The following is a 55,362-nucleotide window of genomic DNA, read 5'->3' as shown; positions in this document are numbered from 1 at the left end:
CGCGGGCGCGCGAGACCGCCTGCAGGCGCACCCCCGGCGCCTCGCGCTGCAGCCGCCGCAGCACGCCGGGCAGAAAGGCCACCTCGCCGATGTCCGGCGTGAGCAGGGTGAAGCTGCGCTGCGCCTGGGCGGGTTCGAAATGGGGCGATTGCAGGATCTCCTGCTGGATGGTCTGCACGACCCGTCGCACCACCGGGGCCAGCTGCTGGGCGCGCGGCGTGGGCTCCATCTGCGCGGCGGTGCGCACGAAGAGCGCGTCGTCGAACACGCCGCGCAGCCGTGCCAGCGCACCACTGGTGGCCGACTGGCTCAGGCCCATGGCCTCGGCGGCCCGGTTGACGCTGCGCGTCTGAATGAGGGTGTCGAACAGCACCAGCAGGTTGAGGTCGACCGAGCGTATATCCATGAAACCGATTTTAGGAATCGGCCAGATCGTCTGTACAGGATCAGGCCCGCTTCCTACGATCCGCCGCAACCGCAACGACGCTGGCCACCCGCAACCCGCGGCAGCCGCGCGAAGGAGACAAGACGATGAGTTCCCCCTGGATCGAGGGCCTGCGCAGCGTGGCCCTGTTCGTGCCCGACCTCGCCCGCGCCGAGGCCTTCTACACCCAGACCTGGCATCTGGCCGTGGCCCACCGCGGCGACGGCGTGCTCTACCTGCGCGGCACCGGCGATGACGACTATCTGCTGGCCCTGCATCAGGGCGGCGATGCGCCCCAGGTGCGGCAGGTGACGCTGCGCGCCCGTAGCCGCGAGGCGCTCGACACCCTGTGCGAGACGGCCGTGGCGGCCGGCGGCACGTTGCTCGCTGGGCCGCATGCGCTGACCAAGGACCCGGCCGGCGGCATCGGCATGAAGTTCAAGGACCCGCACGGCCGCGTCTTCCAGGTGGTGCACGGCGACGCGCGACGCGAGGCCGACCCGCCCCAGGCCGACATGCCGATCCGCCTCACCCATGCCGTGCTCAACAGCCATGCGGTGGACGACACCAAGGCCTTTTTCGAACGGGCGATGGGCTTCCGGCTCGCGGACCGCACCGGGATCATGGCCTTCATGAACTGCAACCGGGACCACCACACCCTGGCCATCGGCATCACCGACAACGACGCGCTCAACCACATCGCCTTCCTGATGCCGGACTTCGAGTCGGTGATGCGCGGGGGTGGCCGCATGAAGGACGCGGGCCACCCCATCCAGTGGGGCCCCGGCCGGCATGGCCCTGGCAACAACCTCTTCAACTATTTCATCGACCCCTTCGGCGTGGTCATCGAATACACGGCCGAGGTGGAGCAGGTGGACGACAGCTATGTCTCGCGCGGGCCCGAGCACTGGAAGTGGCCGCCCGGCCGCATCGACCAGTGGGGCATTGCGCCCATGCCCGGCCCCGAACTCAAGGCGGCGCAGCGGCAGGTGCAGTTCGCGCCGGCCTGAGCGAGGCCGACCTCTCCTCCTTCCTTCCTCTTCCTTCCTTCTCCCGCACGGCGTTCCATGAAGTTCACCACCTACCTGCGCGATGGCGCACCCCGCCTGGCCCTCGTCGACGGCGACATGCTGATCGACCTCCACGACGCCGACGGCCGCATTCCGCACGACCTGCGCGCGGCGCTGACCGCCGGCATCGACCTGCCCGCCATGGCCGCGGCCTGTGCCGAGGCCGGCGCTGCCCGCGTGCCGATGGCCGGCGTGCGGCTGGCCCCGCTGGTGCCCGAGCCGGGCAAGACGGTCTGCCTGGGCCTCAACTACTTCGACCATGCCAAGGAAGGTGGGCGCGAGAAGCCCGACTACCCCTGGTTCTTCTTCCGCGGTGCCAGCTCGCTGATCGCCCATGGCGATGCCGGCGTGGTGCCGCGCGTGTCGCCTCGCTTCGACTACGAAGCCGAACTGGCCGTGGTCATCGGGCGGCGAGTGCCGCGGCACGTGAAGGAGGCCGATGCGCTGCAGTACGTCTTCGGCTACAGCTGCTTCAACGACATGAGCGTGCGCGACTACCAGAAGCGCACGCCGCAGTGGACCATCGGCAAGAACTTCGACGCCACCGGCGGCTTCGGCCCGGTGCTGGTGACGGCCGACGAACTGCCGCCCGGCGCAACGGGCCTGCGCATCCAGGGCCGGCTCAACGGCGAGGTCATGCAGGACGCCAACACCACCGACATGATCTTCGGCGTGGCCGAGACCATCGCCCTGCTGGCCGAGGTGCTCACGCTGGAGCCGGGCGACGTGATCGTGATGGGCACGCCCGCCGGCGTGGGCCAGGCGCGCACGCCGCCGGTGTGGATGAAGGCCGGCGACACCTACGAGGTGGAGATCGAGCGCGTCGGTCTGCTTTCCAACCCCATCGTCGGGGAAGCGCAGGCATGACGGCCGCGCCTGTCTACGACGTCGCCATCGTGGGCTACGGGCCGGTGGGCCAGGTGGCCGCCGGGCTGCTGGGCCAGCGCGGCTTCAAGGTCCATGTGTGCGACCGGCTGACGGAGGTCTACCAGATCCCCCGCGCCATCGCGCTGGACCACGAGATCATGCGCGTCTTCCAGCAGCTGGGCGTGGTGGAGGCCATCGCACCCTTCACCGAGCCCTTCTCCAATTCGGAGTACTTCGGCGTGGACGGGCAGCTGATCCGGCGCATGACCATGCTGCCGCCGCCCTATCCGCAGGGCTACACGCCCTCGCTGGTGTTCACCCAGCCGCCGGTGGAGCGGGCGCTGCGCGAGCGCGTGGCGCGCCTGCCCAACGTGACGGTGGAGCTGGGCGTGGAGATGACCGCCATCGCGCAGGACGCCGAAGGCGTGCAGCTCACCCTGCAGCGCGAGGGCCGCAGCCACACCGTGCAGGCCCGCTATGCCATCGCCTGCGACGGCGGCAGCAGCGGCGTGCGCACGCAGCTGGGCCTGCCGCTGGAGGACCTGGATTTCGACGAGCCGTGGCTGGTGGTGGACGTTCTGCTCAACGCCGCCGGCATGGCCCGCCTGCCAGCAGTGAGCGTGCAGTACTGCGAGCCGGATCGGCCTTGCACCCTGGTGCTGGGCCCGGGCAACCACCGCCGCTGGGAGATCTCGCTCAAGGCCGGCGAGGACCCGCGGGAGATGGCCACGCCCGAGGCCACCTGGCGGCTGCTGTCGCGCTGGATCGGCCCGGAGCACGGCGAGCTCTGGCGACAGGCCAGCTATCGCTTCCATGCGCTGGTGGCGGCCGACTGGCGGCGCGGCCGCGTCTTCCTGGCGGGCGATGCGGCCCACATGCAGCCACCCTTCCTGGGCCAGGGCATGTGCCAGGGCATCCGCGATGCGGCCAACCTGGCCTGGAAGCTGGGCGCCGTGCTGGGCGGCGAGGTTCAGGGCGAGGCGGCCGAGGCGCTGCTGGACAGCTATGGCCACGAGCGCCGTGCCCATGTGCGCGAACTCACCAGCCGCATCAAGCAGGTGGGCGCCGTGATCTGCGAGCGCGACACCGACCGCGCCCGCGAGCGCGACCGCCGCCTGCTGGCCGAGGCCGGCGGCGAGGTGCGCGATACGCCCAGGCAGGACATCCTGCCCGGGCTCGAGACCGGCCTGCTGGCCGAGCGATCCGCCGGCGGCCGGGGCGGCCTGTTTCCCCAACCCTGGCTGCGCACGGCGCAGGGGCCGCGGCGCATGGACGCGCTGCTGGACCCTGGCTGGCGGCTGGTGATGGCCGCCGGGGTGCCTCTGCCCGAGGGCGGCTTCGACGGCCTGCGCCTCCTCAACCTGGGCGAGCAGCCCGAGACCGAGGGCGTGGTGCGCGACTGGTTCGCCCGGCACGCGGCGGTGGCCGCGCTGGTGCGGCCCGACCACTATGTGTTCGGCACCGCGGCGCGGGCCGAGGACATCAGCGCCCTGCTGGACGAGGCCGCCACGCGCCTCGGCCTGGCCACGGCCTGCGCCGCCTGAACGGCGCCCGCCGCAATCACGGCGGCGAGGCAGGCCACGCTTTCGACGACGACAACAACCACAGACGGAGACAACGCACCATGAACCGACGCCAATTCCAGCAGGCCCTGGCCGCCCTGGCCCTGCCCCTTGCCGCCCCTGCGGCGCGCGCCCAGTCCTGGCCCGAGAAGCCCGTGCGCTTCGTGCTCTCGCAGCCCGCGGGCTCGGGGCCGGACATCCTGGCCCGCCAGATCGGCGACCAGCTTTCGCGCCTGTGGCAGCAGGCCGTGATCATCGACAACCGCCCCGGCGGCCAGAACGTGATCGGCGCCCAGGTGGCGGCCCGTGCCGCACCCGACGGCTACACGCTCTACTACGCCACCACCGCGGCCATGGTGACCAACGTGTTCACCTTCAAGTCGCTGCCCTACGACCCGGCGCGCGACTTCGTGCCGGTGCGGCTGGTCGGGCGCAGCCCCTTCGTGCTGGCTGCCGCGGCCAGCTTCCCGGCCAAGGACCTGCCCGACCTCATCGCCCGCGCCAAGGCCCAGCCCGGGATGCTGGCCGCGGGCACCGAGGGGCCCAAGACCTTCTCGGGCATGGTGCTCGACAGCATGGCCGCCACCGCCGGCATCAAGCTCAACCAGGTGCCCTACACCAAGGCGCCCGAGGCGCTGCAGGACCTGCTGGGCGGCCGGCTGCAGCTGGTGTGCCTGCCCGAGGCGGCCCTCACCGCCTACATCCAGGGGGGGCAGGTGCGTGCGCTGGCCGTGAGCACCGGCAAGCGGCTGCCGCAGTGGCCGCAGGTGGCCACCGTGGCCGAGACCCTGCCGGGCTTCGAGTTCACCGGCTGGAACGGCGTCTTCGCGCCGGCCGGCACGCCCGCTGCGGTCGTGGCCCGCATCAATGCCGACCTGGACAAGGTCATGGCCCAGCCCGAGACCGCGCAGCGCCTGGCCGCGCTGGGCACGATGGCCGAAGGCCCCATGAGCCCGGCCGAGTTCGGCAGCTTCATGAAGGCCGAGCGCGAGCGCTGGGCGGTGGCCGTCAAGACCATCGGCCTGCAGCCCGAATGAGCCGGGCCGGGGGAAGCGACATGCAACGCCGCGACTTCATCCGCCAGGCCGGCGCGGGCGCGCTCGCCGGTGCGCTGGGCCCGTCCCTTGCACACGCACAGGCCGAGCGCACCGCCTTCATCATCTCGGGCTTTCCGGCCGGCGGCATGGGCGATCAGGTGGCGCGCCCGCTGGCCGAGAAGCTGCGCGGGCGCTATGCGCCCGGCGTGGTGGTCGATGCCCGGGTGGGCGCCGGCGGCCGCATCGCGGTGGACTACGTGCGCCGGGCGGTGCCCGACGGCATGACGATCCTGCAGATCCCCAGCTCGCCGATGACGCTGTACCCCAACACCTACCGCAAGCTGAGCTATGACCCGCTCGCGGACTTCGTGCCGGTGTGCAGCACGGTCAACTATGCCTTCGTGCTCACCGCCGGGCCCGGCGTGCCGGCCGAGGTACGTACGCTGGCCGACTACCTCAAGTGGGTGCAGGCCAATCCGCAGGCCGCCACCTATGGCGTGCCGGCGGCGGGCTCGGCCCTGCACTTCGTGGGCATGCTGCTGGAGCGCCACAGCGGCCGCAAGCTCACGGCCGTGCCCTACAAGGGCGGCGCGCCGCTGCTCAACGATGTGCTGGGCGGCCAGGTGCCGGTGAGCATCAGCGTGCTGGGCGAGGTCATGCCTTACATCCGCAGTGGCCGGCTGCGCGGACTGGCCGTCTCCAGTGCGCAGCGCTCGCCCTTCCTGCCCGATGTGCCCACCTTCGTCGAACAGGGACTCGCCGACGTGGTGGTGCAAGAATGGCTGGGCTGGTTCCTGCCGGCCCGCGCGCCGCGCGAGCGGGTGCAGCAGCTGAACGCGCTGGTGGGCGAAGGCCTGCGCGATCCGGCGCTGGTCGACAGCCTGGCCAGGAACGGGCTGCAGCCCTTCCACCAGTCGCCGGAGGAATTCGCCCAACTGGTGCGCGGCGATCTGGCGCGCTGGGCGCCCATCGTGAAGTCCTCGGGCTTTACCGCGGAGGACTGACAGCATGGTGATCGAACTGACGGGTGCGCAGGCGCTGGTGCGGCTGCTGGCGGTCGAGGGCGTGGAGCAGGCCTACGGCATCGTGGGCGGCAAGCTGGCGCCGCTGCTGCATGCCATCGCGGGCCAGCCGGGGCTGCGCTTCATCGGCACCCGGCACGAGGCCGCGGCGCCCATGATGGCGGCGGCCACCTTCGCCGGAACCGGCCGGCTGGCCGTGGCCATCGGCGAGATGGGGCCGGGCGGGCTCAACCTGATCTCGGGCCTGGGTGTGGCCTTTGCCAACCAATTGCCGCTGCTGGCCATCACCACCAACCAGCACCGCGCCGCCGCCTACCCGCACAGCGGCATGTTCATGGACCTGGATGCGGTGGCCGTGAGCCGCGCCATCACGAAGTGGAATGCCGTCGTCCACGACGCCCGGCGCCTGCCCGAGCTGGTGCGCCGCGCGCTGCGCGAAGCCCTGGGTGGCCGGCCCGGTCCGGTGCACCTGGACATTCCGCAGGACGTGCTGGCCCAGCGCTGCGCCTTCGCCGATGACGAGTTCGACCTGCCGCCGCACCGCTACCGCGCCATCGGTCGGCCGCGGCCGGATGCCCAGTCTGTGGCGCAGGCGGCCGCGTTGCTGCGCGCGGCGCGCCGTCCGCTGATCGTGGCGGGTGGCGGGGTGGTGGCCAGCGACGCGGCGGCGCAGGTGCAGGACCTGGCCGCGCGCCTGGGCTGCCCGGTGGTGCCCACGCAGATGGCGCTGGGCGTGGTGCCCACCACCAGTGCACATTTCATCGGTCATGGCGGCCTCATCGCCGGTGCCCCGGTGCAGGCGGCCTTTGCCGAGGCGGACGTGATCGTGGCCGTGGGCTGCCGCTGGTCGTCCTGGATGTGGGACGCGCAGGGCCCGCTGGCCCGGCGCAGCCATCGCACCATCGCCATCAACCTCGACCCCTCGGCGCTGGGCCATCCGGCGGTGCACGAGGTGGCGATGCAGGCGGACGCCCGCGCCGCGCTGGACGACCTGTGCGCTGCCCTGCAGACCGGCGAGCTGGCGGTGGAGGCCGACTGGTTGCCGCGCATGAGGGAAGGCCGCCAGCGCTACGAGGCCGCCCTGCATGCCGCGGCCGATGCGCCCCGCGAGGAGGGCGCCGCCATGCATCCGGCGGCGCTGGCGCGCGAGATCGGCGCAGCACTGCCGGCCGACGCACTGGCGGTGTTCGATGGCGGCCACACCACGTTCTGGTCCAACGACCTGACGCCCGTGAACGCACCGCGCACGCGCTTCCACGAGCCGGGCATGAGCCACCTCGGCTTCGGCCTGCCCTATGCACTGGCGCTGCAGGCGGTGCATCCGGGCCGGCCGGTGGCGCTGATCACGGGCGACGGCTCCTTCGGTTTCACGCTGAGCGAACTGGATACGGCGCGGCGCCACCGGCTGCCCGTGCTGGTGGTGATCCACAACAACGAGGCCTGGGGCATCATCCGCGCCGGCCAGCGCAAGGCGCTGGACTTCGAGCTGGGCACCGACCTGTCGGGTACCGACTATGCGGCGGTGGCACGCGGCTTCGGCTGCCACGGCGAGCGCGTGCTGGCGCCGCAGGACGTGCGTCCGGCCATGGAACGGGCCTGGGCCAGCGGCCTGCCGGCGGTGCTGGACTGCCGCACCGACTTCCTGCCCCATCCGGCCGGGCCGATGTTCGGCAGCATGAACCAGTACGGTTTCGAGGCGCTCACGCGCCTGCCTGCGGCCCCATCGGCCTGATCGCTTTTTGACGCACTTCCTGGAACACGCCATGACCGCCTCCCTCACCCTCGACCAGGCCCAGCGCCTGCTGGCCGCCGCCCTGGCGCGTTCGCGCGAACGCGGCTTCAAACCCATGGCCGTGGCCGTGCTCGACGGCGCCGGCCACCTCAAGGCCTTTGCCAGCGAGGACGGCGCCAGCATGTTCCGCTTCGACGTCGCCCGGGCCAAGGCCTGGGGTGCGGTGGGCATGGGCGTGGCCAGCCGTGCGCTGGCCGAACGGGCCCGCGACAACCCGAACTTCTTCGTCTCGCTGTCGGCCACGGCGCAGGGCCGCTTCCTGCCGCAGACCGGCGCCGTGGTCATCAAGGATGCCGCCGGCACGGTGATCGGCGCCGTGGGCGCCAGCGGTGGCACGGGCGACGAGGACGAGCTGATCTGCATCGCGGGCGTGGAGGCCGTCGGGCTGCAGTGGGGCTGAGCCTGGCCGCCGTGCGATACGTCGCGCATGGGCACCGGGGCGCGGCGCCCGCCGTGGGCGCCGTTGCCGGTGCGGGCCGTTTCCGCGATCGAGAGGCTGTCGATGGCCGCCCCCGGCGCCAACCCGGAACACGATGAAACACCCTGCAGCCTGCCCGTGCGGCATCGATGTCCACGCGCATGTGGTGCCGGAGAACTTTCCGAGCTATATCGGCGACAGGCTTCCCGCCGAGTGGCCGTCGATGGCTCCCGCCCATGCCTGCCATCGCCACGTGATCATCGCGGGCAAGGTGTATCGCACCGTCTCCGACGGCTGCTGGAACACCGCCCGGCGTCTCGACGATCTCGCCGCCATGGGCCTGGCCATGCAGGTGATCTCGCCGATGCCGGAGCTGCTCTCCTACTGGATGGCGGCTGCGGACGCGCAGCAGCTGCTTCGCTACACCAACGACTGCATGGCATCGATGGTGAACGAGGGAGGCGGCCGTATCGCGGCGCTGGGTGCGGTTCCGCTCCAGGATCTGGACCTGGCCATTGCGGAGCTGGAGTACGTGGTCAAGACGCTCGGATTCGCCGGCGTGGAGATCGGCAGCAACATCAATGGCGTGCCGGTCGGTGCACCACAGCTCGATCCATTCTTCGAGGCCTGCGAAGGGCTCGGCGCCGCGGTGTTCGTCCACGCACTGCGACCGGCGGGCATGGAGCGGCTCGTCGGCCCCGCCTCTCTGCAACAGGTGCTGGCCTATCCGGGGGACGTCGGATTGGCGGCGGCATCGGTCATCACCGGCAATCTGATGTCGCGCCGCCCGAGATTGCGCATCGCCTTCAGCCACGGAGGCGGCACGCTCGCATCGTTGTTGCCGCGCCTGCAACAGGGCTGGGACGTCTTTCCTGAACTGAGGCAGAGCCTCGGCGCCTCGCCGGTGGAACAGGCTCGCCAACTGTTCTACGACACGCTTGTCTTCGATGCGCGGACGCTTCGCCATCTGGTCGATCAGTTCGGTGCCGGCCAGTTGATGGTGGGCACCGACTACCCCTTCAACTTCCGCGATCGCATGCCGGTGGAGCGCATCGAGGCCGCAGGCTTCGATGCCCCGACGGCCCAGGCGCTCCTGCATCGGAATGCGGCGCGCTTTCTCCACCTTCCGGCCGGGGCGCCGGCCGCGTGATCCGCCAGGGAGACCACCAGCGAGCGACCACGATGGGCCTCTCGTTCGCATTGCAACAAGGCTTTCGATGCGCACCACGAGCCATGATCGAAGCGGCCCAGCCTGACATGGGACGACCGGCCCCCACGCTCCGCAGCCGGTGGGGCTGGCAACCGATGGCGGCCCGCCGGGCAGCTCAGCCGGCCGGGCCAGGCGTCTCCAGCTCCACCACCGTCTCGCGCAGCCAGGCGCCGATCTGCGCCAGCCGGCGGGGGTCGGCCGCCTGGTCGCGCAGCACGCCGCAGTTCATCACGTAGCGCAGGCCCTCGACAGGTCGGCTGAAGGGCACGGCCACCGCCACGATCTCGGGACGGAAGTCGGCCGAGCTGCACCACCCCTGCCGCCGGCAGTCGGCCATGGCCGCACTGGCGGCCGGCCATAGCGGCGCGAAGGCCTCGGGTTGCGTCAGGCGCAGGCGGTGCAGCAGGGCCTCGCGCGTCGGGTGGTCCACGCTGGCCAGCCAGGCCCGGCCCATGGCGGTGTGCAGCATGGGCATGGGGGCGCCGGTGTCGGGCGGCAGCAGGCGCGCGTCGGTCTGCCAGGCGGTCTCGACATAGACCATGCTGGTCTCGTGTGTCAGGCCCAGCGAGACGGCGCCGCCGGTGCGCGCGGCCAGCGCCAGCATGGCGGGCCGGGCGCGACGTCGCAGCGGCAGTCCCGAGAGCATGGGATAGGCCGCGGCCAGCACGGCCGGCGCCAGGCGGTAGCCGGCCGTGGCCTCGTCGCGCCGCAGATAGCCGCGTTCCATCAGCGTGTGCACCAGTCGCTGCACGGTGTTGGGCGCCAGCCCCAGCCGCCGCGCCAGCGCGCGGATGCCCAGGGCGGGCTCGCCCGGCGTGAAGCTGCGCAGCAGGTCGATGCCATGCGCCAGCGTGCGGGCGAAGCCGCCATCGCGTGGATCGTCCTGCACGGCCGCCGTTCCGTGGCCCACCAGCCAGGCGGGCGCGGGTGGCACGGCCGGTGGCTGGCCCGCGCCGTCGCGCAGCAGGGCGCGCTGCCAGTCGGCCTCGATGGTGCGTGCCAGCTGCACGAGACATGGGCCGATCTCCCGCTGCAACGCGCGCGGTGCCAGCCGCCGCGCGGGCAGGCCGGCGTTGAGCAGCAGGTGCTCGCCCTGCAGCGTGATGCGCAGCGGCACGGCCACCGCGTGCACGTCGGGCAGCCAGTCGCCTTCGGAGTGGCAGAAGCCCTGCGCGGCCCACTGCCGCTGGGCTTCGCGCAGCACGCGGTCGAAGCGGCTGGCTTGCGCGCCGTCCACGACGGCGAGCGCCACGCGGGCTGCTTCGCGTTCCGATGGCGTCGCTGTGGCCAGCCAGGCGCGGCCAATGGCCGTGTCCAGCAGGGGCAGCGGCGCCCCCAGGTCGGGCTGAAAGGTGAGCGGGTCGTTGTTGCGCCAGGTCTCCACATAGACCATGCGGTGCCGGTCGCGCATGCCCAGCGACACCGAGGCGCCCAGCGCATCGGCCAGCTGCTTCATCGGCAGCCGGGCGATGCGTCGCAGGCCCAGCTGCGCGAGCAGCGGATAGCCCAGCGTCAGCGCGCCGCTGCCCAGCCGGTGGCCACGCCCTTCGCCGGCGGGGACGACGAGGCCGCGGCTGGCCAGCGTGGTGGTGAGGCGTGTGATGGTGGCGCGGGCGAGGCCGGTGCGCTGCGCGAGCGCCGCATTGGTCAGCACGGCGGGCGCGCCGGCAAAGGCTTCCAGCACGTCCAGGCCATGGGCCAGCGTGGCGGCGAAGCGCGGGTCGGCGGTCGGCATCAAGGAGGAGGGCAGGGGAGGGGGTATGTGCGGGGTGCGGTCTGTCCAATATAGCGAAACAGCGTTTGGCGGCAGGATTGCGTCTGCCTAGTCTTCGGGCCACGTCGCGCCAACGAGCGCATGCATCCTCGGAGACAACCATGTTCAAGCAACTGATGGCCGCCACGCTGGCGGCCGGCCTCGCACTGGCCGCGCCGCTGGCCTCGGCGCAGGCCGCCTATCCCACCAAGCCGATCCGCCTGGTCGTGCCCTTCGCGCCCGGCGGCTCTGCCGACGTGGTGGGCCGGCTCATCGCCGAGGAACTGCGCGCCGGACTGGGCCAACCCGTGGTGGTGGACAACCGCCCCGGCGCCGGCGGCAACATCGCCGGTGACATGGTGGCCAAGTCGCCGGCCGACGGCTACACGCTGCTGCTGGCGGCGGCCGGCCCCATCGCCATCAATCCCAGCCTGTACGGCCGCATGCCCTACAACCCGGCCACCGACCTGGCGCCGGTGGTGCTGCTGGCGCGCGACCATCAGCTCATGGCCGTCACGCCGTCGGTGCCGGCGCGCGATGTGCGCGAGTTCATCGCCTATGCCAAGGCCAATCCGGGCAAGGTCTCCTTCGGCTCGCCGGGCAACGGCACGCCCGCGCACCTGGGTGGCGAGTTGTTCAACCAGATGGCGGGCACGCAGATGGTCCATGTGCCCTACAAGGGCAGCGCGCCGGCCATGAACGACCTGATCTCGGGCCAGATCACGGTGATGATCGACAACATGCCGGCGCTGCTGCCCCAGGTGCAGTCCGGCCGCCTGCGGGCCCTGGGCGTGGCCAGCCCGTCGCGCGCGAGCGGTGCCCCCGACATTCCCACCGTGGCCGAGTCCGGCCTGCCCGGCTTCAACGTCACCGCCTGGAAGGGCCTGATGGTGCCGGCCGGCACGCCCAGACCCATCGTCGCGAAGCTGAACGAAGTGGCGGTGGCGGCCGTGGCCAAGCCGGAGATCCGCAAGCGCCTGGTGGACCTGGGCGCCGAGCCCGGCGGCGGCAGCCCCGAGGACTTCGGCGCGCTCATCGCCAAGGACAGCCGCAGCTGGGCGGCGCTGGTGAAGTCCACCGGCGCGCGGGTGGACTGAGGCATGCCCGACGCTTTCGATCCCGCGCAAGGGCCGCTGCACGGCCTGCGCATCCTGGACATGGCCACCGTCGTGGCCGCGCCCTTCGCCGCCACGCTCTGCGCCGATCTGGGTGCCGAGGTGACCAAGCTGGAACTGCCCGACGGCAGTGACGCCCTGCGCTCGCTGGCGCCGGTGGAGCCCGGCCATGCCCTGTACTGGAAGGTGCTCAACCGCGGCAAGCGCGGCATCACGCTCGACGTGCGCACCGACGTCGGTCGCGCGTTGTTTCTGCGTCTGGTGGCCGGCATGGACGTGCTGGTGGAGAACTTCCGCCCCGGCACGTTCGACCGCTGGGGACTGGACCTGGCAACGCTGCACCAGGCCAATCCGCGCCTCATCGTGCTGCGGCTCACCGGCTTCGGCCAGACCGGGCCCTATGCGGGCCGGCCCGGCTTCGCGCGCATCTTCGAAGCGATGGGTGGCCTGGCCCATCTGACCGGCGAGGCGGACGGCCCGCCGCAGCATGTCAACTTTCCGCTGGGCGATTCGATGGCCGGCCTGTTCGGCGCCTTCGCCATCGCCGCAGCGGCCGCCGAGCGGGCGCGTTGCCCCGATGCGCCCGGCCGCGAGATCGACCTGTCGGCCACCGAGGCGCTGCTGCGCGTGCTGGAGCCGCTGGCCGTGGAGCGCGAGCGCACCGGCCAGGCGCGCCAGCGCAGCGGCGCCCGCGCCACCTACACCGCGCCGTCCAACATCTATCGCACGAAGGACGGCGACTGGATCACGCTCGTGGGCTCGTCGGATGCCATCTTCCGGCGCCTGTGCGTGGCCATGCAGGCGCCCGACATGGCGGCCGACCCGCGCTTCACCACCAACCCGCTGCGGGTGCGGCACCTCGATGCGCTGGACGGACGCGTCGCCGCCTGGTGCGCCGCGCACAGCCATGACGAGCTGCGGGCCGCGCTCGATGCGCATTCGGTGCCCTTCTGCAAGGTCTACGACATCGACGACGTGCTGGCCGATCCGCACTTCGCGGCGCGGGACGCCATCGTGCGCCTGCCCGATGCCGAGCTGGGCTCGGTGCCGGCGCCGGCCGTGGTCCCGCGCTTCGGCGGCCATGCCTTCGCGCCGCCGCGCACCGGCCCGGCGGTGGGCGAGCACAACGCCGAGGTCTTCGGCGCGCTGGGGCTCACGGCCGAGGACCTGCGCGGGCTGCGTGCGGCCGGTGCGCTGTGAGGTGCCAGCCACGCCGTGGAGCCTCTCCGTCCCCCCGCCTCACGGCCCAATGCACGATGGCCGACCCAGAGCCGTTCGGGCTGAGCCTGTCGAAGCCTGGGCACACGCGCAGGGCATGACTGAGTGACCTTGGCCCACGGCCCACCCTTCTCCCCTTCATCCTTCATCCCCCACGACCATGATCCGCGACACCGCCGCCTTCGACGAAACCCTGCAATCCCTGCGCCGCTATGTGCGCGAGCGCCTGATCCCGCGCGAGGCCGAGGTCGAGGTCCGCGACGAGGTGCCCGCCGACCTGGTGGAGGACATGGCGCGCCTGGGCTTCTTCGGCTGGTCCATCCCCGAGGCCTGGGGCGGCGCCGGCATGACGACGGAAGAGCTGGTGCTGGCGGCGATGGAACTCTCGCAGGCCTCGGTGGCTTTCCGGGCGCGCGTGGGCACCAACACCGGCATCGGTTCCGAGGCGCTGGTGGCCGATGGCACGCCCGCGCAGAAGGACCGCTACCTGCCGCTGCTCGCCAGCGGCCAGCTCACGGGCGCCTTCGCGCTGACCGAGCCCGAAGCCGGTTCGGACGCCACGGCGCTCAAGACCACGGCCGTGCGCGACGGCGATCACTATGTGTTGAACGGCACCAAATGCTTCATCACCAACGCGCCCATCGCCGGTCTGTTCACGGTGATGGCGCGTACCGATCCGCAGGACGCGAGCGCACGCGGCATCAGCGCCTTCCTCGTCGAGCGGGACATGCCCGGCCTGGGTACTGGCACGCCCTACCGCAAGATGGGCCAGGCCGGATCGCCCGTGTCGGAGGTGCATCTGCAGGACTGCCGGGTGCCGGCCAGCCACCTCATCGGCGGGACCGAGGGCACGGGCTTCAAGACCGCGATGAAGGTGCTGAACAAGCAGCGCATCCACCTGGCGGCGCTGTGCACGGGGCCGGCGATCCGCATGCTGGACGAGGCCATCGCCTGGACGACGCAGCGCCGGCAGTTCGGCCAGCCGGTGGCGGCCTTCCAGCTGATGCAGGCGCTGATTGCCGATTGCCAGACCGAGATCCAGGCGGCGCGCGCGCTGATCCTGCAGACGGCGCGCGAGCGCGATGCGGGGCAGGATGTGACGTTGCAGGCGTCGATCTGCAAGTACTTCGCATCCGAGATGTGCGGCCGCGTGGCCGACCGGTGCGTACAGATGCTGGGCGGCACGGGCTTCATCCAGGGCCATCCGATCGAGCGCTTCTACCGGGACGTGCGGCTGTTCCGGCTGTACGAGGGCACGAGCCAGATCCATCAGCTCAACATTGCCAAGCGGACGATTGCGGCGGCGGGGTATCGGCTGGCCGATTGAGCGGGCCCGTCTGCGCGTTTGCGTTCTCGGGTGTGGTGATTGGTGCCTGGTGTCTGATGCTTGGTGCTTGGTGCTTGGTGCTTGGTGCTTGGTGCTTGGTGCTTGGTGCGCCTCAAGGGTGGCATGGCGGGTGCCGTGAAGCTAACCCGGCAGAGGACGCCGGCATGCGCGCTCCCGGTGCACGCTCGCGCTGACCGGCTTGCCTCGCCGGACGGGTGCTCGCTTTCCACCGACGTGCTCGGGGCACTGCACGGCGCCGCGAATGGCACCTCCGCACGCACACCGGCATCCTCCGCCTCGACGCTGCGCCCGAACGGCCGGGTTCGGCCATACGGGTCCTAACTCCGTTCGCCCTGAGCTCGTCGAAGGGCAGAGCGGAGCGCGGCGCAAATGCCCGGCGCTGCTTGACCTGCCTGCGTGCCGCCCACAGGTGCGAGGCTTCGACAGGCTCAGCTCGAACGGTCTGGGGGTTGACGGGCCCGCCTTGCCCTGAAACGCAGGATCAGGACTTCAGGACTCAAGGACTCAAGGACTCAAGGACTCCACGGCCCTGATGGTCTCAAGGCCCCATGACCTGAACAGCGGAGGGCTCGCGCGCAACGTCGAGGCGGAGGATGCCGGTGTGCGTGCGGAGGTGCCATTCGCGGCGCCGTGCAGTGCGGCAAGCACGTCGGTGGAGAGCGGGCACCCGTGTCGTGCAGCAAGCCGGTCGGCGCGAGCGTGCACCGGGAGCGCGCATGCCGGCGTCCTCCGCCGGGTTAGTACCCCTATCGCCAGTGCCCGGCGCCCTATTGCCAGTGCCCGAGGCCCTATTGCCAGTGCACCAGCGTCCTACCACCACTGCCCCGAGACGCTTCGCCAGCGCACCAGGCCCCTGCCACCCATCGTCCCAGGACACGACCGCCGGTCGACGCAGGAGAAGCGGCGGATCTTTCCCGCCGGTCAGTGAGACCCCGACGAACCCGCGCTACCGGATCACCTGCCGCGCCCGCAGACCTTCCAGATCGCTGCCCTGCAAACCGAGCAGCTCGCCCAGCACCTCGGCCGTGTGCTCGCCCAGATGCGGCGGCGGCTGGTGCACCGGCGCGCGCTGGCCGTCGAACACGTAAGGCGGTGCGTGCACGCCCTGCGTGCCGGCCTCGCTGTCCTCGAAGCTGTGCCACAGGCCCACCTCACGCGTGCGCTTCGAACCGAGCGCCTCGTACAGCCCCAGCACCTCGCCGCAGGGAATGCCCGCGGCATCCATGCGCCCGATCAGCAGCGCCCGCGGATGCTTCGCGATCTCGGCCAGCAGGATGGGCAGCAGCACGGCGCGGTGCTTCGAGCGCTCGGTGTTCTGCGCGAAGCGCGGGTCTTGCGGCAGGTCCGGCCGGTCGATCACGGCCTCGCAGAACTTGCGGAACTGACCGTTGTTGCCCACCGCGATCACCACGGGTCCGTCGGCCGCGTCGAACACACCGTACGGCACGATCGATGGATGCGAGTTGCCGAACTTGGGCGGATCGGCCTGCTGCATCCAGGCCGTGAGACCGTAGTACGACGTGATCATCATGCCGCCGTCGTACAGCGACATCTGGATGTGCCGCCCACGGCCCGTGCGGTGGCGCTCGTGCAGCACGGCCAGGATCGCCTGTCCCGCATACATGCCGGTGAACATGTCCACTGCCGCGATGCCGAACTTGAGCGGGCCCTGGCCCTCCTCGCCGTTCATCGCCATCAGGCCCGTCTCGCCCTGGATCACCAGGTCGTAGCCCGGACGCGCGCGCTCCGGCCCCAGCGCCGAGTAACCCGCGATGGAGCAGTAGACGAGCCCGGGATTCAGCGCCTTCAGGTCCTCATAGCCCAGGCCCATCTTCTCGGCACCACCGTGCTTGAAGTTCTGGATCAGCACGTCGCTCTTCGCCGCCAGCTGCCGCGCCATGTCGCGGCCCTCGGGCGTCTGCAGGTCGAGGGCCACCGAGCGCTTGTTGCGGTTGCAGCTGTTGAAGTAGGTGGTGTTGTGCTGGCCGATGCGCAGCCCCCAGTCGCGCGTGTCGTCCCCGCGCTCGGGATGCTCCACCTTGATCACCTCCGCGCCCAGGTCCGCCAGCGCCTGCGCGCACAGCGGGCCCGCCATCACGCGGGACAGGTCCAGCACACGCAGGCCGGCGAGCGGGGCGGGAGACAGGGACGTCATGGCGGGCGGGGCTTCAAGTGCCTTGCTTGGGGATGTTCAGGCTCTGCAGCAATGGCAGCCAGCGGTCCGATTCGGTCTTGACGAAGCGGTCCAGCTCTTCGGGCGTGCTCCCGCGCGGCTCCATGCCGATGGCGCGGGCGCGGGCCACGAACTCGGGGTCGGCGATCACCTGGTTGACGGCCTTGTTCAATTTGTCGATCGCGGCGCGCGGCGTGCCGGCCGGCACCGAGAACGAATACCAGAGCGTGGCCACCATGTCGTAGCCCATCTCCTTGAAGGTGGGGGCGTCGGGCATCTGCGGCAGGCGCTGGTCGTCCATCACGCCCAGCACGCGCAGCTTGCCGGCCTTGATGTAGGGCAGCGAGCCGGTGATGGAAGTCCCGTGGATGTCGATCTGCCCACCCAGCAGGGCCTGCAGTGCCGGCGCGTCGCCGTTGAAGGGGATGTGCGTGGTGCTGAAGCCCTGGGCGCGCTCGAAGGCGATGGGCGCCAGGTTGGTCAGGATGGAGGCACCCGGCGAGCCGCGGTTGATCTTGCCGGGGTTGGCCTTGGCATAGGCCACCATCTCCTTGATGTTCTTGTAGGGCAGGTCGGTGCGGCCCACGATCACCGAGGGCTGATAGGCGATCTGCGTGACCGAGGCGAAGTCCTTGGCCGGGTCGTAGGGCAGCTTGTCGTACAGCGCGATGTTGTTGGCCAGCGTGCCGAGCGACGAGACCAGCACCGTCTGGCCGTCCGGCTTGGAGCGGGCCACGTAGTCGGCCGCCAGGATGCCGCTCGCACCGGGCTTGTTGTCGATGATGACGTTCATGCCGTGCTTGTTCAGCTCCTGGGCCAGGATGCGGCAGTACTGGTCGGTACCGCCCCCGGCGGCGAAGGGCACCACGATGCGGGTGACGTTCTGCTGGGCGAAGGCCGGGCTCAGCGCGCAGGCGCCGAGCAGCAGGCCGGCCAGGAAGTGGCGGCGATGGCTCATGGTGTGTCTCCGGGTCTTGGGCCCTGTCTCGGGCGTGGCGGCCAGTCTAGGGGGGTGTCCACAGACCTTGATCTCGATCAATGAAAAGATGCTTTCCGTGTCCTGCACATCGGGGCCCGGACCGGCTGCGCACACTGCGGGGCATGCCGCATCTCGACATCCGCCGCCTGGGCACCACGCGCGACCAGCTGGGCGAAAGCCCCTGCTGGGACGCCGAGGCGCAGGCCCTGTGCTGGATCGATGCGCTGGCCGGCACGATGCACCGCCTGCACCCCGCCACCGGCGCGCTGGAATCGCATGCGCTGCCTGCGCCCCTGGGCGCCATCGCGCCGGCCCAAGGCGATGCGGTGGTGGTGGCGCTGCGCCATGGCTTCGGCCGCTACGACTTCGGCACGCGCCGGCTGACGATGCTTGGCGACATCGGCCTCTCGGATCTCGACGTGCGGCTCAACGACGGCAAGTGCGACGCGGCGGGCAACTTCGTGGCCGGCACCATGCACATGAACCGGCCGGCGGATGTGCCGGTGCGCGGCGGGCTTTACCGGCTGTCGCCGGCAGGTCGCGTGGAGCAACTGGCCGACGACATCGGCTTTGCCAACGGCCCCTGCTTCAGCCCCGACGGACGCACGCTCTACCTGGCCGACAGCCTGGCGCGCGTCATCTGGGCTTACGACTACGACCCGCAGGGCGCGCTGGCCAACAAGCGCCGCTTCGTCGAGACGCATGCTTTCGACTCCGGCCCCGATGGCGCAACGGTGGACGCCGAGGGCTTCGTCTGGAGCGTCATGGTGCGCGCGGCGCAACTGGCCCGCTTCTCGCCGTCGGGCGAACTGGAGCGGCTGGTGCCGCTGCCGCTGACGTACCCGACCAGCCTGTGCTTCGGCGGGCCGGGCTTGACGCGGCTGTATGTGACCAGCATCTCGCGCAGCGCCCGGCTGGAAGGCCGGCTGCCGCAGGACGGCGGCCTGTTCGTCGTCGACGGGCTGTCGGTGGCGGGCTTGCCCACGCAGCGCTTCGGCGGATAGCGGCGAGCGCCGCTCTCGGCCGCAGCGGCTCAGCCGGCCGCGAGCTTCAGCAACTGCACCAGCTTGGCCGCCTGCGCCGGGCTCAGGCGCGCCAGCGTGGCGTCGCTGACGCCGGCGGCGGCATCGGCAAGTCGTTCGTAAAGCGCCAGGCCCTCCGGTGTCAGCGAGACCAGGACCCGGCGCCGGTGCGCCGGGTCGTCCTGGAACTGCACCAGTCCCCGTGCTGCCAGGCGGTCCGCCACGCCCTTGATCGTGGCGGCATCCATGGCGGTCATGCGCCCCAACAGGTTCTGCGAGCACTCCTGCACCTGGGCCAGCTTGGAGATCACCGCCCACTGGGTGGGCGTCAGTCCGTCCAGGGCCTGGGTCAGCAGTTCCGCATTGCGCTGATAGAGAACCCGCAGCAGGAAGCCGACCTGTTCATCCAGTCGATAGCTCATCGGGGCATTGTGCTTTCGTGTGCCAGGCCGGTGCGCCGGCCCTGGCTCGGATTCTGCTAAGTGGCTGCGTCCGATTGTTTGCATACAAACAATCAAGGCGGCATGGCGAGGCTGCGGACGGTGCTCGCGCCTGTGCAATCTGATTCCAACTCAATCATCGCGAGGGATTCCATGATGAAGTTACAAGGATGGTGTGTGACTGGTGTGGCTGCGGCCGCCACGCTGCTGGTGACCGCATGCGGAGGAAGTGGCGGGGGCACGAGCTTTGCGCCCACGGCAGCAGCGCCCGCGCCCGCTTCAAGCGGGACCTCCACGAGCAGCGCGCCTGCGCCGGCGCCTGAGGCGAGCTTCGAGGCCCAGTGCAGTGCACTGGCCGGGCTGCCGCTGGCCAACGGAAAGCTGGTCAGCGCGGTCTACACGGCGGGCGTGACCAACACGGCGAGCCCCGCATCGTCCACACCCGACCACTGCCTGGTGCGCGGCGAACTCAATTCGCGCACGGGCGTCGACGGCAAGCCCTACGCGATCCTCTTCGAACTGCGGCTGCCCAAGGACTGGAACCAGCGCTTCTTCTACCAGGGCGGCAGCGGCGTGGACGGCAGCGTGCCGGCCGCGCTCGGCGCCTATCCCGGGGGTGGCGCCACGCGCAACGCGCTGCTGGACGGCTATGCGGTCGTGACCACCGACTCGGGGCACGAGGCGCCCTTCGACATGAGCTCGAACGTCACCTTCCTGTTCGCGGTCGATCCGCAGGCCCGTGACGAATACGGCGACAAGCAGCTGCCGCTGGTGGCCGGCTCGTCGCAGGCGGTGATGAAGCAGCTCTATGGCATGCAGCCCAGCCGCTCCTATTTCGTCGGCTGCTCCAACGGCGGGCGCCAGGCGATGGTTGCGGCCCAGCGCTACCCACAGCTGTTCGACGGCATCGTGGCCGGCGCGCCCGGCTTTCGCCTGACGGCGGCGGCGCTCGAGGGCTCGATCTTCCGTGCCCAGGCGGCGGCGTCGGTGGCGCCCTTGGGCACCGACGGCAAGCCCGACATCTTCAATGCGCTCACGAGTGCGGAGAAGGACACGGTGCGCAACCGCATCCTCGCCAGCTGCGACGCGGCCGACGGCGTCACCGACGGCATGGTCAGCAAGCCCAGCGCCTGCAACCCCGATCCGTCCCAGTGGGTCTGCACCGGCGGCGCCACCAGCAACTGCCTCAGCGCCGACAAGGCCGCCTATGTGAAGAAGTTCTTCGAGGGTGCGAAGACGTCCACCGGCCGCCAGATCTACGGACCTTGGCCCTATGACCCCGGCATGATCGACACGGTCGGCACGCCCGCCCAGCTGTACTACGCCATCTTCGCGGGCGAGGCCTCGCACGTGTACACCACGCCGCCGACGGTCACGCCCGACCTGCTCGGCTACGCCCGCACGGCCGACCTGGATGCCGAGTACGCCAAGATCTTCGACGTGTCCGGCATCTACACGCGCTCCGGCCACGAGTTCACGGACGCGGACTCGGCCGACATGGACGCCTTCCGCGCGCGGGGCGGCAAGATCCTGTCGTTCAACGGCACGGCCGACTGGGCCTTCTCCTTCACCGATCTGTCCAGGTACCAGGACCGCGTGATCGCACGCTACGGCCGCACCGAGGCCGACAAGTTCGCCCGCGCCTTCGCGGTGCCCGGCATGGACCACTGCAGCGGCGGCAAGTACGGCACCGACCAGTTCGATGCCTTCGGCGCCGTGGTCAACTGGGTCGAGAAGGGCCAGGCGCCCGACGTGATGGTGGCCACCGCACGCGCCGCCGCCGGCGTCGCTTGGCCGGGCCGCACCCGTCCGCTGTGTCCGTATCCGAAGGAAGCGGTCTACAACGGCTCGGGCAGCATCGAGTCGGCCGGCAGCTTCAGCTGCCGCTGACGGGCGGCTGCCCCTCGCCGGCACCGCACCGCGCTCGGCGCGGTGCCGGCTCAGATCCGCTCGGAAATCTCGATCAGGTTCAGGTCGGGGTCGCGCACGTAGACCGAGCGGATCTTCCCCGTCGCGCCGGTGCGCTCGACGGGGCCTTCGATCACCGGCCAGCCGTGGGCCGCCAGCCGTGCGAGCACCTCGTCCAGGGGCACCGCAGAGATGAAGCACAGGTCCAGCGCGCCGGGCACCGGAAGGTGGGCCTTGGGCTCGAACTCCGAACCCTGGACATGGATGTTGATCTTCTGGGGGCCGAACTTCAGGGCCTGCCGCTCGACGGGCGGCGTGCCGCCGACGAAGCTTTCCAGCTGCATGCCGAGAACACGGGTGTAGAAGTCGACGCAGGCCGCCGGACGGGAAGTCGTGAGCACGAGATGGTCGAGGTGGTCGATCATGATGCGGTTCCTTTCGGTGTCAGCCGCGCGGGCGCGCGGCATGGGGTCGGCCATGGCCTGCCTGCGGCGAGCGCTGCGACGGCCTCAGACATCGGCCGGCGCGTCGTCCTGCAGCGCCTCGGCCACGAAATCCACGAAGGCCCGCACCTTCAGCGGCAGGGCGCGGTTCTGGCGGAACACCGCGAAGATGCCGTTGGAAAACGCCCGCACCGCGAAGCGGTACTCGGGCAGCAGGCGCACCAGGGTGCCGTCCTGCAGGTTGCTGCGCACCGTGGGCTCGGACAGCAGCGCCACGCCCATGCCGCCCAGCGCGGCCAGGCGCAGCATCTCGCCGTTGTTGGCGCTGAGCACACCCTGGATCGCCAGCTCCTGCTGCGCGCCCTGCTCGTCCACGTACTTCCAGCTCGTGGCCTCGTGTTCGCGCCGGTAGGTGAGGCATCGGGCCTGCGGCAGGTCGTTCGGGTGCCTGATGCGTGAATTGGTCTTGAGGTAGGCGGGGCTGGCCACCAGCACCTCGTCGCTGGACAGCAGCCGCTTGATGACGAAGCCCGAGTCGTTGGATTCGCCGGTGCGGATGTCCACGTCGAAGTCGTGCTCGACCAGGTTGACCGGATGCTCCGACAGCTCGATCTGCACCTGGATGTCCGGATAGCGCTGGGCAAAGCGCGGCAGCAGTGGCGCCAACACGCGCAGGCCGATGTGCGTGCGCGAGTGCACCCGCAGCCGGCCTTCGGGCCGCTGGCGGGCGCTGCGCGCGGCCTGCTCGGCATCGGCCATGGCCTCCAGCACGCCCTCCGCGCGTGACAGGAAGGCCTGGCCGGCCTCGGTCATCTTGAGGTTGCGGCTGGTGCGGTCCACCAGCTGCACGCCCAGCTCTTCCTCCAGCGCGCTGATCCGGCGCGAGATGGTGGCCGGCGACAGGCTCAGGCTGCGCGCCGCGGCCGACAGGCTGCCCTTGCGCTGGGTGGTGACGAAGATGCGCAGCGAGTCGAGGGCCTTCATTTCGAAAGACGCAAAGAAGGTGTGCGCATGCCGGTGCGCTGGCAGGCCGGGGCGTTCCTAGCATTGATCCACGTCACGAACCAACGATCAGGAGCAAAGGCCATGGACTTCGGAATCTTCATTCTGATGCAGCAGCGGAACAAACATAAGACCTCGCACGAGATCCTGCGGGACGCGGTGGAGCAGACACGCCTGGCGGACGAGCTGGGCTTCGGCGCGGCATGGTATGCCGAGCACCACTTCAGCAACTACGGCATGTGCTCGTCGCCGCTGACGATGATCGCGCATTGCGCCGCCGCCACGCGCCGCATCCGCCTGGGCACGGGCATCGTGGTGGCGCCGCTGTACACGCCGGCCCGCCTGATCGCCGATGTGGCGATGGTGGACCAGCTGTCCAACGGGCGGCTCAATCTGGGCATCGGCTCGGGCTACCAGCACTTCGAATTCGAGCGCTTCGGCGTCGCACTGGAGACGGCCAAGGCCCGCACCTTCGAGATGCTGGACATGCTGGAGCTGGGCCTCAAGCAGCCCAAGTTCAGCTACGACGGGCAGTACTACCAGCAGCCCATGAGTGCCATCAGCCAGCGCGCGGTGCAGCAGCCCGGCCCGCCGATGTGGATCACCAGCGTGGACCCGAGCTTCGTCGCCCGCGCCGTGCGCGGCAACCACCATGTGTTCGTCTCCGGCGGCGACGGCGGCCTGGAGAAACTGGCCAGCACCCGCGCCCTCATCGACCGTGTGGCCACGCAGGAGGGCAAGGACCCGGCCGCCGTGCCCGTGGGCCTGCTGCGCGCCGCCTATGCCAGCAACGACAAGGCCGAGGTCGAGAAGTACCTGGACTGCGCCCGCTACCAGCGCCGCATCGCCGTCAGCCTCAAGCGCCGCACGGCGCAGATCGCCGACGACTACCAGGTGGAAGAGGGCATCGTCGAGGGCGAGCCCACGCTGGACGAGATGCGCGCCCTGCTGCCCGTGGGCAGCATCGACACGGTGATCGAGCGCGTGGTCAAGGAGATTCGAACCCTCAAGCCGGTGCACTACTGTTTCCAGACCCAGATGGGCGACTTCGACCACCCCACCATGCTGCGCCAGCTGCGCACCTGGGCCGAGGTCATCATCCCCACCGTGCAGCAGGAGATCGCCAACGACCCGCCGCACCGCGCCGCCGCCGCCCAACCCGAACTGGCCGCGGCCTGAGCCGCACGCCGAGGTTCCGCCATGACCGCGCTTGCCACCGCCGAACGCACCCGGCCCGCCATCGAGCCCGCGCTGCTGCGCCAGCACCTGGGCTGCTTTCCGACGGGCGTGGCCATCGTCACCACGCGCACGGCCGACGGCCAGCCCGCGGGGCTGACCTGCAACAGCTTCAGCTCGGTCTCGCTGGAGCCGCCGCTGGTGCTGTTCAGCCTGCGCAAGGCGAGCCGCCTGCTCGACACCTTCCAGCAGGCCGCGGGCTTCGCCATCCACATCCTGGGCGAGCACCAGGACGCGCTGTCGGGCCGCTTCGCCTCCAGCAGGATCGCGCACAAGTTCGAGGGCGTGGCCTGGCGCGAGGGCGGGCTGGGCATGCCGCTGCTGGACGATTGCCTGGCCAGCTTCGAATGCAGCCTGTTCGCCGCCCATGACGCGGGCGACCATGTCATCTTCATCGGCGAGGTGCACCACCTGGGTGCCGGCACGGGCGAGCAGGCGCTGGTGTTCTACAAGGGCGCCTACATGCGCCTGGCCGAGTCGCTGCGCCACCGCGTGGTGCAGGGCGGCATGGGCGATGCCGATGTGGACGAGGCCTACCGCACGCTCTACGGCCGGCTGCTGCGCCTGGCCTGCGAACGGGCGAGCGAGGCCGAGATCGACGCCATCGAGGCGGCCGCCGGGCTGATCGAGGCGCATCCCGAGGACGCGCCGCTCAAGGCCCGCATCGATTCGGCCAGCGCCTTCTTCGGCGCCATTGCCGCCGCCGGCCACAACGATGCGCTGATGCTCATGGCCCAGACCATGACCACGGTGCTGCGCGAGCGCATGACCCATGTGCTGTCGGTGCGCGCGCGGCCCGACCTGTACCCGCTGCGGCGCGCCGTGGTGCATCACCTGCGCGAGCGCGATGCCGAAGGCGCCGCCGCCGCGCTCGATGCGCTGATCGATCAGCTGCGTCGCGGCTGAGCGACCACACCGACGCGCCGCGGCCCGAGTGCCCGGCGCCATTCCCGATTGAGTGAGAGACGAGGAGACACGATGTCCATCGACTACGCCGCGTTCCGGCGTGAACTGGAGACCTTCGCCCGCCAGGCCTGCCCGCCCGAGATCCGGGCCGTGGTGGCCGGCGGCCAGAAGATCACCAAGCGCGAGTACCAGGCCTGGCAGAAGATCCTGAACGACCGCGGCTGGGGCGCCCCCAGCTGGCCGGTCGAGGTCGGCGGCACCGGCTGGGACATCCGCCAGCGCCTGATCTTCGAAGAGGTGATGGCCGAGAACGACTGCCCGCCGCTGTACCACCACGGCCTGGGCCACATCGGCCCGGTCATCATCCGCTTCGGCACGCCCGAGCAGAAGGCCCGCTTCCTGCCGCGCATCCTCGATGGCTCGGACTGGTGGTGCCAGGGCTATTCGGAGCCGGGCTCGGGCTCCGACCTGGCCTCGCTGCAGACCAGCGCCCGCCGCGACGGCGACGACTGGGTGGTCAACGGCCAGAAGATCTGGACCTCCCACGCGCACGAGGCCAGCATGATCTACATGCTGGTGCGCACCTCGAAGGAGGCGAAGAAGCAGGAGGGCATCTCGCTGCTGCTGGTGCCCATGGACACGCCCGGCATCACCGTGCGGCCCATCCGCACCATCGACGGCTGGCACCACCTCAACGAGGTCTTCTTCGACGAGGTGCGGGTGCGCACGGACAACCTGATCGGCGAAGAAGGCAAGGGCTGGACCTGCGCCAAGTTCCTGCTGGAGCGCGAGCGCCTGCCCCCGGCCAACGTGGCGCGGCTCGCACTGATGCACCGCCAGGTCTCGGCCCTGCTGCAGCAGGCCGCGCAGGCCGCCGGCGGACGGCGCGACTTCGGCGTGCTGCAACACAAGCTGCTGCTGTGCGAAGCCGAGCTGCAGGGCGCCCGCGTCATGATGGCCCAGGCCACCGACGACCTGATCCACCAGCGGCCCCTGGGCGTGCAGCCCTCGGCCATCAAGATGACCTGCGCCGACGTGGCGCAGCGCCTGACCACCATCGCCCTCGATGCGGTCGGCCCCGAGGCGGCGCACCGCTTCCTGGCCGAGGAGGGCGGCGAGGAGCTGCCCGCCGCCACCTGGATCCAGAACTACATGTTCACCCGCGCCCGCACCATCGCGGGCGGCACCTCCGAGGTGCAGCGCAACGTGATCGCCAACGCACTGTTGGGAGCCTGACCGGATGTCCACCCACTTCTCCCCGCTCTTCCCCGGCATGCTCTTCGACGCGGCCGACCGCTTCGCGCAGGACCATGTGCACACGCCCACCCTGCCCGGCGACCCGGTGCGCGAGCTGGGCTGGACCGCCACCCTGGTGCCCGAGTCCGACGGCGGCGTCGGCGGCACGCTGGCCGACCTGGCCAGCGTGGTCGAGGGCCTGGCCGCCCAGGGGCTGCAGCTGCCCGTGATCGAGACCTGCGCCGTGGTGCCGCTGCTGCTGCGTGCCGCGCCGACCGAGGTGGCCGGGCCCTGGCTGCAGGCCGTGGCCGAGTCCGAAGTGCAGATCGCGCCGCTGGCCGCGCTGTCGGCCCTGCCCGAAGATGGCACCCTGCGTGCGGTCCGCAGTGAAAGCGGCTTCGTGCTCGACGGCCGCGTGGACGGCGTGGACGCCACGCTGCCCGCCAGCCACTGGCTGGCCGTCGCCACGCTGGACGGCGCGCCCGCGCTCTTTCTGGTCGATGCCGAGCGCGTCGGTGCGCCCGCCGCCCGCTACCGCACCATGGAAGGCCGGCAGGGCGCGGACTTCCGGTTGGACGGCGTGTCGGTCCCCGCGACGGCGCTGCTGGCGCAGGGCGAACCGCTGCGCGCTGCGCTGGCCGCGGCCGGCGATGCGGCCCTGCTGCTCACGCTGGTCGACACCGTGGCCGCCCAGGCCGCGCTCATCCGACACACCATCACGCACCTGCAGGAGCGCCGGCAGTTCGGCGTGGCGCTGGCCACCTTCCAGGTGCTGCGCCATCGCGTAGCGGACATGTACGTCAAGGCGCAATGCGCTCAGGGCCTGGTGGTGCATGCCTTCCAGGCGCAGGAATCGGCCGCGCCCCAGCTGCGTCGCACGCTGCAGCTGGCCAAGCTCTCCATCGCCGAGACGGCCCGCGCCGCGGCCGAGGCCGCCATCCAGATGCACGGCGGCATGGGCCTGAGCGAGGAGGTGCTGGCCACCCGCCTGGCCCAGCGGCTGATCGCGTCGGAGTTCCGCTATGGCGACCGGCTGACCCAGTTGGCCGTGCTGCTGCATGCAGCCCCCGCTTCCTCCACCCCTTCTTCTGCCAACACCCTCCCTGGGAGCGCGCGATGAGCATCCACCTCGAAGTCTCCGAATACATCGCCGTCGTGCGGCTGGACAAGCCGCCCGTCAACGCCCTCGACCGCGCCTCGCGCCGCGACCTCATCGCCGCCTTCGACGAGATCTCCGAGCGCAGCGACGTGCGCGTGGCCATCCTCACCGGCACCGGCAAGGCCTTCTGCGCCGGTGCCGACCTCAAGGACCGGCCGAACGCCGACAAGGCCGGCGACTTCCTCGACCACAACCGTTGGACGCGCGAGACGGGCAATGCGATCCGCGAATGCGCCAAGCCGGTGATCGCGGCCATCAACGGTCCGGCGCTCGGCGCGGGCTTCGGGCTGATGGCGGCCTGCGACATCTTCCTGGCCAGCGAGGACGCCACCTTCGCCATGCCCGAGATCAACGTCGGCCTGGCCGGCGGCGTCTCGATGCTGCGCACGCTGGTGGGCCGCTCGTTCACGCGGCGCATGTTCTTCACCGGCATGAAGGTCTCGGCCGCCGAGCTGTACCGCCGCGGCGTGCTCGACGAGGTGGTGCCGGCCGAGCGGCTGATGCCGCTGGCCATGGAGATCGCGCAAGACATCGCCTCCAAGGCGCCGCTGGCCGTGGCCTATGCCAAGCAGGCCGCCAACATGATGGACCTGATGCCCCAGCGCGATGGCTACCGCGTGGAGCAGAACTTCACCATGGCGCTGTCGCGCACCGAGGACGCCAAGGAGGCGCGCCAGGCCTTCCTTGAGAAACGCCAACCGGTCTACAAGGGCCGATGAGCATGCGCCCCGACATCGACGTCGGCCACGGCCTGGAGGCGCTGTTCACGCCGCGCTCCATCGCCATCGTCGGCGCGTCCGACGACGTGACCAAGATCGGCGGCCGGCCGCTGCAGTTCCTGCGCAAGTACGGCTTTGCCGGCGCGATCTATCCGGTCAACCGCAAGGCGGCCGAGGTGCAGTCGCTGCGCGCTTACTCCGACGTGGCCGCGCTGCCCGAGGCGCCCGAGCTGGCCGTCATCGCCGTGCCGCCCGAGAGCGTGCCGCAGGCCGTGCGCGACTGCGCCGCCCGTGGCGTGAAGGCGGCCGTGGTGCTCTCCGCGGGCTTCTCCGAGATGGGCGAGGCCGGGGCCCGGCTGCAGGCCGAGATCGGCCGCATCGCCCGCGACACGGGCCTGCGCGTGGTGGGCCCCAACTGCCTGGGCGCCATCGGCGTGCCGGCCAAGAGCATCGCCACCTTCTCGGTGGCGCTGGAGTCCGCCTTTCCGGCGCCGGGGCCCGTGGGCATCGTCTCGCAGAGCGGCAACCTGGGCAGCTACACGCTGCGCCTCGCGTCCGAGCGGGGCCTGGGCATCAGCCGCATGCTGACCACCGGCAACGAATGCGATGTGGACATCGCGGATGCCATCGCTTCGGCCGCGGCCGACCCGGGCACCCGCGTCATCCTCTGCTGCATGGAGACCTGCCGCGACGGCGACAAGCTGCGCCGCGCCATGGCCCTGGCCCGTGCCGCGGGCAAGCCCCTGGTGGTGCTGAAGGTCGGCGTCTCCGAGGCGGGCAGCGCCGCCGCCGCCTCGCACACCGGCGCGCTGGCGGGCTCCGACGCGGTGTTCGACGCCGTGCTGCGCGAGGGCGGCGCCCTGCGCGTGCCCAGCATCGAGCAACTGCTGGACGTGGGCCATGCGCTGGCCGTGCTCGGCAAAGGCCGTCTGCCCGCGGGCCGGCGCATCGCGGTGCTCACGGCCTCGGGCGGCTTCGGCGTGCTGCTGGCCGATGCGGCCAGCGCGCAGGGCCTGACGCTGCCGCGCCTCGCCGAGGCCACCCAGCAGCGCATCCTGCAGGCAGTGGCCTTCGCGGCGCCGGCCAATCCGGTGGACATGACGGCGCAGGTCTCAAGCCGGCCCGAGCTGCTGGCCCAGGTGCTGGACGCCGTGGCCGCCGATCCGGCCTGCGATACCCTGCTGCTGCAGTCGGCCAATGCCTTCCATGTGCCGCGGCTGCGCGACGTCTTCCTGGCTGCGCTCACGCAGATGCGCGGGCGGCATCCGCAGCGGCTCATCGTGCTGTGCGCGCGCGCACCGGCCGAGGTGCGGCGGCAACTCGATGCGCTGGGCGTTCCGGCCATCGAGGGCATCGACGCGGCCTGCGCCACCGTGGCGGCGCTGGCGACGCTGGGCATGCAGGCCGGACAGCCATCCACCGTTGAAGCAACACCGCGCACGCCGCTGGCCACCGAGGCCTTCGCCACCGAGGCCAGTGCCAAGGCGGCCCTGGCTGCGGCCGGCCTGCCGGTGCTGCGCGAGGTGGTCGCCACCACGCGCGACGAGGCGGTGGCCGCAGCACGCGCCATCGGCTTCCCGGTGGTGCTCAAGATCGTCTCGCCCGACATCGCCCACAAGACCGAGGTGGGCGGCGTGGTGGTGGGCGTGAGTAGCGAAGGCCAGCTCATCGATGCGCACGACACGATGCGGGCCCGCGTGGCCGACAAGGCACCCCATGCCCGCATCGACGGCGTGCTGGTGGCGCAGATGGCGCCAGCCGGCTGTGAGCTGATCCTGGGCACCAAGACCGACCCCGTCTTCGGGCCCATGGTCATGGTCGGCCTGGGCGGCATCCATGCCGAGATCTGGAAGGACGTGGCCCTGCGGCCCGCACCCGTCGATGCGGTGGGTGCCGAGGCCATGCTGCGTTCGCTCCAATCCTTCGCGCTGCTGGATGGCGCCCGCGGCCGGCCCAAGGCCGACGTGGCCGCCGCCGCCCAGGCCATCGCCGCGCTGTCGCGCTTTGCCGCCCGGCATGCCGACGACGTGGCCGAGATCGACATCAACCCGCTGGTGGTGCTGGACGCCGGCCAGGGTGCCTTCGCGCTCGATGCGCTGCTGGTGCCCACCTCCAAGACCCAGAAGGACGTTCACGCATGACCGCTACCCTTTCCTCATTGACGGGCCGCACGGCCTTCATCAGCGGCGCCGGCCACGGCATCGGCCGTGCCACGGCGCTGGCCCTGGCGGCGCGCGGTGCCGTCGTCGGCATCAACGACCTCAAGCCCGAGTTCGTCGAGGATGCCGTGGCGGCGGTGCGCGCCGCGGGCGGCCAGGCCATCGGCCTGCCCTGCGACGTCTCCACCCGTGACGGCATGCGCGAGGCCGTGCAGCGTTTCGCCTCCGACGCGGGGCGCCTCGACGTGATGGTCAACAACGCCGCCTGGGTGCGCTACCAGACGCTGGCCGAGATCACGCCCGAGGTCATGGACCGCATGGTGGAGATCGGCTTCAAGTCGGTGATCTGGGGCATCCAGGCCGCGGCCGAGGCCATGGATGCCGAGCGGGGCGGCGCCATCGTCAACGTGGCCTCCATCGCGGCCTTCAAGTCGCCGATGCGCTCGGTGGTCTACAGCGGCATCAAGGCCGGCGTGCTGGGCATCACCCGCGCCGCGGCGGCCGACCTGGGGGCGCGCCGCATCCGCGTCAATGCAGTCGCGCCCGGTGCCGTGCCCACCGAAGGCACGGTGCGCAACCGCAATGCCGAGCTGGATGCGAGGCGCATCGCCCGCACGCCACTGGGCCGCCTCGGCACGGTGCAGGACATCGCGGACGCCATCGCCTTCCTGGCGAGCGACGATGCGCGCTTCCTCAATGCGGAGGTGCTGCGTCTGGACGGCGGTGCCTCGGAGACCTCGCTGTGAGCGCGCCGGCCAAGCCCTTCGCGCCCTCGCGACTGCAGAACGTCTACCTGGTGGCCGAGCGGCCGGCTGCGCTGCACGCCTTCTACAGCGAGGCCCTGGGCCTGTCGCTCAAGTTCGCCGATGGCGAGCGCTGGTACCAGTACGGCGTGGGCGGCGGCAATGTCTCGCTCGCCTGCCGCGAGGAGGCGGCGCCCGACACCTCGGGCACGGTGATGGTGTTCGAGGTGGCCGACTTCGACGGCGCTTCGGAACGCATCGCCGCGGCCGGCGGCGAGGTGCTGGGTCTGCGCGACATGGGCGCCCATGGCGCCGTGCTGTCGCTGCGCGACCCGGAGGGTCATGTGGTGCAGCTGTTCCGGCGGGCGCCTGCGGTAGGCGCCAAGGCGCAACCGTGAGCGCTGGCGCCGTCGACATGGCCGCGTTGCAGGCCCTGCTGGACCGCGAGGCCATCCGCGACTGCCTGTACCGCTACTGCCGCGGCATCGACCGCTGCGACGAGGCGGCCTTGCGCTCGGCCTACTGGCCCGATGCCACGGACTGCCACGGCGCCTGGAAGGGCAGCGCCACCGGCTTCATCGACCAGGCGCTGGCCAGGCTGCGCCAGGGCGGCCGGCGCGTGCACCAGATCAGCAACATCCTGATCGAACTCGCCGGCGACACGGCGGCGGTCGAGAGCAGCTTTCTCGCGCTGCAGTCGACGGCGGCCCAGCCCGGGCGCGAGACCTTTCTCTGTGGCCGCTACGTCGACCGCTTCGAGCGCCGCGAGGGCGAATGGCGCGTGGCCGACCGCACGGTGGTCTACGACTGGATCGAGGAGCGCGCGCGGCCCGAACTGGCGCAGGGCGATGCGCAGCTCTTCGGCGTGCGGCAGCCGACGGCGGCGATGGCGCCGGCCGATCCGGTCTATGCGCTCCTTGCGGCCCTGCACGAGCCGGCCCGGCGATGACGAGGGGCATGCACTCGGCCGCTCCGGACCGCGTGCCCGGCACAGGTGAGGCCGCAAGAGGCTTCGCCCCTGCGGCCATCCGGCCCTGGGGCGGCTCGGCGTCCCGCCACGTGCTCATCACCGGCGCGGCCGCGGGCATCGGCCGCGCCACCGCGCTGCGGCTCGCGCGCGATGGCTGGCACTGCGTGCTTGTCGATGCCGACGCCACCCGCCTCGCGCAACTGGCCGCCGATTGGCCGGCTGAAGCGCCCGCGCCGCAGGTCCGCGCCATCGACCTGTGCGACGCAGCGCAGATCGCTGCGCTGGCAGGAGCCGACCTGCCGCCGCTCGATGCACTGATCAACAACGCCGGCATGTCGGCCGGCGGACGCGATGCGCTCGACGCCGAAAGCCAACGGCTGCTGGCCCTCAACCTCGAAGCGCCCGCGCGGCTGGTGCAGGCCTGCACCTCACGGCTGCGGCCCGGCGCGCGCATCGTCAACGTGGCCTCTGGCGCGGGCCTGCGCGCCATTCCCTGGCGCGGCCTCTACAGCCCCAGCAAGGCTGCTCTGATCGCCCAGACCCGCGCTCTGGCGCAGGCGCACCCGGACTGGACGGTCACCGCGCTGGCCCCGGGCTTCGTGCGGACCGAGCTGGTGCAGCAGCTGATCGACAGCGGCCGCCTCGTGCCGGCCCAGGCCACGGGCAAGATCCCGCTGGGCCACATGGCCGAGCCCGAGGACATGGCCGAGGCGCTGTGCTTCCTGGCGAGCGATGGCGCGCGGCCGCTGTCGGGCCAGCTCCTGGTGCTGGATGGCGGCTCGTCGGTGTCTGGTGGCAGCCAGCCGCTGCCGCCGGCCCAGGCGCCGCTGCCGCCGCTGGACATGGCCTGCACCCCGCAGGACGCCGGCGCGTCCACAGGCACAGGCGACTATCCCGCCGTGCTCGATGCGAGCCTGATGACGGCGCCGCCGGGCCAGTGGCTGGCCACCTTGCAGGCCGCCGCGCGGCGCTTCCGTCTGGCGCATTCGATGCAGGCCAGCCTGACATTGCTGGTGCCTGCCGCGCAGCCCGCGCTGCCCTGGGCGCAGGCCGGCGACCCGGCCGCCGCCCGCATGCTGCTGCACACGCTGGCCGCCGAATGGGGCAGCCACGGCCTGCGCATCAATGCCCTGGCCATCGACGGGCCCGGCGTGGATGCCGCCACGCAGGCATTGCTGGCCTTCGTCGCCGGTCCGCGCTCGCGCTTTCTCACCGGCCAATGGCTGCGGGCCGCCGCGGCGACGACAACGATCCCAAACCCGGAGACATGACCATGAACGAGCCGATCTGCAATCGCCGGCACCTGCTCACCGCCGCCGCGCTGCTGGGCCTGCATCCCGCGCTGGCCCACGCCCAGTCCGGCGCCTGGCCGCAACGCCCCCTCAAGCTGGTGGTGCCCGGCCCGCCCGGTGCCGGCTCCGACATCTTTGCGCGCTTGCTGGCCGTGAGCCTGCAGGAAGCCCTGGGCCAGCCGGTGGTGGTCGACAACCGGGCCGGCGCCAATGGGCTGATCGGCAACGAGGCGGTGGCGCGGGCTGCGGCCGACGGCTACACGCTGCTGCTGTCGCCCTCGTCGGCCATCGCCATCAACCCGGTGATCCAGCCGCGCATGCCCTACGACGCCCGCAAGGACCTGCAACCGGTGGCGCAGGTGGGATCGGCCGGCGTGCTGCTGGTGGCGCATCCGGCCACCGGACTGCGCTCGCTGGCCGATCTGGTGCGCGCCGCGCGGGCGCAGCCGGACCGCATCGCCTACGGCTCCTGGGGCAGTGGCTCCACCGGCCACCTGGTGATGGAAGGCATCAAGGCCGAATACGGGCTGGTCATGCCGCATGTGCCGTACAAGGGCGTCTCGCCGCTGGTGGCCGATCTGCTGGCCAACACCATCGGCGTGGGCTTCGTGGATATCGCCTCGCCGGTGCCCCACATCCGCGCCGGCAAGCTGGTGGCCCTGGGCTGCACCGGCTCCGCGCGTGGTCCTGCACTGCCCGAGGTGCCCACGCTCACCGAGCAGGGCTACCGCTTCGACGTCGATGGCTGGTATGGCGTCTTCGTGCCGGCCGGCACGCCGCCAGCGGTGGTGCAGCGGCTCAACCGCGAGATCAACCGCATCCTGGCGACGCCGGAGGTGGTGCAGAAGTTCGCGGTGCAGAACATGCCGCGCCCCCCGCTGAAGTCGGCCGAGGAATTCAGCGCCACCGTCTGGCGCGACATGGACAGCTGGCAGGCGCTGGCGAGGACGGCGCGGCTGCGGGTGGAGTGAGGGGGGCACGGCGCCGCGCCCGCGTGGCTGCAGCACGCTGCGCGATCCGCTCAGCCGACTTCTTGCCAGGAATGGCGAAGTGCAGCCTGTCTGGATGGATGTATGCCGGGAATCCAGTGTGACTGCAGGGGCGGGGGTTTTTTTAGGGGCGACTTCTTTGCAATTGCTATGGCAGGAGTTTGGGGAATTTCGCCTTAAGCCACTCCCAATAAGACGGCGGCATTTTCATCCTGACTTCCGATTCATCGCTGGCCTCGTCGTAGTAGGTCAAATAATCCTCTCCGTACTTGATGGTCAGCGGTCCCTGGCTGGTCAAAACGGGCATAAACGTTCGTTCTGCCCAAAGGCGGTCATTCATGAACAGAATGCGCAGCCGGACCCGACCGGCATCCATGAGGTTGTAGTTGATATGGTTGCGGGTGCTGCAAAGCTCTATCTTGACTGACTCACCCTTGAACGTGCGCACACCGCCGCCCAATTCTTTGGTGAATTCATCGCATGCTCCGTAGTGCTGTGGAAACACGATGGAACCGCAAAAAATTCCTACCATAATGATGAGTAAAGAAGCTCCCATCCGATGATGGATCGTCTTCAACCACGTCAGCCGACTAACCTGGATGAATATCAAGGAAAATGCGGCGGCCGCTGCAATCCATCCTAAAGGCCGAACGTAAGGTTCAAGCAGCCCGTCAAGCCCATTTTTCGAGTTGATGTGCACATAAAGCAACTTATAGGCAGCAGCGAGTAGGACCGCTGTTGCGAACAAAAGAAGGCATCGAAGGCCAACGATTAAGAGTCTGTATATCCGGCGCATAAAATGGCCCGAGGTTAGCGCCGATAAATCTCGCATATTTCATCGAGATCTATGGTTATAGGCTTCGCAAGTTTTATCTTCCTTGTGTCCGAAAAAATAGCGAAGTCGCCGCCACGGTTCTTCAAGTGGCGCCAAGTCTCAAAGTCCTTGTTTCTAACTGGGTAATATACTTGTTTCGCCAATAAACTATTACCGGTGTCCAGTGGCCTGTCCAGATTCTTGGGCACGGGCGGAAGATAAATTTCTGATCTGCTGCCGTGTTCTTTTTCCAGCAGGCTTGCGGCGTATGATTCCGCAGAAATTATTACGCCATAACGATTCCAATGTCCCAAATACTGGGAGGTTTGCGTCTCGTCGTTGAATGAGTAAACGTCCTTTGCATACACGTAGATATGTGACACCTCCACGGTGGTCTGTGTGCATTTCGTCTGACCTTCACTGCCGTATCGCATATACCGACGGGTGCGAACAGTGGAGTGAGCGACCGCTGCATAAAAGTAGAAGTTCGCCAGCGATGCAGCCAGATCGTTCATGATCTGGGAATTCTTTATCTTTCCTTGGGATATTTCCAATATCCCTCCCAGTACATCCACCATTGTCACCTTAATTCTCTGGAATTGAAAATCACGGTGCAGCTTTTGAATGTCCTGTTCTGAATAACTCCAAGTGGACAAGGGGCTGGGCAGGAATTATTGTGCTTGTCGACGAATCTCTTAAGGACATTTTTAAGCGCCTCCCTAGATTTATTGTTGTATATGTTTTCGGGTGCATTTGTGTCGGCATCCTTGAGTGCATCGAATTTTCTCTTCACCAGCCCGAAACTCAATATCCAATCCAGTTTGAAAGTGTCGGTGTCCAAGAATTGAAGAGACTCGATATCCGCCGAACCATCCTTAATCACATGAGCTTGACCACGGAACCAACGGTCGGCGCAGTAGGCCGCCTTTGTAAAACCCGTTGCCCGCATGCCGGTCGGCAAATCCAGCATATCGAACGGTGGCACAACGGGACAGTTTTCCTTCTTATCGATAATGTTGCCGTTCGAATTCTGCGCTACCGAAGGCCTTTGAATTCCTGCTGCACCGGCATGTGTAGTGCCCTTCGCCGCACCGTTTCCATTGATTCCGGGGTTTGATGACGGCGGAGCTCAAGGGGGTGGCGGGGGCGGCGCAACGCCAAAAATCGGCGGCGGGTTTTTAAGCATTTCAATGGACGTCTGGGTCGGGCTGGGGCGGCAACCGAAGCCGGCCTCTTTGACGGTCCATTTCAAGCCGAATAGCTGAACTTCAGGTTTCAAATATAGGTGCCTATCCCGGTGGAGTTCGTCAGAATACCGCTGAAGGCTTGAGATAATGTTTCCGAGCATTGACTTTTTGAGGGATTTTTAAAGGTTCGGGCGATGCCTCGACCTTATCCATATTCCCTTGGCATACGGAACGTGGAATGCCAAAAATTCCCGGCACTGCTCATCTTCTTTCTACATCAGCCCCACCCTCAGGCTGCAGCAACTACTCGCCGGCAACCGGGGCCCGCGTATTCTGTCGGTCCTTCTGAATTTACTGCCGAGCCGGCATCCCGCCCGGGTACAACCTCCTCAGTCTCGTAAAGCAGGACCCGCCGGCAACGAAAAGGGCGGTTCCCTCATGCATGTCCCCTTGTCCGCTCAACCGCCCGGCGCCAGAAAGCGGATCGAGCGCAGCGGCAGCCGGCGCCGGGCCCTGTCGGTCAGCTTGTCGTAGTGCTCGTCCCAAAGGTCGAACAGCTTCTCAAGACTGATCAAGGTGATGCGTCGCTTTTCCTGCGTGCGGGCTTCGGCCTCGGCATCCTTGGTGAAACCGCCGGTGCAGACGAACAGGCCTACGTCGTCATCGCCCAGCACGGCCATGAAAGACCGCAGGCCTTCGACGCCGACGGTGTTTTGCTGTCGCTTCACCTGAACCTTGATGCGCGGCGGGCGCGTGCCCAGCGCATCGGGCCAGGCCAGGATGTCCACGCCACCATCCTTGCCGGGCGGCGACACCCAGCTGACGTGGTACGACATGGCGCGCAACAGGTCGGCCACCAGTTCCTGGAAGTCGTAAGGATTCATCGCGCGCAGGTACTGCGACACCTCTGCCCAGGCCTGCTCTTCGGCCTCGTCGAAGGTGACACTCGCCGCCTTGGCGTTGTTGTCCACGTCGTTCACCGCATTCGCGGCGGCGGCCACCTCCGCAGCGCTGCCCTCGGAGTCAGGCTGTGCGGCCTTCCATTCCGCGTACAGCTTGCAGGCACGCTTGTAGAAGGCCTCGGGGTCTTGCAGTTCCGCATGGGCCGCCTGGCCTGCCTCGGTGATGGTCCAGATGCCCTTGTCCTTCACCAACCAGCCCGCCTTGACGCAATCGACCGTGGCGAAGCGGACGATCTTCTCGAAGCGGCGCCCGCCGGATTCATAGCTGTCGGCCTCGTAGGGTGACAAGGTGACGCTGCTGGCCAGCACCTGCAATGCTTCACTGCCTCGCATGCCTTCTGGCGCTGACATTAGGATGCTGAAGAGCTCGCGCAGAAATTCGCCGGTGCGGCGGCGGGTGATTTCAGCCATGATTTCGCTCGCTTGTGCGTTGTGGCGGGACTTGATAGAGGTAGGACATGAAAGCTCAGCGCCGCTCCTGCGGGTGGGCGCCCGGCCACAGGCGGGCGAAGTCGAATGAAAGCTGGCGGTGGTGCCGGATGGACAGCAGATAGACCGTCGCACTGGCGTCCATGACGGTGTAGAGCATCAGGTAGTCGCCATGCAGGTACTCGCGCAGAGCACTGGCTGCGCCGGCCGGCAGTGCTGCGAGCTGGGCCAGTGCTTCGGCCGACTGCGGCGGGTTGTCCAGGTAGCGCCGGCCGATGCGGGGGAACCGGGCCAGATTGGGGATGACCGTGGCACGCAGGCCGGCCAGCAGATCATCGAAGGCGAATGCCGCGTCGGCTTCTGCCAGAAAGGCCTCGATGGCGTCCAGCCGCTCCAGGAAGCTCGCGGTCAGTTCGACCCGATGCAGAGCCTCAGCCACGCTTCCTGGCGGCTTTGCCAGTGGGGACGGCCGCGCGGCGCTGTTGAAGCTGGGCAAGGGCCGCATCGGCCCCGTAGGTGCGGCCGGCCTCGATGTCGGCGATGCCGCGTCGGGCATCGTCGATCAGCAGCAGGTGGATGCGCTCCCGCTCCAGGCGGTGGTAGTAGTCCAGCCGGTCGGCGTCGATGAGCGCGACGTAGCTTTCCCCGTTCTTGGTGATGATCTTTTCGGCACCGGCCTTGGCCTGGTCGGCCAACTCCGAGAGGTTGGCGCGTGCCTGGGTAAAAGGCACGACGTCGCTGGCTGAAAAGCCCATGGCCGGCTCCTTGAGAGTGCAGAATTCTGCGCAGTCTAAGACAGACTCGCGCGTGTCGAGCGCGGGGCGGCCCGCGGGCCGCTCAACCACCCTCGCGCAACGCCGCCAGCAGCGCATGCGTGTCCAGCGGCTTGGAGACATGCGCGTCGAAGCCGGCCTCCAGCGCACGGTCGCGGTCCTGCGGACGGGAGAAGGCGGTGAGCGCGACGCAGCGCACACGTGGATGGCCGGCCTTGGCCTCCAGTCGGCGCAGGGCCCGCACCAGTTCGTAGCCGTCGCGCCCGGGCAAGCCGATGTCGCTGACCAGCAGGCTGGGCCAGCGCTCGCGCATGGCGGCCAGGGCGCTGTCGTGGTCGTGCACCACGCGCACCTGCGCGCCAGCCTCGTGCAGCACCACCTGCAGCATTTCGGCGGCGTCGGGGCTGTCCTCCACGGCCAGGACGTCCTGGCCGGCGAGGGGCTGGTCGCGGTGGGTCGCCGGGCCGCTCTCGGCCGAGGGCTCGGTGCTGACGGGCTGCGCGGGCATGTCCTCCGGCGCCACATCCAGCCGCACCACCAGCCGGGCACCACGGCCTTCGCCCTCGCTGAAGGCCTGCACGGCGCCGCCGTGCAGCTCGGCCAGGCGCTTGACGATCGACAGGCCCAGGCCCAGGCCGCCATGGAGGCGGTTGTCGGGCCCGTCGCTCTGGGCGAAGCGGTCGAACAGGTGCGGCAGGAAGTCGGGCGCGATGCCCTTGCCCTGGTCCTGCACCTCCAGCGTCAGCTGCCGGCCTTCGCGCCGCAGCGTCACGTCGATGCGCCCGCCGTTGACCGAGAACTTGATCGCGTTGTTCAGCAGGTTCCACACGATCTGCTGGAAGCGCGTCGGGTCCAGCCAGGCGCTCTGCCGTGCATCGTCGTCGGCCTGCGGCAGCACGCGCAGCGAGCGGGCGGCAATGTCGTCCTTCAGCGCGTCGATGGCCGCATGGGTGAGTTCCACCGGGTCGGTCCACTCGCGGTGCAGCCGCAGCTTGCCGGCATTGACGCGGGAGACGTCGAGGATGTCCGAGATGATCCGGCTCTGCGCCTTGACGCTGCGGGCGATGGCGTCCAGCGCCTTGGCCATGAGGTCGGGCCGGCCGCCATGCTTCTGCAGGATGTGCACCCAGCCGCTGATGGCATTGAGCGGCGTGCGCAGCTCGTGCGAGAGAACGGCCACGAAGTCGTCCTTGGTGCGGCTGTGGCGCTCGGCCATGGCGCGGGCGGCCTGTTCGCGCTCCAGCACCTCCTGGCGCGCACGTTCCAGCGCCAGGCGGTCGGAGATGTCCACCGCCACCGCCACCAGCAGCCCGGTGGCGCCGTGCGGCGACAGGCTCCAGGCCAGCGGCACCTCGTGGCCGTCGGCATGCAGCAGCGGGAACTCGGCGCGCCGCACACTGCCGGGGCTGCCCCCCTGGGCGGCCGCGGCCTGGGCCACGAAGGCCTGCACCTGGGCCGCCGCGCCGGGCACCGCCAGGGCGGCGAGCTGCAGGCCGATCAGCGCCTCGGGCGCGCGGCCCAGCTGCGAGGCCAGGGCGGGATTCACGTCGTCCAGCCGGCCGGCGGCATCGAGCAGGGCCATGCCGTCGGGCACCTGGTTGTAGATGGCGCGGAAGCGGCTCTCGCTCTGGCGCAGCCGGTCCTCGGCGCTGCGCGCGCGGATCAGCGCCTGCAGCGTGGCCACCAGCACCGCGGGCTCGGCCGGGTGCACCAGGTAGGCGTCGGCGCCGGCGTTGAGGCCGGCCACCTTGTCGCGGTCCTGGACGAAGGTGGCCGACAGGTGGATCACCGGCAGGCTGGCGGTGCGCGGGTCCTCGCGCAAAAGCCGGCAGACCTCGAAGCCGTCCACGTCGGGCAGGTGCACGTCCAGCACCAGCGCCGACATGCCCTGGGCGGCCAGCGCCAGTGCCTGGCCGCCGGAGGCCGCCTCCTCGGTGGCGAAGCCGGCCGCGCGCAGCGTGCGAGCGGTCGAGTAGCGCGTGGTCGGATGGTCGTCCACCACCAGGATGCGGTGGGCACCCCGGTCGATGGTGGTGTGGATCACACGGGTGGTTTCCACGCGACCTCCGGCTGATCGGCAGGCGCGCCCGTGCGCGCGGGCGCGGGCGCCGGCGCATCCGGCAGCTGCATCGGCAGGGTGAGCCAGAAGGTGGAGCCGCGGCCCAGTTCGCTCTCCACGCCCACTTCGCCGCCCAGCAGGCCGGCCAGCTGGCGGCACAGCGCCAGGCCCAGGCCGGTGCCGCGCAGGCGCTTCTGCATCGGCGAATCCACCTGCGAGAAGTCGTCGAAGACCGAGGCCTGGTGCTCCGGGGCGATGCCGATGCCGGTGTCGCTCACCGAGAAGCGCACCCGGTCCTCGCCGAGGCGGCAGGCCGCCACGCGCACCTCGCCCTGCGGCGTGAACTTGAGGGCGTTGGAGACGTAGTTGCGCAGGATCTGCGAGAGCTTGCGGTCGTCGGTGTACAGCCGCGGCAGGTCGCTCGGCTCCTCGAAGGCGAGGCTGACCTGCTGGTTCTCCAGCATGGGCCGGAACATGCCGCGCAGCGCCGAGAACAGGTCGACCATCTCGAACCAGGCCGGCGAGATCTCCACGCGGCCGGCCTCGATCTTGGCCAGGTCGAGCAGGTCGTCCACCATCTCGGCGAACTCGCGCGCCGAGGTCTGGATGAACTGCACCTGCCGGCGCTGCTCGTCGGAGAGCGGGCCGTCCACCTCGTCGCTCAGCAACCGCGCGATGCTGCGGATGGCATTGACCGGGGTGCGGAACTCGTGGCTCATGTGCGACAGGAAGCGGCTCTTGAGTTCGGTGGCGCGCTTGAGGGCGATCGCCTGTTCGTCCAGCTCGGCATAGAGGGCGACCACGCCGCGGTTGGTCTCTTCCAGCTCCTCCCGCAGCAGGGCAGCCTCCGCTTCGGCGGCCTGCAGGCGCTGCTGCAGCTGCAGCACCCGCGCGTCGGTTTGCGGAGATTCGGTCATGGGCCCTCCTTGGGGCGCAGCGCGACGACGCAGGCATCGTCGCGGCCGCGGGCATGGTCGGCAAAGATGCGCGCCGCCAGCAGCGTGGGCTCGCGCGCGAGCAGCGGCGCCAGCGCGGCGCCGGGCCAGCGGGTCTGCACGCCGTCGCTGTGCAGCAGGGCCAGCGCATGCGGCGGCCGCGTCGCGGGAGTCATGTCGAAGCGGCGCACCTGCAGCCCCAGCGTGCCGTGGGCCGTCGCCAGGGCCTTGTCGGCGGTGCCCGAGACCAACCGGCCCGCCACATTGCCGGCCCCGGTGTAGCGCAGTGCATCGCCCTCCATCCACAGGCCGAACACGGCCGCGCCCCGGGTGGTGCGCAGGCGCTCGTGCACGGACTGCATCGTCGCCGCGCCGTCGTCGAAGGGGCGGCTGGCAAAACCGTCCAGCGCCGCCTGGGCGGCGACCTGCGCCTCGGGCCCGTGGCCCAGCCCGTCGGCCAGCAGGGCCGCGGCGCGGCGGCCGTCGAAGGCCAGCATCCAGGCATCGCCGCAGGCGGTCTCGCCGCGCACCGGCACGCACACGGCGCCCCAGTCGAAGGCGTCCGCCCGGGCCGGGGCGGCCACGGCCGTGCCCGTGCTCGGCCGCACGCGGGCCAGGCAGACGGTGCCCATGCCGGGCAGCGAATGGAGGTCGAACCCCTCGCTCTGCCGCGCGATGGCGCCCAGCCCGGTGCCGGCCGTGGCGGTGGTGGAGAAGCCGTCGCGCATCGAGCGCGCCAGGTCGGGCATGCCCGGACCGCGGTCGACCGCGATCAGCTCGATGTCCCCCAGCGCATCGCGCGCGGCCACCAGCAGCTGGCCGGCCTGCGCATGCTTGGCGAGGTTGGTGCCCAGCTCGGTGGCCACCAACGCGGCGCGGGCGGCGTCGTGCTCGGGCCAGGCGCGCTCGGCGGCCAGGCGCGCCACATGGCGCCGGGCCTCGCCGACGAAGCTCAGGTCCTCGATGGGGAACGCGCGGTGCGTCCAGCCGCGGATCACTTCCACTTCACGATGCTCACGCAGGTGCCCTGGCCAGGCGTGGAGCGGATGTCGAAGTCGTTCACCAGCCGCTTGCTGCCCGGCAGGCCCAGGCCCATGCCGCCGCCGGAGGTGTAGCCGTCGGACATGGCGAGGTCGATGTTGGCGATGCCGGGGCCTTCGTCCTCGAAGCGCAGTTGCAGGCCGCGGCGCGCGCCTTCCTGCAGCACGGCCCAGTGCATGCGGCCGCCGCCGCCATGGATCAGCGTGTTGCGCGACAGCTCGCTGGCGGCGGTGACCATCTTGGTCTGCTCCACCAGCGAGAAGCGCAGCTCCTGGCACAGGGCGCGCACCGTCTGCCGGCTGGCGACGATGTGCTGCTCGCTGGCCAGCGGCAGGGTGCCGGTGGGTTCAGGCGCCAAGGCGGGCTCCCGGCTGGGCGCGCAGGCGATCGAGCAGCGCCATGCCGCGCTCGACGTCCAGCGCGGTGCGCACGCCGTCGAGCGACAGGCCCAGCTCGACGAGGGTGATGGCCACGGCCGGTTGCATGCCCACCACCACCGCGGTGGCCGAGAGGATGGCGGCCGTGCCCGAGATGGTGCTGAGCATGCGGCCGATGAAGGAATCGACCACCTCCAGCGCCGAGATGTCGATCAGCACGCCGTTGGCGCCGGTGGCCGCGATGCGGTTGGCGAGGTCTTCCTGCAATGCCATGGCGGTCTGGTCCTGCAGGTCGATCTGGATGGTGACCAGCAGGGTCTGGCCCATGCGCAGGATCGGGATGCGGTCCATGGGGTTCAGGCCTCGCGGCTGATGCGCCAGCCGTTGGTCTTGAGGGCCTGCGCCAGTGCGTCGGCCAGCGTGGCCTTGGTGACGATGCCCTGCAGGTCGATGCCCAGGTGCACGATGGTCTGCGCGATCTGCGGGCGGATGCCGCTGATGATGCAGTCGGCGCCCATCAGGCGGATGGCCGTGACGGTCTTGAGCAGGTGGCGGGCCACCAGCGTGTCCACCGTCGGCACGCCGGTGATGTCGATGATGGCCAGCGCCGAGCCGGTGTCCACCACCGTCTGCAGCAGCGTCTCCATGACGACCTGGGTGCGGTTGCTGTCCAGCGTGCCGATCATCGGCACGGCCAGCACCCCGTCCCAGAGCTTGACCACCGGGGTGGAGAGTTCGAGCAGGTCCTCCTGCTGGCGGCGGATGACGTCCTCGCGCGACTGCTGGAAGGTGTCGGCCGTGTGCTGCGCCAGGCGGTCGACCAGGGCGGAGAGCGTCCACAGGGCGCTGCCCATGGCGGCCGGGTCCTGCGCGAAGGCCTGCTGCAGGCGGCCGAAGAGGGGCTTCTTGAGCCCCAGAACGAAGACGCTGGTGGCGCCGGCCGAATCGCCCTTGGCGGCGCGGCTGGCCGACAGTTGCTCCAGCGTGCGCCGCAGCGCCTGCCAGGCCGGGCCCTGGAGCGACTGCGCATCGCCCCCGGCTTCGAGGGCGCTGCGCAGGCCATCGGCGACGGCCGTGGCCTCGGCCTTGGCGCTGGCATGCAGGCCGCCCTGCGTGGTGGCCTGGAGCTCGCGCATCCATTCCTCGACCACGGCGGTGGCATCGTCGTTCAGAGCACGGACAAGGGCCGCGGTTTCCGGGTTCATGGGGAGGCCCTCGTTGAATGCTCCCTTGTAGGGATGGGGATGCGGGAGCGTCCAAAAGTGTAGGAAAAGGTGACAGCCGTCGTTGTCAGCCGATACCTCTTTTGCGCTGTTGGCCCACACGGATTGCGCCTGCCATCCGCCATGGCGCGCGCTGCGCCCGTGCAACGCGATCGGCCGGGGCGGGCCGGTCGCTCGGGAGCGCGGCCGCCCGGCGCCTCAAGCGCCGACTGGCAGCGCCGCGAAGTCCAGCGAATGCGGGTCGCTCAGCGCGCCGAAGCCCAGGCCGCGCTCCATCACCTGCTCGCACACCCGTGCCATGCGCTCGCCGTGGCGGATGAAGATCGACACCAGCTTGGGGTCGAAGGCCGCGCCGCTCTGCGCATGCAGCAGGCGCAGCACCTCGTCGGGCTTCATGCGCGCGCGGTAGCGGCGCTCGCTCACCATCGCATCGAAGAAGTCGACCAGGGCCGTGATGCGCCCCGGCAGCGGAATGGCGTCGCCCCGCAGGCCGCGCGGGTAGCCGCCGCCGTCCCAGCGCTCGTGGTGGGTCAGGGCGATCTCGGCGGCCAGGCGCAGCAGCGGCAGGTCGGAGCCGCCGAGGATCTCGGCGCCCATGACGGTGTGGGCCTCCATCTGCCGGTGCTGGTCCGACGAGAAGCGCCCCGGGTGCTTGAGCAGCGCATCGGCCACGCCGATCTTGCCGACGTCGTGCATGGGCGCGGCCTGCCGCAGCAGCAGTGCGGCTTCGGGGCTGCAGCCGGCCGCCAGGGCCAGGGCCCAGGCCAGGAAGCCCACCCGCACCATGTGCGAGGCCGTCTCGCCATCGCGGAAGCGCGCGGCGCGCGCCAGGTGGTCCAGCACTTCGCGGGGCTCGGCGGGGCCACCCTGGGCGAGCACGCCCGGGCAGCAGTCGATGCCCGCGGCGGCGGTGGTGTCCCACCCGGCGGCTTCGTCGGCGCCGGGGGCCGGGCCGGCGTCTGTACAGGCGGCCGGCTGCCCGGCCGCCGGTTCGGCGACGCATGCGGGCGTGTGCAGGGCCGTTCCAGCTTGCGGGTCCGCGCCGGTGTCCACCTCGGCGCCGGCCGGCTCGACCGCGTCCAGCCGGTAGCCCTGGCCGTACACCGGCGTGAGGCGCAGCGGGCCCTGGCCGTCCAGCCGCAGCTTGCGGCGCAGGCGGCTGATGTGGGTGTCCACCGTGCGGGTGGTCACGTCCGCCGTCCTGCCCCAGACGCGGTTGAGCAGGTGTTCGCGCGACAGCAGCACGCCCGGGTTCTGGAAGAGGTAGACGGCCAGGTCGAATTCCTTCTGCGTCAGGTCGACCGCCGTGCCGTCGACGGCGATGCGGTGCTGCACCAGGTCAACGCGGTAGCCGTTCAGCTCCAGCACCTGGGGGCCGCGCGTGCGTGCGCGGCGGCTCAGGGCGCTGATGCGGGCCAGCAGTTCCGCCGGGCGCGCGGGCTTGACGAGGTAGTCGTCGGCGCCGCTGTTCAGGCCTTCGACCACGTGCGCCTCCTCGTCGCGCGAGGTCAGCACGATGGCCGGCGGCTGCACGCCCGGGCGGTTGCGCAGCCAGGTCAGCACGTCGCCGCCGGTGCCGTCGGGCAGCGTCCAGTCCAGCACCAGCAGGTCGTAGCGGCGCGAGCCCAGCTCGCGGATCAGCTCGCCGGTGCTGCCGAAGCTGGTCACCTGATGGCCGCCGTGGCTGAGCCACAGGGTGGCCAGGTCCCGCTGATCGGGGTCGTCTTCCAGGAGGGCGATGTTCATGCGGGCTGGGAGTGGGGTTGGGGGCGGTCCTGGGATTGGACGGCCGAGGGGGCGGCCAGATCGTGACGGGACTGCAAACTCCCGCCAGGAGCGGCCTCGTCCAGCCAGCGGGTGAGCCGCACGGTGCTCACGCCGTCGTGGTGCAGGTAGTCGACCTGGTCGCAGGCCTTGCGGATGATGGTCAGGCCGAAGCCGCCTTCGGGGTACTCGTCGAAGTTGGTCGGCAGCTCGTCCTCGGGCGGCACGTAGGGCTCGCCGATGTGGATCAGCGACACCTCCAGCGCGTCGGGCGGCCGCCGCAGCAGCGCCTCCACCGGCGCCTGCGGCAGCCGCCCGCGCGTGTGGCGCACGATGTTGGTGAAGGCCTCCACCACCGCCACGGTGAACAGGCCACTGGCCGGCGAGGTCTGGCCGGCCTCGGCCAGGCCGCGGTCCACCAGGGCCCGCAGGGCGCCGATGGCCCCCGGCTCGGCGGGCAGTTCGAGGCGCTGCACAGGCTGCTGCGGGTCGAACACCCGCACCGTGGCCAGCGTCACGTCGTCGGTCAGCATGGTGCCGGCCAGCAACTGCTGGCGCATGCGGTGCAGCATGGCGGCCGGCGTGGCATGGTGCTGGGCCAGCCGGCGGAAGGCGGCATGCACCTGCTGCACGCCCACGCGCTCGCCGTCAGCCAGGCGGGCGTCGCACAGACCGTCGGAATGCAGCAGCAGGGCGTCGCCCGGGCCCACGGGCCGGCTTTCCTGCGTGAAGCGGGTGTCGGCCAGCACGCCCAGTGGCGGATGCTGGTTGCGCAGCAGCGCCACGGCGCCGCCCGGGCCGATGTGCATCACCTCCTCATGGCCGCAGCCGCACCAGGTGAGCAGGCCGCGCGCCAGGTCGATGCGCACGTAGGCCAGGGTGACGAAGGTCTCCAGCGCCTGCAGGTGCGGTGTCATGGCCGCGTGCACGGCGTTGAGGATGTCGGCCGGCTCGGGCGTGGCGTCGCGGGCGGCGGGCTGCATCATCAGTTCCACGAGCGAGCGGCTGAACTGCATCTTCACGGCCGCGCCCAGCAGCGCGGCATTGACGCCCTTGCCCATCACGTCGCCGGCGATCAGGTCCACGCAGCGCGGGCCCGGGCGCATCACCTCGAAGAAGTCGCCGTCGATGTCCTGCGAGGCATGGTTGAAGCTGCTCAGCCACAGGCCCGGCAGGTCCACGGCGGGCGCGGCCACCAGCAGCGAGGCCTGGATGCGGGCGCTGATCATCACCTCCAGCTGGCGCGCGGCGCGCAGGTCCTCGCGGTGCTGGCGCTGTTCCTCGATGTCCTCGACGATGCCGATCAGGTAGAGCACGCGGCCGCGGTCGTCGTGCGCCAGCGAAGCCGTGAGCCGCACCCACAGCGGCCGACCCGTGGCGCGCACCAGCCGCGCCTCCAGCCGCAGGCTGGAACCGGCGCCGTCGAACAGCCGTTCGGTGCCTTCCATCACGGCGGGTGCGTCCAGCGGATGCAGCAGGTGCTGCAGCGGCAGGCCCAGCAGCGCGGCGGCGTCGCGGCCGAGCAGGCGGCACAGCGTCTGGTTGACGCGCACCAGCTGCTGCTGCCGCTCGTCCAGCAGGAAGATGCCCACGGCCGCCTGCTCGAAGGTGGCGCGGGCGCGCACCTCGCTGTCGCGCAGGGCGCGCTCCACGCGGCGCTGCTCCGAGATGTCGCGCATGGTGGCGGTGAACAGCGTCTGCGCGCCGGCGCGCACCGCCACCACCGTGGCCTCCACCGGGAAGTGCTCGCCGTTGGCCCGCAGCGCCATCACGTCGATGCGGCCGCCCCCATGCATGCCCACGCCGGCGCCGCGCAGGGCGTGCATCGCCCGCTGGCGCATGGCGCGCCGGGCCTCGCCGGGTGCCAGCAGGCGGTGGATGGGGCGGTGCAGCGCCTGCTCGCGCGGCAGGCCGAACATGCGTTCGGCCGCGGGGTTGAAGTCGACCACCTTGCCGCGGGCGTCGGCGGTGACGACGGCGTCGAGTGCGCTGTCGAGCACGGCCTGGTGCCGGGCCTGGGCGGTGCTCAGGGCCGCCTCGTTGGCGCGCTGGTCGGCGATGTCGGTGACGAAGCCCAGCACATGCATGGCCTCCTGGCCGCCGCGCGTCACGGGCAGGGCCACGCCGCGCAGCAGCATCCACTTCCAGCGGCCGTCGGCGCAGCGCACGCGGGCCTCGCAGTGCAGGCTGGCGAGCTCCCGGCGCAGATGGCGGGCGAGCCGGTCCGCCAGTGTGTGCCGGTCCTCGGGATGCAGCAGGGCCAGCCAGGCGGCGCTGTCGTAGCGGCATTCGGCCGGCGGCTCGCCGCGCATGGCGGCCCAGCGCTCGCTCAGGTCGACCCGGCCGTCGGGCAGCCGCCATTCCCACAGCGCGTCGCCCGACGCCGCCAGCGCGCGGCGCCAGCGCTGGGCGCGCTGCTCGCCCTGCGCATGCAGGCGCGCCAGGGTGGCGCGCGCCGTGCGCTGGCTGGCGATGCTGCGGCGCAGCGCGCGCAGCGCCAGCAGCACGATGGCGAGTGTGAACAGGGTCAGGGCCACGCCGGGGCGGATCTGGCGCAGCAGGTACTGCAGCAGCGGCTGTCGGGGCTGGACGACCAGAACCTTCAGGGGCCGCTGCGGCAGCCATTGCTCGGCGGCCAGGTCGCCGGCGGCCACGGCACCGGCCTGCGTGCCGGCCTGCCAGGGCGCGCGCGCGCTGGCCGTCAGCACCTCGCCGCTGCGGCCGACCAGCACGGCCCAACCCCCACGCTCCTGGGCGAGCGCCTCGGTCAGCCGGTCCAGGCCGTCGGCCTGCAGGAGGGCCACGGCCCAGCCTCGCTGGCCCGGCAGGGAGCGCAGCACCGGCACGACCCCGCCCGGCGCACGTTGCGCGAGGGCGGGGGGCAGTGCGGCCGCGGACAACCGCCGGCCGACGCACGGGTCGCAGGCGGAGGCCGTGGCCGGTAGCCCCAGACTGGCGGGCGGCGGCAGCAGTGTCGCCCCGCCCTGCGTCAGGCCTGCGCCGCGCTCGTCGAGCGCGAGCACCGCCAGCAGTTCGTGGTCCCATGGTGGCCGCAGGCCTTCCCCGGCGGTGGCAGGCAGCGCGGCCGCCCCGGGCGCGGCCGGCAACGGGCCGGCCGGCATGGCCGCTGCCAGGGCCCGCGTGGCCGCTTCCGCCCGGTCCAGGCTGGCGTCCACCAGGCTGGCGAGCGCCGCGGCATGCAGCCGGGCATGTTCCCGCGCTTCGTCGCGCAGATTTTTCCAGCCCAGCCCAAGCCGGGTGGCCAGCGTCAGCAGCACCGCGACGGCCACCAGCAGGCCCACCCAGCGCAACTGCTGCTCGCGCCGGCGCAGCGCCCGCTCCAGCGCGGCATCGGGCGCGGCGCCGGCGTCCTGGCCCGCCTCAGTCGAAGGAGGCGACGGCATCCTGCCGGTCCGGGAAGATCTGGAACACGCGGTTCATGCGCATCAGTGCCAGCAGCGCCTGCACCGTGGGCGTGAGGTTGCACAGCCGCAGGTCGCCACGCCGGGCATTGAGCTGCCGCAGGCAGGAGATCAGCGCGCCCAGGCCCGAGCTGTCGATGAACTTCACGCCCTGCAGGTCGAACACCACCCGCGTCGCCGTGGGGCCGACCAGGGCCTGCATGGTCTCCTTGAACTCGCGCACGTTGCTGGCGTCGAGGTTGGCCTCGCGCAGGGCGATCACGACGATGTCGTGTCCGGCGGGGTGGCTGCTGATTTCCATGGTGGCGTGTCTCCGTCGCGGGCGGGGGCGATCAGGCCGTCGAGGGCGGCCTCCAGTGCATCGAGGGCCTGGCGGATGCCGGCCGGGTCGGTCTGCCCTTCGGCATGGCGCGCCAGCTCGCCCAGCGCGGCGAAGCCGTAGCTGCCGGCGGCACCGGCCAGGCGGTGCAGCGCCTGCTGGCGGCCCTGGGCATCGGCGGCCTCCAGGATGGCCGCCCGGCGCTGGGGCAGGCCATCGAGGAAGCGGCGGCGCAGCGCCGCGTAGGCGGGCCCGCCGCGGTCAGCCCCGGGGCCCACGGCCGTGCTCCCAGTACATGCGGATGTCCTGCGGCAGGCGCACGGGGTCGAAGGGCTTGACGATCACACCGGTGGCACCGTGGCGCAGCAGCTCCTCCAGCTGTTCGGGCATCGCCTTGGCAGTGAGGAAGACCACCGGCACGCCTTCCATGCCGGGCAGCTGCCGCAGCTGCTGCAGGGTCTGGGGGCCGGACAGCTGCGGCATCATGACGTCCAGCAGCACCAGGTCGGGCCGGAAGCGGGGGGCGGCCTGCAGCGCCTCGGCACCGCTGCCCACCGCGCAGACCTCGTAGCCGCCGATCTCGCGCAGGCTGAAGTCGAGGATGTAGCGGATGTCGTCGTCGTCCTCCACGCACATCACGCGTCGCAGCGCGTCGTCGCCGTCGAGGGGGGCGTCGATCCGAACACCGTCGGCTTCGCCTGCGGTGCAGGCACTCTTCGGAACAGCCGGGTGAACGCTCATGGCACCGCCCTCGCGCGGGCCGGCTGCGGGGCCGGTTCGGCCGGGAACCAGACGTCGAAGGTGGAGCCGACCTCGCCGGCGCCGGGCGCGTAGCCGATGCGTCCACCCATGCGCTGTACCAGCAGCCGCGCCAGGTGCAGGCCCAGGCCGGTGCCGCCGGGCCCGCGCTGGTCGCCGCCCTCGGCCTGGGCGAACTTCTCGAACAGGCGGGAGCGGAACGCCGCCGGCACGCCGCGGCCCTGGTCGGTGACGGCGATGCGCTGGCCGTCGCCGGTGTCGCTGAGCTCGATGAGCACCGTCTGGCCGGGCGCCGAATGCTTGATGGCGTTGGAGATCAGGTTGGCCAGCACCTGCAGCAGGCGGTCGGCATCCACGCTGGCGCCGCGGCCCGTGACCGGCGTGGTGGCCGGGCAGCGCAGCCGCAGCTGCACGCCGGCACGCGCCGCATAGGCCTGCGCGGCGCTCACGGCCTCGCCGGCCAGCGGGGCCAGCGCCTGCGACTGGCAATGCAGGGTCATGCGGTCGCCTTCGAGCTTGGCCAGGTCCAGCACGTCGTCGATCAGCTTGCCCAGGCGCTCGCCGTTGCGCTGCGCGGCGGCCACCAGGGGCTGTGCGGTCGGCGGCAGCCGGCCGGCCACACCCGAGGCCAGCAGGCCGACGGCGCCGAGGATGGAGGTCAGCGGCGTGCGCAGCTCGTGGCTGACGCTGGCCAGGAATTCGTCGCGCATGCGCTCGTTGCGCAGCGCCTCGGTCAGGTCGCGCAGCACCCAGGTCGTGCGCACGGCGCCGCCCTCGCACCAGCGGCTGGCGCTGGCCTGGGCCCAGAAGCCGTTGCCGTCGGCCGTGCGCAGCCACAGGCGCTCGCCGGTGGCGAGCTGGCCGGGCGCCGCGCCGATGACGGCCTCCAGTGGCTGGCCGGCCAGGCTGCGCGCGCCGGCCTCGCCGAAGTGGCGCAGCGCGGCGCGGTTGGCGTCCACCACCATCGCCTGCGCGTCCACGGTGACGACGGCGTCGGCGATGTTGTCCTGGATGCCGCGCTGGCGCTGCAGCTGGCGCCGCCAGTCGGCCAGCAGGGCCGAGCGCTGGGCCTGGCGTGCCAGCCGGGCCTCCAGCAGGGCGTCGCTCAGCCCGAGATGCAGGCAGTCGTCCATGCCGGCCGCGAAGGCCTCGATGGCGCGCGCCTCGTCCGGCGCCTCCAGCAGCGACACGATGGGCAGCCACGGGTCCCCGGCACGCAGGCGGGCACAGGCCCGTTCGGGCTCCCACTCGCCCGGGCCCGGCAGCCACAGCAGCACGTCCGTGGGAATGCCCGAGCCCAGCCAGGCGACGGCCTCGCCCACCCCGGCCACGGGGCGCACGCGGTGGCCTGTGCGCCCGAGCCGGGCGCACAGGGCGGCGCGCGCGGCCCCGTCGGCGCCGACGACGAGGACGTGAAAGGTCGGATAAGGGTTGGAAGGCATGGAGAAAGGTGTCCGGCTTGTCTCGTGGTTGTGCCGCTGTGCGTGACCGGCAGGTGACACAGGGTCAGGCAAAAGGTAACAAGCCGTTCTGTCCTGAATCTGAACATCCGACCGCGGCGCAGGGGCTCCGCGGGCGCATGCCGGTCGCTGCCATGGGCGTTCTCCCCATGCTGCGAGCTCATTTGGGACATGGAATTGACGCAAATCAAGAAACGGCGGCCTGCCTTTCCCGGGCGACAAAAGACACAGAGAAGAAACGATTTGTCACGTATTGTTAGCTCCAATCTGTTTCCACGACCTGTCCGGATCTGCCCGGGCAGCGCCGGACAGCCAAGGAACAGCGATGCGGATCAACCTGCCGATCACCACCCAGGAGCGCCAGTTGCCGGCCAACGGCTTCATGGTCTCGCGCACCGACCTCAAGGGCCGCATCACCTACGTGAACGGCACCTTCGTGGACATCAGCGGCTTCGCCGAATCGGAGCTGCTGGGCCGGGCGCACAACATCATTCGCCACCCCGACATGCCGCCGGAGGTCTTCGCCGACATGTGGGCCACGCTGGCGCAGGGCCTGCCGTGGACCGGCATCGTCAAGAACCGCTGCAAGAACGGCGACTTCTACTGGGTGCGGGCCAACGCCAGCCCCATCTGCGCCGATGGCCGCATCGAGGGCTACATGTCGGTGCGCAACAGGCCCTCGCCCGAGGATGTGCGCGCCGCCGAGCAGCTCTACGAGCGCCTGCGCAAGGGCGGCAGCCGGCTGCGCGTGCGCCAGGGCGAGCCGGTCGGCCCGGTCTGGGCCGATCCCATGGCCGCACTGCGCCGCCTGCCGCTGCGCCGGCGCATGGCCTGGGCCACGGGCACGCTGGCGGCGGCCAGCGCCGCAGTGGGTGCGTGGCTGGCCTGGAGCGGCGCGGCCGGATCGGCGACCGGCCTGCTCGCCGGCCTGTCCGCCGCCTCGGCCCTGGCCTGGACGGTGCTGGGCCTGATGCTGGAGCGCACCGTGCTCGGCCCGCTGGATGCCGCAGTGCGCACCGCCCGCGCCATCGCCAGCGCCGACCCGCGCCGCTTCGTGTTGCGCCGCGGCGACGAGACGCGGGCGCTGGTCAGCGCCCTCAACCAGATGAGCGCCAACTTCGTCGCCGTCATCGCCGACGTGGGCAGCGGCGTGGCAGGCGTGAGCACGGCCTCGACCGAGATCGCGCAGGGCAACCTGAACCTGTCCTCGCGCACCGAGGAGCAGGCCAGCGCGCTGGAGGAGGCGGCCGCGTCGATGGAGGAGCTCACCAGCACCGTGGGCCAGAACGCCGAGAACGCGCGCCAGGCCAACGAGCTGGCGGTCTCTGCCTCGCAGGTGGCGGCCCGGGGCGGCGGCGTGGTGGCGCAGGTGGTGCAGACCATGGCCTCGATCCACGGCTCGTCCAAGCGGGTGGTGGAGATCATCGACGTGATCGACGGCATCGCCTTCCAGACCAACATCCTGGCGCTCAACGCCGCGGTGGAGGCCGCCCGCGCCGGCGAACAGGGCCGCGGCTTCGCGGTGGTGGCGGCCGAGGTGCGCCAGCTGGCGCAGCGCTCGGCCCAGGCCGCGCGCGAGATCAAGGCGCTGATCGACGACGCCGTGGCCAAGGTGGACGCCGGCACGCGCCTGGTGGGCGAGGCCGGCAGCACCATGGGCGAGGTGGTCGACAGCGTCAAGCGCGTCACCGACTTCATCGGCGAAATCGCCGCGGCCAGCGCCGAGCAGACCGCCGGCATCCAGCAGATCAACCAGACGGTGATCCAGCTCGACCAGGTGACGCAGCAGAACGCCGCGCTGGTGGAGGAGGTGGCCGCCGCCTCCGCCGCGTTGGAGGAGAAGGCCCAGCACCTGGGCCAGGCGGTGAGCGTGTTCCGCGGCGCCGGTGCGGGCGGCCGGACGGCCCCCGCCGCCCACGCCGGCGCCTTCGACGACGCCGGCGAGGAGGGCGCCGGCGCCTTCGCCGACGACCTGCCCCCGGCCTCCCGCCTGGCCCATGCCTGAGGCCTCATCCAAGGAGTCGCCATGAAGATCCTGATCGCCGACGACAGCCGCGCCATGCGGCAGGTCATCGCCCACATGCTGCGCGAGGCCGGCTTCCGCGGCCACCACATCGTCGAGGCCGCCGACGGCCAGCAGGCGCTGGCGGCCGCCCATGCCGAGTCGCCCGAACTGATCATCTCGGACTGGAACATGCCCGCGATGACCGGCATCGAGCTGCTCCATGCCCTGCGCGCCGAGGCGTCGACGACGCCCTTCGGCTTCGTCACCACCGAGGTCAGCGCCGAGATGCAGCAGCAGGCCTTCGATGCCGGGGCGGCCTTCCTCATCGGCAAGCCCTTCAGCGCCGAGGACTTCCGCGTGGCGCTGGTGGACCTGCTCGAATGACGGCGGCCGCCATGATGCTGTCCCTGCCCACGGCGGCCCAGGTGGAGCGCTCGCTCGGCCTGCTGCTGCGGCGCGCCGTGGAGGCGTCGATGCAGCCGGCCGCCACCCGCTGCCGTTTCGCGGCCGCCGGCAGCTACCACGGCGGCGACCGCGCGCCGCTGGCCTGGCTCGCGGCCGACCTGCCGCTGGCCGCGCACCTGGCGGCCGCGCTGTCGCTGGTGCCGGCCGACGCCGCCGACGACCGGGTGCGCGCCGGCGTCCTGGACGACACGCTGCGCGAGAACTTCGCCGAGGTGCTCAACGTGGGGGCACGGCTGATCGTGCGCGACGACGCCGGCCGCCTGACCCTGCTGCAGACCGCCTTCGGCGAGCCCGCCGTCGCCGCCCTGCTGCCGCCCGCCACCGCGCGCCTGCGCCGGGCCGTGTTCAAGGTCGAGGTGGACGGCTACGCCGAGGGGCTGCTGGGCCTGTGGGGCGCCGCATGAACGCGCCACTGCCCGTCGACAGCCGCAGCCTGGCGGCGCAACTCGAGGCGGGCGCCCGGGAGCTGGCGCTGGCCGGCGCCATGCTGGCGCAGGCCATGGGCGACCTGCGCGCCGGCTTCGTGCAGGTGGCCGGCGCGCAGACCGATTCGGACGTCGCGGTCCGCACGGCCCTGCGGCAGGTGATGGTGGCCCTGCAGGCCGAAGACACGCTGGGCCAGCTGCTGCAGGCCGCCCAGCGGCGGCAGTCGCAGCTGGCCGGTGCCCTGCGCCATGCCGCCGCCGACACCGCCTCGACCGGCGCGGCGCGGCGATTGCCGGCCTGGCCGCCCGCGGCCGCCTGGGGCGATGCGCACGGCACCGCCTGCCCCACGCCTGGCGCCCCCGGCGCGGGCACCCATGAATTCTTCTGACCCGAAAGCGTCCTCATGCGCCTGAACAGCTTCAAGACCGGCAGCCGGCTCGCGGCGGCCTTCCTTCTCGTGCTGATCGTCGCCGGCCTGGTGGCGGCCCTGGGCGTCTCGCGGCTGCGGACGCTGCGCGAGGCGCTGGACTACCAGGCCAACGTCGTCCACGAGCGCGAGGTGCTGGCCCAGCAGTGGGCGGCCGACATCCGGCTGAACATGGTGCGGTCCCTGGGCCTGCTGCACAGCCGCGACGGCGCCTATGTGCAGGCCCTCTCGCGCGAGACCCAGGCCACGTCGCAGCGCATCGGCGAGATGGCCCGGCGCGTGGCCGACTCGGCCACCGACGAC

The 55,362-nt window shown here is 70.9% G+C and carries 54 protein-coding genes (2 of these 54 cut by a window edge); 29 read left to right on the top strand and 25 right to left on the bottom strand.

The window, feature by feature from the left end:
* Positions 1-406, bottom strand: partial view of a LysR family transcriptional regulator gene (locus ABIC63_RS09020; RefSeq protein ID WP_354319501.1) — the 5' portion only. Its footprint begins 521 nt before the window's first position; 406 of the gene's 927 nt are visible here — the first part of the coding sequence; its start codon is at positions 404-406; its stop codon lies beyond the left edge, outside the window.
* A gap of 125 nt (positions 407-531) precedes the next feature.
* On the opposite strand from ABIC63_RS09020, the gene ABIC63_RS09015 reads away from it, so the two are divergent.
* From ABIC63_RS09015 to ABIC63_RS08980, 8 genes are all read left to right on the top strand, one after another.
* Complete coding sequence (locus ABIC63_RS09015; protein WP_354319500.1) at positions 532-1,434, top strand: VOC family protein; 903 nt, start codon at positions 532-534, stop codon at positions 1,432-1,434.
* A 57-nt stretch (positions 1,435-1,491) separates the two neighbouring features.
* Complete coding sequence (locus ABIC63_RS09010) at positions 1,492-2,361, top strand: fumarylacetoacetate hydrolase family protein (protein WP_294375455.1); 870 nt, start codon at positions 1,492-1,494, stop codon at positions 2,359-2,361.
* Positions 2,358-3,905, top strand: a complete 1,548-nt coding sequence (locus ABIC63_RS09005; RefSeq protein ID WP_354319499.1) for a bifunctional 3-(3-hydroxy-phenyl)propionate/3-hydroxycinnamic acid hydroxylase — start codon at positions 2,358-2,360, stop codon at positions 3,903-3,905. Before ABIC63_RS09010 ends, ABIC63_RS09005 begins: the two co-directional genes overlap by 4 nt.
* A gap of 80 nt (positions 3,906-3,985) precedes the next feature.
* On the top strand, positions 3,986-4,960 hold the full coding sequence (locus tag ABIC63_RS09000) for a Bug family tripartite tricarboxylate transporter substrate binding protein (RefSeq protein ID WP_354319498.1): 975 nt from the start codon (positions 3,986-3,988) through the stop codon (positions 4,958-4,960).
* Positions 4,961-4,980: 20 nt separating this feature from the next.
* Positions 4,981-5,964: a tripartite tricarboxylate transporter substrate-binding protein gene (locus ABIC63_RS08995; protein WP_354319497.1), complete on the top strand. Its 984-nt coding sequence runs from the start codon at positions 4,981-4,983 to the stop codon at positions 5,962-5,964.
* 4 nt (positions 5,965-5,968) lie between these two features.
* Positions 5,969-7,714 (top strand): thiamine pyrophosphate-binding protein, encoded by a 1,746-nt coding sequence (locus ABIC63_RS08990; RefSeq protein ID WP_354319496.1) that lies wholly within the window; start codon positions 5,969-5,971, stop codon positions 7,712-7,714.
* Positions 7,715-7,745: 31 nt separating this feature from the next.
* On the top strand, positions 7,746-8,174 hold the full coding sequence (locus ABIC63_RS08985; RefSeq protein WP_295529351.1) for a GlcG/HbpS family heme-binding protein: 429 nt from the start codon (positions 7,746-7,748) through the stop codon (positions 8,172-8,174).
* Between the two features lie 133 nt (positions 8,175-8,307).
* Positions 8,308-9,342, top strand: a complete 1,035-nt coding sequence (locus ABIC63_RS08980; protein ID WP_354319495.1) for an amidohydrolase family protein — start codon at positions 8,308-8,310, stop codon at positions 9,340-9,342.
* A gap of 175 nt (positions 9,343-9,517) precedes the next feature.
* On the opposite strand, the gene ABIC63_RS08975 is transcribed toward ABIC63_RS08980, so the two are convergent.
* Positions 9,518-11,137 carry an IclR family transcriptional regulator gene (locus tag ABIC63_RS08975; RefSeq protein WP_354319494.1) on the bottom strand — a complete coding sequence of 540 codons (1,620 nt, stop codon included), beginning with the start codon at positions 11,135-11,137 and terminating at the stop codon, positions 9,518-9,520.
* 140 nt (positions 11,138-11,277) lie between these two features.
* Between ABIC63_RS08975 and ABIC63_RS08970 the strand changes: the two genes are divergently transcribed.
* From ABIC63_RS08970 to ABIC63_RS08960, 3 genes are all read left to right on the top strand, one after another.
* On the top strand, positions 11,278-12,252 hold the full coding sequence (locus tag ABIC63_RS08970) for a Bug family tripartite tricarboxylate transporter substrate binding protein (protein ID WP_354319493.1): 975 nt from the start codon (positions 11,278-11,280) through the stop codon (positions 12,250-12,252).
* 3 nt (positions 12,253-12,255) lie between these two features.
* Positions 12,256-13,470, top strand: a complete 1,215-nt coding sequence (locus ABIC63_RS08965) for a CaiB/BaiF CoA transferase family protein (RefSeq protein ID WP_354319492.1) — start codon at positions 12,256-12,258, stop codon at positions 13,468-13,470.
* 178 nt (positions 13,471-13,648) lie between these two features.
* The gene (locus ABIC63_RS08960) at positions 13,649-14,815 is read left to right on the top strand and encodes an acyl-CoA dehydrogenase family protein (RefSeq protein WP_354319491.1); all 1,167 of its coding nucleotides are present in this window, start codon (positions 13,649-13,651) and stop codon (positions 14,813-14,815) included.
* A gap of 967 nt (positions 14,816-15,782) precedes the next feature.
* Here ABIC63_RS08960 and ABIC63_RS08955 read toward each other — a convergent pair.
* Together ABIC63_RS08955 and ABIC63_RS08950 are read right to left on the bottom strand one after the other, a co-directional pair.
* Positions 15,783-16,991, bottom strand: coding sequence for a CaiB/BaiF CoA transferase family protein (locus ABIC63_RS08955; RefSeq protein ID WP_354319490.1), 1,209 nt, complete (start codon positions 16,989-16,991; stop codon positions 15,783-15,785).
* 13 nt (positions 16,992-17,004) lie between these two features.
* Positions 17,005-17,967: a Bug family tripartite tricarboxylate transporter substrate binding protein gene (locus ABIC63_RS08950; RefSeq protein ID WP_354319489.1), complete on the bottom strand. Its 963-nt coding sequence runs from the start codon at positions 17,965-17,967 to the stop codon at positions 17,005-17,007.
* A gap of 143 nt (positions 17,968-18,110) precedes the next feature.
* Between ABIC63_RS08950 and ABIC63_RS08945 the strand changes: the two genes are divergently transcribed.
* Positions 18,111-18,992 carry an SMP-30/gluconolactonase/LRE family protein gene (locus ABIC63_RS08945; protein ID WP_354319488.1) on the top strand — a complete coding sequence of 294 codons (882 nt, stop codon included), beginning with the start codon at positions 18,111-18,113 and terminating at the stop codon, positions 18,990-18,992.
* 29 nt (positions 18,993-19,021) lie between these two features.
* On the opposite strand, the gene ABIC63_RS08940 is transcribed toward ABIC63_RS08945, so the two are convergent.
* Positions 19,022-19,432, bottom strand: coding sequence for a MarR family winged helix-turn-helix transcriptional regulator (locus ABIC63_RS08940; RefSeq protein ID WP_354319487.1), 411 nt, complete (start codon positions 19,430-19,432; stop codon positions 19,022-19,024).
* A gap of 195 nt (positions 19,433-19,627) precedes the next feature.
* Here ABIC63_RS08940 and ABIC63_RS08935 point away from each other — a divergent pair, with 195 nt between their 5' ends.
* Positions 19,628-21,340 (top strand): tannase/feruloyl esterase family alpha/beta hydrolase, encoded by a 1,713-nt coding sequence (locus tag ABIC63_RS08935; protein ID WP_354319486.1) that lies wholly within the window; start codon positions 19,628-19,630, stop codon positions 21,338-21,340.
* A 50-nt stretch (positions 21,341-21,390) separates the two neighbouring features.
* Here the strand turns inward: ABIC63_RS08935 and ABIC63_RS08930 are convergent, their stop codons facing one another.
* Together ABIC63_RS08930 and ABIC63_RS08925 are read right to left on the bottom strand one after the other, a co-directional pair.
* A complete protein-coding gene (locus ABIC63_RS08930; RefSeq protein WP_354319485.1) occupies positions 21,391-21,783 on the bottom strand; it encodes a VOC family protein in 393 nt (130 codons plus the stop codon).
* 84 nt (positions 21,784-21,867) lie between these two features.
* Complete coding sequence (locus tag ABIC63_RS08925; protein ID WP_354319484.1) at positions 21,868-22,785, bottom strand: LysR family transcriptional regulator; 918 nt, start codon at positions 22,783-22,785, stop codon at positions 21,868-21,870.
* A gap of 102 nt (positions 22,786-22,887) precedes the next feature.
* Here ABIC63_RS08925 and ABIC63_RS08920 point away from each other — a divergent pair, with 102 nt between their 5' ends.
* The 11 genes from ABIC63_RS08920 (at position 22,888) to ABIC63_RS08870 (ending at position 34,194) form a co-directional block, all read left to right on the top strand.
* Complete coding sequence (locus tag ABIC63_RS08920) at positions 22,888-23,982, top strand: LLM class flavin-dependent oxidoreductase (RefSeq protein WP_354319483.1); 1,095 nt, start codon at positions 22,888-22,890, stop codon at positions 23,980-23,982.
* Between the two features lie 21 nt (positions 23,983-24,003).
* A complete protein-coding gene (locus tag ABIC63_RS08915; protein ID WP_354319482.1) occupies positions 24,004-24,945 on the top strand; it encodes a flavin reductase family protein in 942 nt (313 codons plus the stop codon).
* Between the two features lie 72 nt (positions 24,946-25,017).
* Complete coding sequence (locus ABIC63_RS08910) at positions 25,018-26,181, top strand: acyl-CoA dehydrogenase family protein (protein WP_354319481.1); 1,164 nt, start codon at positions 25,018-25,020, stop codon at positions 26,179-26,181.
* A gap of 4 nt (positions 26,182-26,185) precedes the next feature.
* A complete protein-coding gene (locus tag ABIC63_RS08905; RefSeq protein WP_354319480.1) occupies positions 26,186-27,301 on the top strand; it encodes an acyl-CoA dehydrogenase family protein in 1,116 nt (371 codons plus the stop codon).
* Positions 27,298-28,059 carry an enoyl-CoA hydratase/isomerase family protein gene (locus ABIC63_RS08900; protein WP_354319479.1) on the top strand — a complete coding sequence of 254 codons (762 nt, stop codon included), beginning with the start codon at positions 27,298-27,300 and terminating at the stop codon, positions 28,057-28,059. Before ABIC63_RS08905 ends, ABIC63_RS08900 begins: the two co-directional genes overlap by 4 nt.
* Positions 28,056-30,200, top strand: a complete 2,145-nt coding sequence (locus tag ABIC63_RS08895; protein WP_354319478.1) for an acetate--CoA ligase family protein — start codon at positions 28,056-28,058, stop codon at positions 30,198-30,200. The genes ABIC63_RS08900 and ABIC63_RS08895 overlap by 4 nt, the downstream gene beginning before the upstream one ends.
* The gene (locus ABIC63_RS08890; RefSeq protein WP_354319477.1) at positions 30,197-30,964 is read left to right on the top strand and encodes an SDR family NAD(P)-dependent oxidoreductase; all 768 of its coding nucleotides are present in this window, start codon (positions 30,197-30,199) and stop codon (positions 30,962-30,964) included. The genes ABIC63_RS08895 and ABIC63_RS08890 overlap by 4 nt, the downstream gene beginning before the upstream one ends.
* A complete protein-coding gene (locus tag ABIC63_RS08885) occupies positions 30,961-31,359 on the top strand; it encodes a VOC family protein (protein WP_354319476.1) in 399 nt (132 codons plus the stop codon). Before ABIC63_RS08890 ends, ABIC63_RS08885 begins: the two co-directional genes overlap by 4 nt.
* A 17-nt stretch (positions 31,360-31,376) precedes the next feature.
* A complete protein-coding gene (locus ABIC63_RS08880) occupies positions 31,377-31,910 on the top strand; it encodes a nuclear transport factor 2 family protein (protein ID WP_354319602.1) in 534 nt (177 codons plus the stop codon).
* Positions 31,911-31,918: 8 nt separating this feature from the next.
* Positions 31,919-33,202, top strand: coding sequence for an SDR family oxidoreductase (locus ABIC63_RS08875; RefSeq protein WP_354319475.1), 1,284 nt, complete (start codon positions 31,919-31,921; stop codon positions 33,200-33,202).
* A gap of 2 nt (positions 33,203-33,204) precedes the next feature.
* Positions 33,205-34,194 carry a Bug family tripartite tricarboxylate transporter substrate binding protein gene (locus ABIC63_RS08870; RefSeq protein ID WP_354319474.1) on the top strand — a complete coding sequence of 330 codons (990 nt, stop codon included), beginning with the start codon at positions 33,205-33,207 and terminating at the stop codon, positions 34,192-34,194.
* 166 nt (positions 34,195-34,360) lie between these two features.
* On the opposite strand, the gene ABIC63_RS08865 is transcribed toward ABIC63_RS08870, so the two are convergent.
* From ABIC63_RS08865 to ABIC63_RS08780, 18 genes are all read right to left on the bottom strand, one after another.
* Positions 34,361-34,912 carry a hypothetical protein gene (locus ABIC63_RS08865; protein ID WP_354319473.1) on the bottom strand — a complete coding sequence of 184 codons (552 nt, stop codon included), beginning with the start codon at positions 34,910-34,912 and terminating at the stop codon, positions 34,361-34,363.
* Positions 34,913-35,022: 110 nt separating this feature from the next.
* Positions 35,023-35,604, bottom strand: a complete 582-nt coding sequence (locus ABIC63_RS08860; RefSeq protein ID WP_354319601.1) for a DUF6402 family protein — start codon at positions 35,602-35,604, stop codon at positions 35,023-35,025.
* Between the two features lie 2 nt (positions 35,605-35,606).
* Positions 35,607-36,011 (bottom strand): DUF6402 family protein, encoded by a 405-nt coding sequence (locus tag ABIC63_RS08855; protein ID WP_354319472.1) that lies wholly within the window; start codon positions 36,009-36,011, stop codon positions 35,607-35,609.
* Positions 36,012-36,671: 660 nt separating this feature from the next.
* Entirely contained in the window at positions 36,672-37,586 is a 915-nt protein-coding gene (locus tag ABIC63_RS08850; protein ID WP_354319471.1) for a restriction endonuclease, read from the bottom strand.
* Positions 37,587-37,641: 55 nt separating this feature from the next.
* On the bottom strand, positions 37,642-38,043 hold the full coding sequence (locus ABIC63_RS08845; protein WP_294375553.1) for a type II toxin-antitoxin system RelE/ParE family toxin: 402 nt from the start codon (positions 38,041-38,043) through the stop codon (positions 37,642-37,644).
* Positions 38,036-38,359, bottom strand: a complete 324-nt coding sequence (locus ABIC63_RS08840; RefSeq protein WP_294375556.1) for a type II toxin-antitoxin system Phd/YefM family antitoxin — start codon at positions 38,357-38,359, stop codon at positions 38,036-38,038. The genes ABIC63_RS08845 and ABIC63_RS08840 overlap by 8 nt, the downstream gene beginning before the upstream one ends.
* A gap of 82 nt (positions 38,360-38,441) precedes the next feature.
* The gene (locus tag ABIC63_RS08835; RefSeq protein ID WP_294375558.1) at positions 38,442-40,436 is read right to left on the bottom strand and encodes a hybrid sensor histidine kinase/response regulator; all 1,995 of its coding nucleotides are present in this window, start codon (positions 40,434-40,436) and stop codon (positions 38,442-38,444) included.
* Positions 40,418-41,353 (bottom strand): sensor histidine kinase, encoded by a 936-nt coding sequence (locus ABIC63_RS08830; protein ID WP_114802722.1) that lies wholly within the window; start codon positions 41,351-41,353, stop codon positions 40,418-40,420. Before ABIC63_RS08830 ends, ABIC63_RS08835 begins: the two co-directional genes overlap by 19 nt.
* Positions 41,350-42,375 (bottom strand): ATP-binding SpoIIE family protein phosphatase, encoded by a 1,026-nt coding sequence (locus ABIC63_RS08825; protein ID WP_354319470.1) that lies wholly within the window; start codon positions 42,373-42,375, stop codon positions 41,350-41,352. Before ABIC63_RS08825 ends, ABIC63_RS08830 begins: the two co-directional genes overlap by 4 nt.
* Complete coding sequence (locus tag ABIC63_RS08820; RefSeq protein WP_017757019.1) at positions 42,366-42,770, bottom strand: anti-sigma regulatory factor; 405 nt, start codon at positions 42,768-42,770, stop codon at positions 42,366-42,368. Before ABIC63_RS08820 ends, ABIC63_RS08825 begins: the two co-directional genes overlap by 10 nt.
* Entirely contained in the window at positions 42,760-43,140 is a 381-nt protein-coding gene (locus ABIC63_RS08815) for an STAS domain-containing protein (protein WP_294375566.1), read from the bottom strand. The genes ABIC63_RS08820 and ABIC63_RS08815 overlap by 11 nt, the downstream gene beginning before the upstream one ends.
* A gap of 5 nt (positions 43,141-43,145) precedes the next feature.
* Positions 43,146-43,994, bottom strand: a complete 849-nt coding sequence (locus tag ABIC63_RS08810; protein ID WP_114802719.1) for an STAS domain-containing protein — start codon at positions 43,992-43,994, stop codon at positions 43,146-43,148.
* Between the two features lie 216 nt (positions 43,995-44,210).
* Positions 44,211-45,758 carry an HD domain-containing phosphohydrolase gene (locus ABIC63_RS08805; protein ID WP_114802718.1) on the bottom strand — a complete coding sequence of 516 codons (1,548 nt, stop codon included), beginning with the start codon at positions 45,756-45,758 and terminating at the stop codon, positions 44,211-44,213.
* On the bottom strand, positions 45,755-49,180 hold the full coding sequence (locus tag ABIC63_RS08800; protein WP_354319469.1) for a PAS domain S-box protein: 3,426 nt from the start codon (positions 49,178-49,180) through the stop codon (positions 45,755-45,757). Before ABIC63_RS08800 ends, ABIC63_RS08805 begins: the two co-directional genes overlap by 4 nt.
* A complete protein-coding gene (locus tag ABIC63_RS08795; RefSeq protein ID WP_294375579.1) occupies positions 49,158-49,499 on the bottom strand; it encodes an STAS domain-containing protein in 342 nt (113 codons plus the stop codon). Before ABIC63_RS08795 ends, ABIC63_RS08800 begins: the two co-directional genes overlap by 23 nt.
* Positions 49,457-49,795 carry an Hpt domain-containing protein gene (locus tag ABIC63_RS08790; protein ID WP_114802715.1) on the bottom strand — a complete coding sequence of 113 codons (339 nt, stop codon included), beginning with the start codon at positions 49,793-49,795 and terminating at the stop codon, positions 49,457-49,459. The genes ABIC63_RS08795 and ABIC63_RS08790 overlap by 43 nt, the downstream gene beginning before the upstream one ends.
* Positions 49,779-50,258 (bottom strand): response regulator, encoded by a 480-nt coding sequence (locus ABIC63_RS08785; RefSeq protein WP_294375586.1) that lies wholly within the window; start codon positions 50,256-50,258, stop codon positions 49,779-49,781. The genes ABIC63_RS08790 and ABIC63_RS08785 overlap by 17 nt, the downstream gene beginning before the upstream one ends.
* A complete protein-coding gene (locus ABIC63_RS08780) occupies positions 50,255-51,718 on the bottom strand; it encodes a sensor histidine kinase (protein WP_354319468.1) in 1,464 nt (487 codons plus the stop codon). Before ABIC63_RS08780 ends, ABIC63_RS08785 begins: the two co-directional genes overlap by 4 nt.
* 343 nt (positions 51,719-52,061) lie before the next feature.
* On the opposite strand from ABIC63_RS08780, the gene ABIC63_RS08775 reads away from it, so the two are divergent.
* The 5 genes in view from ABIC63_RS08775 to ABIC63_RS08755 are tightly spaced (at most 21 nt apart) and all read left to right on the top strand, a layout consistent with a single transcriptional unit that may run on beyond the window.
* Entirely contained in the window at positions 52,062-53,741 is a 1,680-nt protein-coding gene (locus tag ABIC63_RS08775) for a methyl-accepting chemotaxis protein (protein ID WP_294375591.1), read from the top strand.
* Positions 53,742-53,762: 21 nt separating this feature from the next.
* Positions 53,763-54,125: a response regulator gene (locus tag ABIC63_RS08770; RefSeq protein ID WP_294375594.1), complete on the top strand. Its 363-nt coding sequence runs from the start codon at positions 53,763-53,765 to the stop codon at positions 54,123-54,125.
* Positions 54,122-54,610, top strand: a complete 489-nt coding sequence (locus ABIC63_RS08765) for a hypothetical protein (protein WP_354319467.1) — start codon at positions 54,122-54,124, stop codon at positions 54,608-54,610. Before ABIC63_RS08770 ends, ABIC63_RS08765 begins: the two co-directional genes overlap by 4 nt.
* The gene (locus ABIC63_RS08760) at positions 54,607-55,020 is read left to right on the top strand and encodes a hypothetical protein (RefSeq protein ID WP_354319466.1); all 414 of its coding nucleotides are present in this window, start codon (positions 54,607-54,609) and stop codon (positions 55,018-55,020) included. The genes ABIC63_RS08765 and ABIC63_RS08760 overlap by 4 nt, the downstream gene beginning before the upstream one ends.
* Positions 55,021-55,035: 15 nt before the next feature.
* Positions 55,036-55,362 carry the 5' portion of a methyl-accepting chemotaxis protein gene (locus ABIC63_RS08755; protein WP_354319465.1) on the top strand. 1,380 nt of this gene lie beyond the right edge of the window, so only the first 327 of its 1,707 coding nucleotides appear in the window; the start codon lies at positions 55,036-55,038; the stop codon falls past the right edge of the window.

Origin of the sequence: Pseudacidovorax sp. 1753 (genome assembly GCF_040544975.1) — a bacterium.
Lineage (GTDB): Bacteria > Pseudomonadota > Gammaproteobacteria > Burkholderiales > Burkholderiaceae_C > Xenophilus.
Note: the sequence above shows the minus strand (reverse complement) of the source record. Positions and strands in the feature narration are given on the sequence as shown.

What these genes read in the sequence shown, in the direction of transcription:
- ABIC63_RS08930 (WP_354319485.1), bottom strand. Translation starts at nt 21,783, where the DNA reads ATGATCGACCACCTCGACCATCTCGTGCTCACGACTTCCCGTCCGGCG.
- ABIC63_RS08830 (WP_114802722.1), bottom strand. Translation starts at nt 41,353, where the DNA reads ATGACCGAATCTCCGCAAACCGACGCGCGGGTGCTGCAGCTGCAGCAG.
- ABIC63_RS08910 (WP_354319481.1), top strand. Translation starts at nt 25,018, where the DNA reads ATGTCCATCGACTACGCCGCGTTCCGGCGTGAACTGGAGACCTTCGCC.
- ABIC63_RS09010 (WP_294375455.1), top strand. Translation starts at nt 1,492, where the DNA reads ATGAAGTTCACCACCTACCTGCGCGATGGCGCACCCCGCCTGGCCCTC.
- ABIC63_RS08770 (WP_294375594.1), top strand. Translation starts at nt 53,763, where the DNA reads ATGAAGATCCTGATCGCCGACGACAGCCGCGCCATGCGGCAGGTCATC.
- ABIC63_RS08945 (WP_354319488.1), top strand. Translation starts at nt 18,111, where the DNA reads ATGCCGCATCTCGACATCCGCCGCCTGGGCACCACGCGCGACCAGCTG.
- ABIC63_RS08815 (WP_294375566.1), bottom strand. Translation starts at nt 43,140, where the DNA reads ATGGACCGCATCCCGATCCTGCGCATGGGCCAGACCCTGCTGGTCACC.
- ABIC63_RS08960 (WP_354319491.1), top strand. Translation starts at nt 13,649, where the DNA reads ATGATCCGCGACACCGCCGCCTTCGACGAAACCCTGCAATCCCTGCGC.
- ABIC63_RS08765 (WP_354319467.1), top strand. Translation starts at nt 54,122, where the DNA reads ATGACGGCGGCCGCCATGATGCTGTCCCTGCCCACGGCGGCCCAGGTG.
- ABIC63_RS08840 (WP_294375556.1), bottom strand. Translation starts at nt 38,359, where the DNA reads ATGGGCTTTTCAGCCAGCGACGTCGTGCCTTTTACCCAGGCACGCGCC.
- ABIC63_RS08810 (WP_114802719.1), bottom strand. Translation starts at nt 43,994, where the DNA reads ATGAACCCGGAAACCGCGGCCCTTGTCCGTGCTCTGAACGACGATGCC.
- ABIC63_RS08920 (WP_354319483.1), top strand. Translation starts at nt 22,888, where the DNA reads ATGGACTTCGGAATCTTCATTCTGATGCAGCAGCGGAACAAACATAAG.
- ABIC63_RS08995 (WP_354319497.1), top strand. Translation starts at nt 4,981, where the DNA reads ATGCAACGCCGCGACTTCATCCGCCAGGCCGGCGCGGGCGCGCTCGCC.
- ABIC63_RS09005 (WP_354319499.1), top strand. Translation starts at nt 2,358, where the DNA reads ATGACGGCCGCGCCTGTCTACGACGTCGCCATCGTGGGCTACGGGCCG.
- ABIC63_RS08975 (WP_354319494.1), bottom strand. Translation starts at nt 11,137, where the DNA reads ATGCCGACCGCCGACCCGCGCTTCGCCGCCACGCTGGCCCATGGCCTG.
- ABIC63_RS08870 (WP_354319474.1), top strand. Translation starts at nt 33,205, where the DNA reads ATGAACGAGCCGATCTGCAATCGCCGGCACCTGCTCACCGCCGCCGCG.
- ABIC63_RS08890 (WP_354319477.1), top strand. Translation starts at nt 30,197, where the DNA reads ATGACCGCTACCCTTTCCTCATTGACGGGCCGCACGGCCTTCATCAGC.
- ABIC63_RS08965 (WP_354319492.1), top strand. Translation starts at nt 12,256, where the DNA reads ATGCCCGACGCTTTCGATCCCGCGCAAGGGCCGCTGCACGGCCTGCGC.
- ABIC63_RS08775 (WP_294375591.1), top strand. Translation starts at nt 52,062, where the DNA reads ATGCGGATCAACCTGCCGATCACCACCCAGGAGCGCCAGTTGCCGGCC.
- ABIC63_RS08785 (WP_294375586.1), bottom strand. Translation starts at nt 50,258, where the DNA reads ATGAGCGTTCACCCGGCTGTTCCGAAGAGTGCCTGCACCGCAGGCGAA.
- ABIC63_RS08980 (WP_354319495.1), top strand. Translation starts at nt 8,308, where the DNA reads ATGAAACACCCTGCAGCCTGCCCGTGCGGCATCGATGTCCACGCGCAT.
- ABIC63_RS08950 (WP_354319489.1), bottom strand. Translation starts at nt 17,967, where the DNA reads ATGAGCCATCGCCGCCACTTCCTGGCCGGCCTGCTGCTCGGCGCCTGC.
- ABIC63_RS09015 (WP_354319500.1), top strand. Translation starts at nt 532, where the DNA reads ATGAGTTCCCCCTGGATCGAGGGCCTGCGCAGCGTGGCCCTGTTCGTG.
- ABIC63_RS08795 (WP_294375579.1), bottom strand. Translation starts at nt 49,499, where the DNA reads ATGGAAATCAGCAGCCACCCCGCCGGACACGACATCGTCGTGATCGCC.
- ABIC63_RS08990 (WP_354319496.1), top strand. Translation starts at nt 5,969, where the DNA reads ATGGTGATCGAACTGACGGGTGCGCAGGCGCTGGTGCGGCTGCTGGCG.
- ABIC63_RS08850 (WP_354319471.1), bottom strand. Translation starts at nt 37,586, where the DNA reads ATGGCTGAAATCACCCGCCGCCGCACCGGCGAATTTCTGCGCGAGCTC.
- ABIC63_RS08915 (WP_354319482.1), top strand. Translation starts at nt 24,004, where the DNA reads ATGACCGCGCTTGCCACCGCCGAACGCACCCGGCCCGCCATCGAGCCC.
- ABIC63_RS08940 (WP_354319487.1), bottom strand. Translation starts at nt 19,432, where the DNA reads ATGAGCTATCGACTGGATGAACAGGTCGGCTTCCTGCTGCGGGTTCTC.
- ABIC63_RS08780 (WP_354319468.1), bottom strand. Translation starts at nt 51,718, where the DNA reads ATGCCTTCCAACCCTTATCCGACCTTTCACGTCCTCGTCGTCGGCGCC.
- ABIC63_RS08860 (WP_354319601.1), bottom strand. Translation starts at nt 35,604, where the DNA reads ATGGTGGATGTACTGGGAGGGATATTGGAAATATCCCAAGGAAAGATA.
- ABIC63_RS09000 (WP_354319498.1), top strand. Translation starts at nt 3,986, where the DNA reads ATGAACCGACGCCAATTCCAGCAGGCCCTGGCCGCCCTGGCCCTGCCC.
- ABIC63_RS08800 (WP_354319469.1), bottom strand. Translation starts at nt 49,180, where the DNA reads ATGCCGTCGCCTCCTTCGACTGAGGCGGGCCAGGACGCCGGCGCCGCG.
- ABIC63_RS08760 (WP_354319466.1), top strand. Translation starts at nt 54,607, where the DNA reads ATGAACGCGCCACTGCCCGTCGACAGCCGCAGCCTGGCGGCGCAACTC.
- ABIC63_RS08970 (WP_354319493.1), top strand. Translation starts at nt 11,278, where the DNA reads ATGTTCAAGCAACTGATGGCCGCCACGCTGGCGGCCGGCCTCGCACTG.
- ABIC63_RS08880 (WP_354319602.1), top strand. Translation starts at nt 31,377, where the DNA reads ATGGCCGCGTTGCAGGCCCTGCTGGACCGCGAGGCCATCCGCGACTGC.
- ABIC63_RS08925 (WP_354319484.1), bottom strand. Translation starts at nt 22,785, where the DNA reads ATGAAGGCCCTCGACTCGCTGCGCATCTTCGTCACCACCCAGCGCAAG.
- ABIC63_RS08985 (WP_295529351.1), top strand. Translation starts at nt 7,746, where the DNA reads ATGACCGCCTCCCTCACCCTCGACCAGGCCCAGCGCCTGCTGGCCGCC.
- ABIC63_RS08955 (WP_354319490.1), bottom strand. Translation starts at nt 16,991, where the DNA reads ATGACGTCCCTGTCTCCCGCCCCGCTCGCCGGCCTGCGTGTGCTGGAC.
- ABIC63_RS08905 (WP_354319480.1), top strand. Translation starts at nt 26,186, where the DNA reads ATGTCCACCCACTTCTCCCCGCTCTTCCCCGGCATGCTCTTCGACGCG.
- ABIC63_RS08875 (WP_354319475.1), top strand. Translation starts at nt 31,919, where the DNA reads ATGCACTCGGCCGCTCCGGACCGCGTGCCCGGCACAGGTGAGGCCGCA.
- ABIC63_RS08895 (WP_354319478.1), top strand. Translation starts at nt 28,056, where the DNA reads ATGAGCATGCGCCCCGACATCGACGTCGGCCACGGCCTGGAGGCGCTG.
- ABIC63_RS08805 (WP_114802718.1), bottom strand. Translation starts at nt 45,758, where the DNA reads ATGAACATCGCCCTCCTGGAAGACGACCCCGATCAGCGGGACCTGGCC.
- ABIC63_RS08900 (WP_354319479.1), top strand. Translation starts at nt 27,298, where the DNA reads ATGAGCATCCACCTCGAAGTCTCCGAATACATCGCCGTCGTGCGGCTG.